Annotated in this window: 53 protein-coding genes and 4 tRNA genes (1 of these 57 only partly in view); 48 read left to right on the top strand and 9 right to left on the bottom strand. The window is 72.8% G+C overall.

From position 1 onward, the window contains the following. Nucleotides 1-3: 3 nt before the first annotated feature. The 4 genes from ACFVXG_RS19975 (at nt 4) to ACFVXG_RS19990 (ending at nt 416) form a co-directional block, all read left to right on the top strand. A tRNA-Glu gene (locus tag ACFVXG_RS19975) sits at nt 4-76 on the top strand. Between the two features lie 27 nt (nt 77-103). Beyond that, nucleotides 104-176: transfer RNA gene (locus tag ACFVXG_RS19980), tRNA-Glu, on the top strand. Nucleotides 177-202: 26 nt separating this feature from the next. Beyond that, nucleotides 203-275, top strand: a tRNA-Glu gene (locus ACFVXG_RS19985). Between the two features lie 66 nt (nt 276-341). After that, nucleotides 342-416, top strand: a tRNA-Gln gene (locus tag ACFVXG_RS19990). A 171-nt stretch (nt 417-587) separates the two neighbouring features. Here the strand turns inward: ACFVXG_RS19990 and ACFVXG_RS19995 are convergent. Next, nucleotides 588-1,301, bottom strand: a complete 714-nt coding sequence (locus tag ACFVXG_RS19995) for an IclR family transcriptional regulator (RefSeq protein WP_030306825.1) — start codon at nt 1,299-1,301, stop codon at nt 588-590. Between the two features lie 230 nt (nt 1,302-1,531). Between ACFVXG_RS19995 and leuC the strand changes: the two genes are divergently transcribed. The 4 genes from leuC to ACFVXG_RS20015 all read left to right on the top strand — a co-directional run bounded on the left by leuC (nt 1,532) and on the right by ACFVXG_RS20015 (nt 4,966). Next, nucleotides 1,532-2,953 (top strand): 3-isopropylmalate dehydratase large subunit, encoded by a 1,422-nt coding sequence (gene leuC, locus ACFVXG_RS20000; RefSeq protein ID WP_387929223.1) that lies wholly within the window; start codon nt 1,532-1,534, stop codon nt 2,951-2,953. A 3-nt stretch (nt 2,954-2,956) separates the two neighbouring features. Then, a complete protein-coding gene (gene leuD, locus ACFVXG_RS20005; protein WP_387929224.1) occupies nt 2,957-3,553 on the top strand; it encodes a 3-isopropylmalate dehydratase small subunit in 597 nt (198 codons plus the stop codon). Nucleotides 3,554-3,735: 182 nt separating this feature from the next. Further along, a complete protein-coding gene (locus tag ACFVXG_RS20010) occupies nt 3,736-4,086 on the top strand; it encodes a hypothetical protein (RefSeq protein WP_387929226.1) in 351 nt (116 codons plus the stop codon). A gap of 133 nt (nt 4,087-4,219) precedes the next feature. Then, complete coding sequence (locus tag ACFVXG_RS20015; RefSeq protein WP_387929228.1) at nt 4,220-4,966, top strand: HU family DNA-binding protein; 747 nt, start codon at nt 4,220-4,222, stop codon at nt 4,964-4,966. A gap of 242 nt (nt 4,967-5,208) precedes the next feature. On the opposite strand, the gene ACFVXG_RS20020 is transcribed toward ACFVXG_RS20015, so the two are convergent. After that, nucleotides 5,209-5,433 carry a hypothetical protein gene (locus ACFVXG_RS20020; RefSeq protein WP_188305669.1) on the bottom strand — a complete coding sequence of 75 codons (225 nt, stop codon included), beginning with the start codon at nt 5,431-5,433 and terminating at the stop codon, nt 5,209-5,211. Nucleotides 5,434-5,471: 38 nt separating this feature from the next. Further along, complete coding sequence (gene cofC / locus ACFVXG_RS20025) at nt 5,472-6,155, bottom strand: 2-phospho-L-lactate guanylyltransferase (protein ID WP_387929230.1); 684 nt, start codon at nt 6,153-6,155, stop codon at nt 5,472-5,474. A gap of 230 nt (nt 6,156-6,385) precedes the next feature. Here cofC and ACFVXG_RS20030 point away from each other — a divergent pair, with 230 nt between their 5' ends. From ACFVXG_RS20030 to ACFVXG_RS20040, 3 genes are all read left to right on the top strand, one after another. Further along, the gene (locus ACFVXG_RS20030; RefSeq protein WP_387929232.1) at nt 6,386-7,219 is read left to right on the top strand and encodes a lysophospholipid acyltransferase family protein; all 834 of its coding nucleotides are present in this window, start codon (nt 6,386-6,388) and stop codon (nt 7,217-7,219) included. Between the two features lie 14 nt (nt 7,220-7,233). Further along, nucleotides 7,234-8,217 carry an NAD(P)H-dependent glycerol-3-phosphate dehydrogenase gene (locus ACFVXG_RS20035; RefSeq protein WP_387929427.1) on the top strand — a complete coding sequence of 328 codons (984 nt, stop codon included), beginning with the start codon at nt 7,234-7,236 and terminating at the stop codon, nt 8,215-8,217. A 146-nt stretch (nt 8,218-8,363) separates the two neighbouring features. Further along, the gene (locus ACFVXG_RS20040) at nt 8,364-9,509 is read left to right on the top strand and encodes a D-alanine--D-alanine ligase family protein (protein ID WP_387929233.1); all 1,146 of its coding nucleotides are present in this window, start codon (nt 8,364-8,366) and stop codon (nt 9,507-9,509) included. A 72-nt stretch (nt 9,510-9,581) separates the two neighbouring features. Here the strand turns inward: ACFVXG_RS20040 and ACFVXG_RS20045 are convergent, their stop codons facing one another. Next, nucleotides 9,582-10,103, bottom strand: coding sequence for a DUF3515 domain-containing protein (locus ACFVXG_RS20045; protein WP_387929234.1), 522 nt, complete (start codon nt 10,101-10,103; stop codon nt 9,582-9,584). 19 nt (nt 10,104-10,122) lie between these two features. Continuing rightward, on the bottom strand, nt 10,123-10,356 hold the full coding sequence (locus ACFVXG_RS20050) for an Lrp/AsnC ligand binding domain-containing protein (RefSeq protein WP_350508243.1): 234 nt from the start codon (nt 10,354-10,356) through the stop codon (nt 10,123-10,125). Nucleotides 10,357-10,583: 227 nt separating this feature from the next. Between ACFVXG_RS20050 and ACFVXG_RS20055 the strand changes: the two genes are divergently transcribed. From ACFVXG_RS20055 to thiD, 3 genes are all read left to right on the top strand, one after another. After that, the gene (locus ACFVXG_RS20055; protein ID WP_350508244.1) at nt 10,584-11,549 is read left to right on the top strand and encodes a thiamine-phosphate kinase; all 966 of its coding nucleotides are present in this window, start codon (nt 10,584-10,586) and stop codon (nt 11,547-11,549) included. A 167-nt stretch (nt 11,550-11,716) separates the two neighbouring features. Further along, nucleotides 11,717-12,742 (top strand): ATP-dependent 6-phosphofructokinase, encoded by a 1,026-nt coding sequence (locus ACFVXG_RS20060; RefSeq protein ID WP_387929236.1) that lies wholly within the window; start codon nt 11,717-11,719, stop codon nt 12,740-12,742. A 37-nt stretch (nt 12,743-12,779) separates the two neighbouring features. Then, nucleotides 12,780-13,577 (top strand): bifunctional hydroxymethylpyrimidine kinase/phosphomethylpyrimidine kinase, encoded by a 798-nt coding sequence (gene thiD / locus ACFVXG_RS20065; RefSeq protein ID WP_387929238.1) that lies wholly within the window; start codon nt 12,780-12,782, stop codon nt 13,575-13,577. 172 nt (nt 13,578-13,749) lie between these two features. On the opposite strand, the gene rpmB is transcribed toward thiD, so the two are convergent. Next, nucleotides 13,750-13,935, bottom strand: a complete 186-nt coding sequence (gene rpmB / locus ACFVXG_RS20070; RefSeq protein WP_014138233.1) for a 50S ribosomal protein L28 — start codon at nt 13,933-13,935, stop codon at nt 13,750-13,752. Nucleotides 13,936-14,216: 281 nt separating this feature from the next. Here rpmB and ACFVXG_RS20075 point away from each other — a divergent pair, with 281 nt between their 5' ends. The 10 genes from ACFVXG_RS20075 to mutM all read left to right on the top strand — a co-directional run bounded on the left by ACFVXG_RS20075 (nt 14,217) and on the right by mutM (nt 24,302). Next, entirely contained in the window at nt 14,217-15,848 is a 1,632-nt protein-coding gene (locus ACFVXG_RS20075) for a DAK2 domain-containing protein (protein WP_387929240.1), read from the top strand. Between the two features lie 39 nt (nt 15,849-15,887). Then, nucleotides 15,888-18,119, top strand: a complete 2,232-nt coding sequence (gene recG / locus ACFVXG_RS20080) for an ATP-dependent DNA helicase RecG (RefSeq protein ID WP_387929242.1) — start codon at nt 15,888-15,890, stop codon at nt 18,117-18,119. 105 nt (nt 18,120-18,224) lie between these two features. Next, a complete protein-coding gene (locus tag ACFVXG_RS20085; RefSeq protein WP_387929244.1) occupies nt 18,225-18,758 on the top strand; it encodes a hypothetical protein in 534 nt (177 codons plus the stop codon). A 236-nt stretch (nt 18,759-18,994) separates the two neighbouring features. Beyond that, nucleotides 18,995-19,579: a 16S rRNA (guanine(966)-N(2))-methyltransferase RsmD gene (gene rsmD, locus ACFVXG_RS20090; protein WP_387929245.1), complete on the top strand. Its 585-nt coding sequence runs from the start codon at nt 18,995-18,997 to the stop codon at nt 19,577-19,579. A gap of 49 nt (nt 19,580-19,628) precedes the next feature. Further along, complete coding sequence (coaD, locus tag ACFVXG_RS20095; protein WP_387929247.1) at nt 19,629-20,120, top strand: pantetheine-phosphate adenylyltransferase; 492 nt, start codon at nt 19,629-19,631, stop codon at nt 20,118-20,120. A gap of 196 nt (nt 20,121-20,316) precedes the next feature. Next, entirely contained in the window at nt 20,317-21,570 is a 1,254-nt protein-coding gene (locus ACFVXG_RS20100) for an ATP synthase F0 subunit B (protein ID WP_387929249.1), read from the top strand. Between the two features lie 172 nt (nt 21,571-21,742). Beyond that, the gene (locus tag ACFVXG_RS20105; protein ID WP_350508253.1) at nt 21,743-22,387 is read left to right on the top strand and encodes a DUF177 domain-containing protein; all 645 of its coding nucleotides are present in this window, start codon (nt 21,743-21,745) and stop codon (nt 22,385-22,387) included. A 2-nt stretch (nt 22,388-22,389) separates the two neighbouring features. Then, the gene (gene rpmF / locus ACFVXG_RS20110) at nt 22,390-22,563 is read left to right on the top strand and encodes a 50S ribosomal protein L32 (RefSeq protein WP_030056747.1); all 174 of its coding nucleotides are present in this window, start codon (nt 22,390-22,392) and stop codon (nt 22,561-22,563) included. 20 nt (nt 22,564-22,583) lie between these two features. Further along, nucleotides 22,584-23,372 carry a ribonuclease III gene (gene rnc / locus ACFVXG_RS20115; protein WP_387929251.1) on the top strand — a complete coding sequence of 263 codons (789 nt, stop codon included), beginning with the start codon at nt 22,584-22,586 and terminating at the stop codon, nt 23,370-23,372. Between the two features lie 54 nt (nt 23,373-23,426). After that, nucleotides 23,427-24,302: a bifunctional DNA-formamidopyrimidine glycosylase/DNA-(apurinic or apyrimidinic site) lyase gene (gene mutM, locus ACFVXG_RS20120; RefSeq protein WP_387929252.1), complete on the top strand. Its 876-nt coding sequence runs from the start codon at nt 23,427-23,429 to the stop codon at nt 24,300-24,302. 168 nt (nt 24,303-24,470) lie between these two features. Here mutM and ACFVXG_RS20125 read toward each other — a convergent pair whose 3' ends face one another. After that, nucleotides 24,471-25,391, bottom strand: a complete 921-nt coding sequence (locus tag ACFVXG_RS20125; RefSeq protein ID WP_387929254.1) for a hypothetical protein — start codon at nt 25,389-25,391, stop codon at nt 24,471-24,473. 317 nt (nt 25,392-25,708) lie between these two features. On the opposite strand from ACFVXG_RS20125, the gene ACFVXG_RS20130 reads away from it, so the two are divergent. The 6 genes from ACFVXG_RS20130 to ftsY all read left to right on the top strand — a co-directional run bounded on the left by ACFVXG_RS20130 (nt 25,709) and on the right by ftsY (nt 33,836). Then, nucleotides 25,709-27,058 (top strand): hypothetical protein, encoded by a 1,350-nt coding sequence (locus tag ACFVXG_RS20130; RefSeq protein WP_387929256.1) that lies wholly within the window; start codon nt 25,709-25,711, stop codon nt 27,056-27,058. A gap of 116 nt (nt 27,059-27,174) precedes the next feature. Continuing rightward, nucleotides 27,175-27,669 (top strand): winged helix-turn-helix transcriptional regulator, encoded by a 495-nt coding sequence (locus tag ACFVXG_RS20135; protein WP_387929258.1) that lies wholly within the window; start codon nt 27,175-27,177, stop codon nt 27,667-27,669. Between the two features lie 30 nt (nt 27,670-27,699). Next, nucleotides 27,700-27,999 (top strand): acylphosphatase, encoded by a 300-nt coding sequence (locus tag ACFVXG_RS20140; protein ID WP_387929260.1) that lies wholly within the window; start codon nt 27,700-27,702, stop codon nt 27,997-27,999. A 411-nt stretch (nt 28,000-28,410) separates the two neighbouring features. Beyond that, complete coding sequence (locus tag ACFVXG_RS20145) at nt 28,411-28,614, top strand: hypothetical protein (RefSeq protein WP_030243474.1); 204 nt, start codon at nt 28,411-28,413, stop codon at nt 28,612-28,614. Nucleotides 28,615-28,769: 155 nt separating this feature from the next. Further along, nucleotides 28,770-32,387: a chromosome segregation protein SMC gene (smc, locus tag ACFVXG_RS20150; RefSeq protein ID WP_387929262.1), complete on the top strand. Its 3,618-nt coding sequence runs from the start codon at nt 28,770-28,772 to the stop codon at nt 32,385-32,387. Nucleotides 32,388-32,624: 237 nt separating this feature from the next. Further along, on the top strand, nt 32,625-33,836 hold the full coding sequence (gene ftsY, locus ACFVXG_RS20155) for a signal recognition particle-docking protein FtsY (protein ID WP_387929264.1): 1,212 nt from the start codon (nt 32,625-32,627) through the stop codon (nt 33,834-33,836). 207 nt (nt 33,837-34,043) lie between these two features. Here ftsY and ACFVXG_RS20160 read toward each other — a convergent pair whose 3' ends face one another. After that, nucleotides 34,044-34,721, bottom strand: a complete 678-nt coding sequence (locus ACFVXG_RS20160) for a bifunctional DNA primase/polymerase (RefSeq protein WP_387929266.1) — start codon at nt 34,719-34,721, stop codon at nt 34,044-34,046. 570 nt (nt 34,722-35,291) lie between these two features. Here ACFVXG_RS20160 and ACFVXG_RS20165 point away from each other — a divergent pair. From ACFVXG_RS20165 to ftsH, 7 genes are all read left to right on the top strand, one after another. Next, the gene (locus tag ACFVXG_RS20165; protein ID WP_387929429.1) at nt 35,292-36,788 is read left to right on the top strand and encodes a hypothetical protein; all 1,497 of its coding nucleotides are present in this window, start codon (nt 35,292-35,294) and stop codon (nt 36,786-36,788) included. A gap of 291 nt (nt 36,789-37,079) precedes the next feature. Beyond that, nucleotides 37,080-38,438: an ammonium transporter gene (locus tag ACFVXG_RS20170; protein WP_387929268.1), complete on the top strand. Its 1,359-nt coding sequence runs from the start codon at nt 37,080-37,082 to the stop codon at nt 38,436-38,438. Next, on the top strand, nt 38,438-38,776 hold the full coding sequence (locus tag ACFVXG_RS20175; protein WP_350508264.1) for a P-II family nitrogen regulator: 339 nt from the start codon (nt 38,438-38,440) through the stop codon (nt 38,774-38,776). Before ACFVXG_RS20170 ends, ACFVXG_RS20175 begins: the two co-directional genes overlap by 1 nt. A gap of 209 nt (nt 38,777-38,985) precedes the next feature. Continuing rightward, nucleotides 38,986-41,469, top strand: coding sequence for a [protein-PII] uridylyltransferase (locus tag ACFVXG_RS20180; protein ID WP_387929270.1), 2,484 nt, complete (start codon nt 38,986-38,988; stop codon nt 41,467-41,469). A 158-nt stretch (nt 41,470-41,627) separates the two neighbouring features. Continuing rightward, nucleotides 41,628-43,193: a signal recognition particle protein gene (gene ffh / locus ACFVXG_RS20185; protein ID WP_387929431.1), complete on the top strand. Its 1,566-nt coding sequence runs from the start codon at nt 41,628-41,630 to the stop codon at nt 43,191-43,193. A gap of 131 nt (nt 43,194-43,324) precedes the next feature. Then, on the top strand, nt 43,325-43,867 hold the full coding sequence (locus tag ACFVXG_RS20190; protein WP_387929272.1) for a GNAT family N-acetyltransferase: 543 nt from the start codon (nt 43,325-43,327) through the stop codon (nt 43,865-43,867). Between the two features lie 126 nt (nt 43,868-43,993). Further along, complete coding sequence (gene ftsH / locus ACFVXG_RS20195; RefSeq protein ID WP_387929274.1) at nt 43,994-45,916, top strand: ATP-dependent zinc metalloprotease FtsH; 1,923 nt, start codon at nt 43,994-43,996, stop codon at nt 45,914-45,916. Nucleotides 45,917-45,990: 74 nt separating this feature from the next. Here the strand turns inward: ftsH and ACFVXG_RS20200 are convergent, their stop codons facing one another. Further along, the gene (locus tag ACFVXG_RS20200) at nt 45,991-46,695 is read right to left on the bottom strand and encodes a class I SAM-dependent methyltransferase (RefSeq protein WP_387929276.1); all 705 of its coding nucleotides are present in this window, start codon (nt 46,693-46,695) and stop codon (nt 45,991-45,993) included. 382 nt (nt 46,696-47,077) lie between these two features. On the opposite strand from ACFVXG_RS20200, the gene proS reads away from it, so the two are divergent. From proS to lepB (ACFVXG_RS20255), 11 genes are all read left to right on the top strand, one after another. Beyond that, on the top strand, nt 47,078-48,490 hold the full coding sequence (gene proS, locus ACFVXG_RS20205) for a proline--tRNA ligase (RefSeq protein WP_387929278.1): 1,413 nt from the start codon (nt 47,078-47,080) through the stop codon (nt 48,488-48,490). 423 nt (nt 48,491-48,913) lie between these two features. Then, nucleotides 48,914-49,492 (top strand): hypothetical protein, encoded by a 579-nt coding sequence (locus tag ACFVXG_RS20210; RefSeq protein WP_188307074.1) that lies wholly within the window; start codon nt 48,914-48,916, stop codon nt 49,490-49,492. Between the two features lie 451 nt (nt 49,493-49,943). Continuing rightward, entirely contained in the window at nt 49,944-50,372 is a 429-nt protein-coding gene (gene rpsP, locus ACFVXG_RS20215) for a 30S ribosomal protein S16 (protein WP_350508270.1), read from the top strand. A 2-nt stretch (nt 50,373-50,374) separates the two neighbouring features. Further along, nucleotides 50,375-50,614, top strand: a complete 240-nt coding sequence (locus ACFVXG_RS20220) for an RNA-binding protein (RefSeq protein ID WP_030056773.1) — start codon at nt 50,375-50,377, stop codon at nt 50,612-50,614. Between the two features lie 134 nt (nt 50,615-50,748). Then, nucleotides 50,749-51,336 (top strand): ribosome maturation factor RimM, encoded by a 588-nt coding sequence (gene rimM / locus ACFVXG_RS20225; RefSeq protein ID WP_387929279.1) that lies wholly within the window; start codon nt 50,749-50,751, stop codon nt 51,334-51,336. Nucleotides 51,337-51,506: 170 nt separating this feature from the next. Further along, nucleotides 51,507-52,325 (top strand): tRNA (guanosine(37)-N1)-methyltransferase TrmD, encoded by an 819-nt coding sequence (gene trmD, locus ACFVXG_RS20230; protein WP_387929433.1) that lies wholly within the window; start codon nt 51,507-51,509, stop codon nt 52,323-52,325. Between the two features lie 154 nt (nt 52,326-52,479). Further along, nucleotides 52,480-52,830, top strand: a complete 351-nt coding sequence (gene rplS / locus ACFVXG_RS20235) for a 50S ribosomal protein L19 (protein WP_030056776.1) — start codon at nt 52,480-52,482, stop codon at nt 52,828-52,830. Nucleotides 52,831-52,907: 77 nt separating this feature from the next. Continuing rightward, nucleotides 52,908-53,822: a signal peptidase I gene (lepB, locus tag ACFVXG_RS20240; protein ID WP_387929280.1), complete on the top strand. Its 915-nt coding sequence runs from the start codon at nt 52,908-52,910 to the stop codon at nt 53,820-53,822. After that, complete coding sequence (gene lepB, locus ACFVXG_RS20245; protein WP_387929282.1) at nt 53,806-54,768, top strand: signal peptidase I; 963 nt, start codon at nt 53,806-53,808, stop codon at nt 54,766-54,768. Before lepB (ACFVXG_RS20240) ends, lepB (ACFVXG_RS20245) begins: the two co-directional genes overlap by 17 nt. Nucleotides 54,769-55,010: 242 nt before the next feature. Beyond that, complete coding sequence (gene lepB / locus ACFVXG_RS20250) at nt 55,011-56,009, top strand: signal peptidase I (RefSeq protein WP_387929284.1); 999 nt, start codon at nt 55,011-55,013, stop codon at nt 56,007-56,009. Between the two features lie 145 nt (nt 56,010-56,154). Continuing rightward, a protein-coding gene (lepB, locus tag ACFVXG_RS20255; RefSeq protein WP_387929285.1) for a signal peptidase I crosses the window boundary here: on the top strand, nt 56,155-56,355 show its 5' end (the start). Its footprint extends 555 nt past the window's final position; 201 of the gene's 756 nt are visible here — the first part of the coding sequence; its start codon is at nt 56,155-56,157; the stop codon falls past the right edge of the window.

A 56,355-nucleotide genomic window follows, 5' to 3' on the forward strand; every position in this document is an offset into this window, starting at 1 on the left:
CAAGCCCCCGTTGTGTAGCGGCCTAGCACGCTGCCCTCTCACGGCAGTAGCGCCGGTTCGAATCCGGTCGGGGGTACTGATCCCGCAAGGGATCGCCTGGAAAGCCCCCGTTGTGTAGCGGCCTAGCACGCTGCCCTCTCACGGCAGTAGCGCCGGTTCGAATCCGGTCGGGGGTACTGATCCCGCAAGGGATCGCCAGGATGCCCCCGTTGTGTAGCGGCCTAGCACGCTGCCCTCTCACGGCAGTAGCGCCGGTTCGAATCCGGTCGGGGGTACTTCAGAGCAGGAAGCCGGTAGCTGTGTTCCTTTCAAGGACATGCCTATCGGCCCTTGCTTTGCGTTGGGGTATGGTGTAATTGGCAGCACGAGTGATTCTGGTTCATTTAGTCTAGGTTCGAGTCCTGGTACCCCAGCCAGAAATTGGAAAGGCCCCGCCCGGCGGGGTCTTTTTGTTTTTCCGCCGCACAGGCCACACGCAGGCATTCGAAGGGCCCCGCTCGATCCGAGCGGGGCCCTTTCGATTTCGGTGGGGGGTGGGGGAGTGGGGGTGGGGGAGTCGGGCGGGACGGGTGGGGGGTTCCGCCGGATCAGCTGCGGCGCAGCGCCTCGGTGAGCCGGTTCGCGGCCTCGATGATGGCCTGGGCGTGCAGCCGGCCCGGGTGGCGGGTCAGGCGCTCGATCGGGCCGGAGACGGAGACGGCGGCCACCACCCGGTTGGAGGGGCCGCGCACGGGGGCGGAGACGGACGCGACGCCCGGCTCCCGCTCGCCGATCGACTGGGCCCAGCCGCGGCGCCGCACGCCGCTCAGCGCGGTGGCGGTGAACCGGGCGCCCTGGAGGCCGCGGTGGAGCCGCTCGGGCTCCTCCCAGGCCAGCAGGACCTGGGCGGCCGAGCCGGCCTTCATCGGCAGGGTGCTGCCGACCGGGACGGTGTCCCGCAGGCCGGAGAGCCGCTCGGCGGCGGCTACGCAGATCCGCATCTCGCCCTGGCGGCGGTAGAGCTGTGCGCTCTCGCCGGTGACGTCGCGCAGGTGGGTCAGGACCGGGCCCGCGGTGGCGAGCAGCCGGTCCTCGCCCGCCGCGGCGGAGAGTTCGGAGAGACGGGGGCCGAGGATGAACCGCCCCTGCATGTCCCTGGTGACCAGACGGTGGTGTTCGAGTGCGACGGCGAGTCTGTGGGCCGTGGGGCGCGCCAGACCGGTGGCGGCGACCAGCCCCGCCAACGTGGCGGGGCCCGACTCCAGTGCGCTGAGCACCAGAGCGGCCTTGTCGAGAACGCCGACGCCGCTAGAGTTGTCCATGCCCTAAGACTGCAGTCTCATTCCGCGAGACGCAAGTTCAATCTTGCCGGAAAAGCGCCACTCTGGATGCAGCAGCCCGGGAGACATCCAGGATGGGGCCTCGTCAGAGTGTCCGCATCGTGGACAGCGATCCGGCGTGCAGGTCTCGCGAACGCGCTCCCCACGGGCGGGTGAGCAGTGACCTCGACGACACGAGAAGGCCGGCAACGCGGCCGGCTGGAGGGAATCCGATGGGACGGACACTCGCAGAGAAGGTCTGGGACGACCACGTCGTGCGGCGCGCGGAGGGCGAGCCCGACCTCCTGTTCATCGACCTGCACCTGCTCCACGAGGTGACCAGCCCGCAGGCCTTCGACGGGCTGCGACTGGCCGGCCGTACGGTCCGCCGCACCGATCTGACGATCGCCACCGAGGACCACAACACCCCGACCCTGGACATCGACAAGCCGATCGCCGACCCGGTCTCCCGGGTGCAGCTGGAGACGCTGCGCCGCAACGCGGCCGAGTTCGGCGTACGGATCCACTCGCTCGGCGACGTCGAGCAGGGCGTGGTGCACGTGGTCGGCCCCCAGCTCGGCCTGACCCAGCCCGGCACCACCGTGGTCTGCGGCGACTCCCACACCTCCACCCACGGCGCCTTCGGCGCGCTGGCGTTCGGCATCGGCACCAGCCAGGTCGAGCACGTGCTGGCCACCCAGACCCTGCCGCTGGCGCCGTTCCGGACCATGGCGGTCACCGTCGAGGGCGAACTGCCCGAGGGCGTCACGGCCAAGGACCTGATCCTGGCCGTCATCGCGAAGATCGGCACCGGCGGCGGCCAGGGCTACGTCCTGGAGTACCGCGGTTCGGCGATCCGGAGCCTGTCCATGGAGGCCCGGATGACCGTCTGCAACATGTCGATCGAGGCGGGTGCCCGGGCCGGCATGATCGCCCCGGACGACACCACCTTCGAGTACCTGAAGGGCCGCCCGCACGCCCCGCAGGGCGAGGACTGGGACGCCGCCGTCGAGTACTGGCGGACCCTGGCCACCGACGAGGACGCGGTCTTCGACCACGAGGTGTTCATCGACGCGAGCGCGCTCACCCCGTTCGTCACCTGGGGCACCAACCCCGGCCAGGGCGCCCCGCTCGGCTCCGACGTCCCGGACCCGGCGGACTTCGCCGACCCGCAGGAGCGCGCGGCCGCCGAGAACGCCCTCGCCTACATGGGCCTTGAGGCGGGCACCCCGCTGCGCGAGGTCGCCGTCGACGCCGTCTTCGTCGGCTCCTGCACCAACGGCCGGATCGAGGACCTGCGCGCCGCCGCCGCCGTCCTGGAGGGCCGCAAGGTCGCCGACCGGGTGCGGATGCTGGTCGTCCCCGGCTCCGTCCGGGTCGCCCTGCAGGCCGTCGAGGAGGGCCTGGACAAGGTGTTCACCGCCGCCGGGGCCGAATGGCGGCACGCCGGCTGCTCGATGTGCCTGGGCATGAACCCCGACCAGCTCGCCCCGGGGGAGCGCTGCGCCTCCACCTCGAACCGCAACTTCGAGGGCCGCCAGGGCAAGGGCGGGCGCACCCACCTGGTCTCCCCGCAGGTCGCCGCCGCGACCGCCGTCCTGGGCCGACTGGCCGCACCGTCCGACCTGACCGCCGACGTCGCCGTGGAGGCCTGAGCCATGGAGAAGTTCACCACCCACACCGGCCGGGCCGTCCCGCTGCGCCGCAGCAACGTGGACACCGACCAGATCATCCCGGCCCATTGGCTCAAGAAGGTCACCCGATCCGGTTTCGAGGACGGCCTGTTCGAAGCCTGGCGCAAGGACGAGTCGTTCGTCCTCAATCGGCCCGAGCACCGGGGCGCCACCGTCCTGGTGGCCGGCCCCGAGTTCGGCACCGGCTCCTCCCGCGAGCACGCCGTCTGGGCGCTGCAGAACTACGGCTTCCACGCAGTCATCTCCTCGCGCTTCGCCGACATCTTCCGCGGCAACTCGCTGAAGAACGGACTGCTGACCGTCGTACTGCCGCAGGAGGCCGTGGAGCGCCTCTGGTCGCTCACCGAGAGTGACCCTTCGGCCGAGATCACCGTTGATCTGGAGAAGCGGGAAGTCCGGGCCGAAGGAGTCCACGAGCCCTTCGAACTGGACGACAACGTCCGGTGGCGGCTGCTCAACGGCCTGGACGACATCAGCATCACCCTGCGGAACGAGGCCGACATCGCTGCCTACGAGGCGACCCGTCCGGCGTTCAAGCCCCGTACTCTGCCGGTCTCCTGAGTTCCCCTCAGAACAAGCATTCTGACGATCCACCGGATGGCCCGCGCTCCCCCTCGGGGGGGCCGGGCCATCCGGCGTTCCGGAGCACGAGTTAGCGCCGGGGCCTCCCCGGATTGCCCATTCGGCTTTGCGGAAGAGGGCCCCGCGCAAGTACAACTGCGGGTAGATGGCACAATCAGTACATGCACCGGCACCATGAACCTCCGTACGCGGGCGGCGAACCCGCGTCCGAGGAGTCCACGGGCCGGGGATCCGAACGCCGAATTGACGATCGGCCGGACGTCACCTCCGCAACACCAGCTGGGGCGCCGGACGACCAGGAAGTCGCAGCGCTCTACGCGCTTGTGGCCGAGCGGTTGAAGCAAGCTCACGCCCGCGTGCATGCGCTGAACGTGTCTGTCGATGCAAAGACCGCTCTCACCCGTCAACTGCTCATCGTCACGGAGACCGCCAAGCGCGATCTTCCGGAGGCGGCAAGGCGGTTGAGTCGCTTTGTACATGACCTCGACGAGGGGCACCCGCCCCGCGCCTGAGGTCGCGGACGCGCAAATCCATTGCGACACTAGGGTGATTCGCGCGTTTGGTAATTGAAAGTCCGCAGATACATACCTAACGTGCGAAAAGAACGGATGGAATCATCCGGCGCCCGTTTCCGAAGGGGAAGACGTGAACAAGGCTCAGCTTGTCGAAGCGGTGGCCGAGCAGCTGGGCGGTCGCAAGGCTGCCGCAGAGGCCGTCGACGCAGTGCTCGACACCATGGTCCGTGCCGTTGTGGCCGGTGACCGGGTTTCGGTCACCGGTTTCGGCACCTTCGAGAAGGTGGAGCGCTCCGCGCGCTTCGCCCGCAACCCGCAGACCGGCGAGCGGGTCAAGGTCAAGAAGACCTCGGTCCCCCGCTTCCGTCCGGGCCAGGGTTTCAAGGACCTGGTCAGCGGCAGCAAGAAGCTGCCGAAGGAAGGCCCCTCGGTGAAGAAGGCCCCCAAGGGCTCCCTCACCCCGGGCAAGACCGGTGTCGCCGCGACCCCGGCCGCCAAGCGTGCCGCCACCAAGCGCGCCGCCACCGCTGCCGCCGCCGCCCCGGCCGCCGCCAAGAAGGCCGCCGCCAAGAAGGCGACCACCACGGCTGCCGCCAAGAAGACCACGGCCACCGCCGCGAAGAAGGCGACCGCCACGGCCAAGAAGGCCACCACCACCGCCGCCGCCAAGAAGACCACGGCGACCGCGACCAAGGCCGCTGCGACCAAGGCCGCCGCGACCAAGAAGACGGCCGCCGCCAAGAAGGCGACCACCACGGCTGCCGCCAAGAAGACCACGGCCACCGCCAAGAAGGCGACCGCCACGGCCAAGAAGACGGCGCCGGCGAAGAAGACCGCCACCCGCAAGACCACCGCGCGCAAGACCTCCGCCAAGTAAGTCCCGCGCGACTGTCCTCGGACGGCCTTCGGCTCAGAGCCGCGGCACCCCCCCTTCCGCGAATTGCGGAGACCGGGTGGCCGCGGCTCTTTCGATTTCCGGGCGCTTAGTCAGGAATCCCCGGCAGCCGTCGCCCGGGCGCGGAATAGCGCGGGAGCGCCGGAGTTCCGGGAAGGTTTGTGGAGATCCGGGGAGGACGGTGCGGGCGGACCGGCGGGACGGTCAGCGGGCGTTGACGCCGGTCAGCGTCCGTCGGCCGGGTCGGGGAAGGTCTGCAGGGTCACGAAGACCACCCGGCGGGCCTCGCCGGCGCCCTCGGTGCGGATCCGCACCCGCTGGCCGGGACGCAGCAACAGCAGGCCGCCGGCGTCGAAGGCGGCCGCGTCGAACGGCACCGGGGTCCCGTCGTCGAGCAGCACGGAGCCGGCTCGGGTGGCGGGGTCGAAGGTGAACGCGGTGGCCTGCATGCCAGCAGCATAGCGAGCGGGCCCGCCGGGCCCGCTGGTCAGGAGCGGTCCAGGCGGGCGAACAGCGCACTGGTGTACGGGCCGAGGCCGAGCGTCGCGGCCTCGCCGAGGTCGGCGCCGGTGTCGACGTCCCGGCGCACCGACTCCACGTCCGCCAGGCGCAGTTCGAGCGCCCCGCCGGCCGCGTGCCGGGCCCGAGAGCCGTCCCCGAACGCGGGGGCGAGCGGACGGCCGGGGCCGCTGGCGAGCAGGGTGGTGCCCAGGCCGGGGGAGTCCGGCAGGAAGGCCCGGCCGTCCGACGGCACCGCGCCCAGCACCCGGGCGAGTTCGGCCGGGCGCAGGGCCGGCAGGTCCGCCGAGAGGGCGGCCAGCGGCGTCCCCGGGGCGAGCGCCAGGGCGGCCGAGGCGCCGTGCGCCAGCGCCCGGTTGAGGCCGCCGCCGGGCTCGTCGGCGACCACCACGGCGCCGAGCTCGGCCAACCGGGCACCGGCGGTGGCGTCCGGGGTGACCACCAGGACGCGCGAGACGCCCGGGGTGGCCAGCGCGGCGGTGACCGTGTCGAGCGCGAAGGACAGGGCCAGCGCGGCCCGGTGCGGGCCCGCGTACGGGGCCAGTCGGCTCTTCGCGAGGGCGAGCGGCTTGAGCGGCAGCACCAGCGACCAGTCGGCGGCGGGTGCGGCGGGCGCGACGGGCCCGCTGGGGCGTACGGTGTCCTGGGTCATCGGCGTCATTGTGACGCCGGTCCCGGAGCCCTCGCCAGGCCGTCCGAGCTGTGCGGACGTGCGTTTGATCACGCCCGCCCGGCGGGTTGGCGCGGCCGCTCGACAGCCGGTGAGCAGGCGGGCGACACTGTTCCGCGCCCGCGCGCCGGGCCCCGGTCGCAGCCGTGCGCGGCACCGGGAGGCTATGACCGCGGCACCCCACGTGCCGCATCGGATGAGAAGGAGCTGGGGTGGCTCGCCGCTCGTACGCCAAGTTCGGCAACGCCGACTACGGCATCTGGTACCGCTTCGCGGCCGTGCTGGTGAAGCCGGTGACGACCGCGCTGGTGAAGCCCGACTGGCGGGGCTGGGAGCACATTCCCGAGAAGGGCGGCTTCATCGCCGCCGTGAACCACAACTCGATCATCGACCCGGTGATCTACGCGCACTGGCAGTACAACAGCGGGCGACCGCCGCGGATCCTCGGCAAGTCCTCGCTGTTCTCGATCCCCTTCATCGGGTTCATGCTGCGCAAGACCGGCCAGATCCCGGTGTTCCGGGAGTCCACCGACGCCGCGCAGGCCTTCCGGGCCGCGATCGACGCCGTCAACAACGGGCAGTGCGTGCAGTTCTACCCGGAGGGAACGCTCACCCGGGACCCGGACCTGTGGCCGATGACCGGCAAGAACGGGGTCGCCCGGGTCGCGCTGATGACCGGTGCGCCGGTCATCCCGGTCGCGCACTGGGGCGCCCACGAGATCATCCCGCCGTACGGCCGGGCCGGTTTCGGCAAGGGCAAGTTCAACCTGTTCCCGCGGCACCGGGTGACCGTGGCGGCCGGGCCCGCCGTGGACCTCAGCAAGTACGCGGGCATGGAGCTCACCGCCCAGGTGCTCAACGACGCGACCGAGGACATCATGGCGGCGATCACCGACGTGCTGGCCGGGGTCCGCGGCGAGGAGCCGCCGGCCGAGCGCTACGACATGCGCAAGGCCGCCCGCGAGCGGGCCGCCGCCGCGGTGGCCGAACGCCGCCGCGCCAAGGGCGGCCGGAAGAGCAACGACGAAGAGGGGACGGGCCGGTGACCCGCTGCGCCGTGATGGGGACGGGCTCCTGGGGCACCGCGTTCGCGATGGTGCTGGCCGACGCGGGCTGCGAGGTCGTGCTGTGGGCCCGCCGCCAGGAGCTGGTGGACGCCGTCAACACCACCCACGAGAACCCGGACTACCTGCCGGGCGTCCGGCTGCCCGACGGAGTCCGGGCCACCACCGACGCCGCCGAGGCGCTGGCCGGCGCCGACTTCGCGGTGCTGGTGGTGCCCTCGCAGACGCTGCGCGACAACCTGGCCGCCTGGGCGCCGCTGATCGAGCCGCAGACCGTGCTGGTCAGCCTGATGAAGGGCATCGAGCTCGGCACCGCGAAGCGGATGAGCGAGGTCATCGACGAGGTCACCAAGGTCGGCCCGGAGCGGGTCGCCGTGGTCAGCGGACCCAACCTGGCCAAGGAGATCGCCAACCGGCAGCCCGCCGCCAGCGTGGTCGCCTGCACCGACGAGGCGGTCGCCAAGCGGCTCCAGGCCGCCTGCCACACGCCGTACTTCCGCCCGTACACCAACACCGACGTGATCGGCTGCGAACTCGGCGGCGCGGTCAAGAACGTGATCGGCCTGGCCGTCGGCATGGCGGCCGGGATGGGGCTCGGCGACAACACCAAGGCGACCCTGATCACCCGCGGGCTGGCCGAGACCACCCGGCTCGGCGAGGTGCTGGGCGCCGACCCGCACACCTTCGCGGGGCTGGCCGGGATGGGCGACCTGGTCGCCACCTGCTCCTCGCCGCTGTCGCGCAACAACACCTTCGGGATGAACCTGGGCCGGGGCATGTCGCTGGCCGAGACCATCGCGGCCACCCGGCAGACCGCGGAGGGCGTCAAGTCCTGCGAGTCGGTGCTGGACCTGGCCCGGCGCAGCGGGGTCGACATGCCGATCGTCGAGGCGGTGGTGGACGTGGTGCACAACGGGCGGCCCACCCAGGAGGCGCTGCAGGTGCTGATGTCCCGCTCGGCCAAGGCGGAGCGGCGCTGAGGCACGGCCCGTCCGGTGCCGTGTCGGTGCCGTGCGAGGTACCGTGCCTGGTGCCGTGCCCGGTGCCGTGCGCGGTGCCGTGCGCGGACATTCCGGGCTGGCGTTGACTTCCCGGAAACACCTCGCACGGTAGTCTCAAACCCGATATGAGCATCGAACAGACCTCCCCGAACCCGTCCGCCCCGAAGCCGCGCGTGGCGCTGGTCTTCGGCGGGCGCAGCTCCGAGCACGCGATCTCGGTCTCCACCGCGGGCAGCGTTCTCCGGGCGATCGACCGTGACAAGTACGACGTGCTGCCGATCGGCATCACCCACGAGGGCCGCTGGGCGCTGACCAGCGACGAGCCGGCCCGGATGGCCATCACCGACGGCAGGCTGCCGGACGTGGCCCACGTCGCCGAGGCCGTCGACGGGCAGGTCGCGCTGCCGGTCTCACCGGGCAACCGGGAGGTGCTGCTAAGCGCGCCGGGAAGCGCCCCCAAGGCCCTCGGCGAGGTCGACGTGGTGTTCCCGCTGCTGCACGGCCCGTGGGGCGAGGACGGCACCCTCCAGGGCCTGCTGGAGCTCTCCGGCGTCCCGTACGTCGGCAACGGCGTGCTGGCCAGCGCGGCCGGCATGGACAAGGAGTTCGCCAAGCGGATCCTGGCCTCGCACGGCCTGGGCGTCGGCCACTACACGATCGTGCGGCCGCGCGACTGGGAGACCGAGCAGGGCCGCGCCGCGGTGCGCGAGCGGGTCGCCGAACTCGGCCTGCCGGTGTTCGTGAAGCCCTGCCGGGCCGGCTCCAGCATCGGCATCACCAAGGTCCGTGACCTGGCCGAGCTGGACGCCGCGATCGAGGAGGCCCGCCGGCACGACCCCAAGCTGATCATCGAGGCGGGCGTGTCCGGCCGCGAGATCGAGTGCGGCGTGCTGGAGTTCGAGGACGGCCCGCGGGCCAGCGTCCCGGCCGAGGTGCTGGTCGGCGAGGGCTTCGACTTCTACGACTTCGAGGCCAAGTACATCGACTCCTCCGAGGTGCGGATCCCGGCCGAGCTGACCGCCGAGGAGGTCGCGGAGATCCAGCGCCAGGCGGTGGCCGCGTTCGAGGCCTTCGGCTGCGAGGGCCTGGCCCGGGTCGACTTCTTCCTGCTGGAGGACGGCAGCTGGATGATCAACGAGATCAACACCATGCCGGGCTTCACCCCGATCTCCGCCTACCCGAAGATGTGGGAGGCCAGCGGGGTCTCGTACGCGGAGCTGATCGACCGGCTGCTGCAGACCGCGCTGCGCCGCTCGACCGGGCTGCGGTAGCTGGCCCGTAGGCGTGAAAGGGGCGGGCCGGAGGCTTTCCGGCCCGCCCTGTGTGACTCTCGGGGCGGGGGTTCAGCCCGGGACGTTGGCCTTCACCGCGTCGGTCAGGGCGGCCGCCGGGTCGAAGGGGTTCTGCGCGGCGCCGGCCGGGACGGTCACCTCGACGTAGGCGGCGCGCATGGTCGTCACGAAGCGGTAGCCGCCGTCGGTGAGCTTCTGCGACCACCAGGTGACGTCGTCGACGGTCGGCGACCAGTCCTTGGCGTGCTCGCCGTCCAGCTCGTCCGGCCGGTCGATGCCGCAGCGCAGCACCACCCGGGGCGAGTCGCCCCAGGCGGCCACGTACGGCGAGGCCGGCGAAGGGTCCCGGCGGGCCCGGCCGAGCAACTCCCGGGGCAGCGCGGTGCCCAGCGCCCGGCAGTAGTCCGCGGCCTTCCCGCTCGGCTGCGGCGCCTCCACCGCGGGGTCGTCGGCCGAACTCCAACTGCCGATCAGCACCACCACGGTGCAGGTCAGTGCGACGGGTGCGGCCAGCCAGCGGACCGGCGCGGGAAGCGCCGTCAGCGCCTCGGGGATGCGGAGTTCTCTGGCCACCCGCCGATGGTAGCCGGGCTCAGAGGTGGACCACCGGACAGGTGAGGGTACGGGTGATGCCCTCCACCTTCTGGATGTTGGCGACCACCATGCGGCCCAGGTCGTCCATGGTCTCGGCCTCGGCCTTGACGATCACGTCGTACGGGCCCGTGACGTCCTCGGCGGTGAGCACTCCGGGGATCTTGCCGATGGTGTCGGCCACGGCGCTGGCCTTGCCGACGCCGGTCTGGATCAGGATGTATGCGTGTACCACGGGGGCCTCCCGGCGGCTGCTCTACGGGGATCGCCGCCGTGATCGCCCGGTCTGGCGCAGGGGTGGATGCGGGCTCACCGGCAGGCTGATCACCACGCTACCGCGCAGCGGGCCGGGGAGGGGAGACTTCGGCACCCCCGGAAGGGCGTACGCTGCGCGCGGGGGAGCGACGGGGACTGGATTCCGGATGGCGGCGCCATCCGGGAAGGTAAGGCGAGAGGACGCAGATGCAGGGGACCGTGGGCGAGCTCGGCGAGTTCGGCCTCATCAGGGAGCTGACCGCGCGGGTACCGCTCACCGACGCGGTCGACCTCGGCCCCGGGGACGACGCCGCGGTGGTGAAGGCCCCGGACGGCCGGGTGGTGGCCACCACGGACGTCCTGATCGAGAACCGGCACTTCCGCCGGGACTGGTCCACCGCTTACGACGTGGGCCGCAAGGCCGCCGCCCAGAACCTCGCCGACGTGGCCGCGATGGGCGCGGTGCCGACCGCGATACTGCTCGGGCTGGTCACCCCCGCCGACCTGCCGACCACCTGGGCCACCGAGCTGATGGACGGGCTGCGCGACGAGTGCCAGGTCGCCGGGGCGACGGTGGTCGGCGGCGACGTGGTGCGCGGCGACACCGTCATGCTGGCGATCACGGCGCTCGGCGACCTCCAGGGGCGCGCGGCGGTGACGCGCTCCGGCGCCCAGGTCGGCGACGTGATCGCGGTGTGCGGCTGGCTTGGCTGGTCCGCGGCCGGACTGACGGTGCTGCAACGAGGCTTCCGCTCCCCGCGGGCCTTCGTCGAGGCGCACCGCCGGCCCGAGCCGCCGTACCACGCGGGCCCGGCCGCGGCCGAGTTGGGCGCGACCTCGATGATCGACGTGAGCGACGGGCTGGTCGCCGACCTCGGCCACGTGGCGCGGGCCAGCGAGGTGGACATCGACCTCAAGGCCGCCGACTTCGACGTCCCGGCGCAGATGGCCGACATCGGCCAGGCGGTCGGGGTGGACCCGTTGGTCTGGGTGCTGTCCGGCGGGGAGGACCACGCGATCGTGGCGACCTTCCCGCGCGGGGTCCAACTCCCGTCCCGCTGGCGGGTGGTGGGCGAGGTGACCGGTCGCCCGCGGGGTTCGCGCAGCGGCCGGGTGACGGTGGACGGAGCGCCCTGGGACCGGGTCGGCGGCTGGGACCACTTCGCCGAGTGAGGTACGGAGTACGGCCGATGGGGCGTGGACGCCGGTACGGCGCGTAACGCTCCGGACGTGCGGCGGACGGGCTTCACGGGTGCGTTTTGCGTAGGCTTGCGGCATCCGAGCCCGCCCGCCGCCGTGCGCGGGTGGTCCGAACCACGGCGAGCGGGAGCACCCCACAGATGCGCATCGGTGTCCTGACCAGCGGCGGCGACTGCCCCGGTCTCAACGCGGTGATCCGCTCGGTGGTGCACCGGGGCACGGACGTCCACGGCGACGAGATCGTGGGCATCGAGGACGGCTTCCTCGGCCTGATCGAGGGCCGCGCCCGGCCGGTCTCGCACGACGACGTCACCGGTCTGCTCACCCTCGGCGGCACCATCCTGGGCTCGGCCCGGGTGCGGCGCGAGCGGATCGCCTGGGCGGTGGAGAACGCCAAGACGCTCGCCCGGGACATCGGCATCGACGCGCTGATCGCGATCGGCGGCGAGGGGACGCTCACCGCCGCCAAGCAGTTCAGCGACGCCGGACTGCCGGTGGTCGGGGTGCCCAAGACCATCGACAACGACATCGACGCCACCGACGTCACCTTCGGCTTCGACACCGCGGTGCACGTGGCGACCGAGGCGATCGACCGGCTGAAGACCACTGCGGAGTCCCACCAGCGCGTCATGGTGGTGGAGTTGATGGGCCGTCACACCGGCTGGATCACCCTCACCGCGGGCATGGCCGGCGGCGCCCACGGCATCCTCATCCCGGAGAAGCCCTTCGACATCGAGGCGGTGGCCCGGATGGTCGAGGACCGCTTCGCCCGCGGCAAGAAGTTCGCCATCATCGCCGTCGCCGAGGGCGCCGCCCCGATGCCCGGCACCATGCGCTTCGACCACGGCGAGGTCGACCAGTACGGCCACCGGACCTTCGGCGGGATCGGCAACCGGCTCGCCCACGAGCTGGAGAACCTGCTCGGCAAGGAGGCCCGCCCGGTCATCCTCGGCCACACCCAGCGCGGCGGCACCCCGACCGCCCGGGACCGGGTGCTCGCCACCCGCTTCGGCTGGCACGCGGTGGAGGCCGTCCACCTGGGCGCGTTCGGGCACTTCACCGCGCTGCGCCGGAGCGACATCGCACTGGTGCCGATCGGCGACGCGGTGACCAGGCTGAAGACGGTGCCGGAGGACCGCTGGGCGGAATCGGAAGCGGTGCTCTGAAGGCGGTGCCCCGAACGCGCGCGGGTAGGTTGGGGCCATGGTTTCGACTGCCCCTCCCCGCGTCCTCACCGTCGCCGGCTCCGACTCCGGCGGCGGCGCCGGCATCCAGGCCGACCTCAAGGCGATGCTCGCCCTCGGCGTCCACGGCATGAGCGTGATCACCGCCGTCACCGCGCAGAACTCGCTCGGCGTCCAGGGCTACTGGGAACTGCCCGCCGAAGCCGTCCGGGCCCAGTTCCGCAGCGTGGTGGACGACATCGGGGTGCAGGCCGTGAAGACCGGCATGCTCGCCTCGATCGAACTGGTCGAGACGGTCGCCGAACTGCTCACCGGGGTGGACGCCCCGGTGGTGGTCGACCCGGTCGGGGTCTCCAAGCACGGGGACGCGCTGCTGGCCGCCGAGGCGGTCGCCACCGTCCGCGAGCGGCTGCTGCCGGTCGCCACCGTGGTCACCCCCAATCTGCACGAGGTGACGCAGCTCACCGGCCGGACCGTCGAGGACGAGTCGCAGATGCTGGCCGCGGCCGAGGCGCTGCTCGACCTCGGGCCGCGCTGGGTGCTGGTCAAGGGCGGCCACCTGGAGGGCGAGGCCGCCGACCTGTTGTACGGCGGGCCCGGCGAGGTGCACTGGTACCGCGCTCCGCGCTACGACAACCGGCACACCCACGGCACCGGCTGCACCCTGGCCAGCTCGATCGCGGCCGGCCTGGCCAAGGGCGAGTCGGTGCCCGAGGCGGTGGGCACGGCCAAGGAGTACATCACCGGCGCGATCGCCGGGGGCTTCGCGCTGGGCGCCGGGATCGGACCGGTCGACCACGCCTGGCGCTGGCGCTGAGCCCCGCCCGGCCCGGAACGCGATGATGGGCGGGTTCCCTGGGGAACCCGCCCATCATCGGTGCGTCCGGAAAGCCAGACCGGTCCCGGAACGGTGAAGTCCCGGAAACAGCGAAGCCGGCTCATCCGGGGATGAACCGACTCACTGGAGGACCGGCATGCCGGTCTGCGCGTCAGCGCGAGACCTTACCGGCCTTGATGCACGAGGTGCAGACGTTGAGCCGCTTCGGCGTACGCCCAATCACAGCGCGCACCGTCTGGATGTTGGGGTTCCAACGACGGGGGGTACGGCGGTGAGAGTGGGAGATGCTGTTGCCGAAGCCCGGCCCCTTGCCGCAGACGTCGCAGTTGGCAGCCACAGGAGTCACTCCAAGACTTCAGATCAGATACTTTCGAAAACCCACTCACCCACCAGAACACTCGCGTGCACCGGACCGGACAAGGGGGTGAGCCTGGACGGTTCCAGGCAACCGGAAGAGCATACAACGCTTGCTTCCGTCCCACGAAACTACCATGACCGGCCAGGTGATCGCTCCGGTCGGCAGCCCCGGCGGCCCTCCCCGGGCCCCGATAACCTGCCGGTATCACCCCTCGCCGCCGCCCCCGGGCCAGGTCGGCGTCCCGTTCCGGAGGAGACCTGGTGCTGCACACGCTCGACGCCCCGGCCGTGCGCACCTGGTGCCAGCTCGCCCTGCGCGCGCTCGGCCAGGCGCGTGAGGAGATCGACGCGCTCAACGTGTACCCCGTCCCGGACGGCGACACCGGCACCAACCTCTACCTGACCGTCGAGTCCGCCGCCGCCGAGGTGGAGAGCCGCTTCGCCGACCCCGCCGCCGGACCGGCGCCCGGGCTGGCCGACGCCGTCCGGGCGATGGCCCGCGGCGCGCTGATCGGCGCCCGCGGCAACTCCGGGGTGATCCTCGCCCAGTGGCTGCGCGGCACCGCCGAGACGCTCGCCGAGGGCGGCGGTGCCGAACAGCTGCGGGCCGCCCTGCTGCGCGCCGCCGACTCCGCCTACCAGGCCGTCGCGGAGCCCGTCGAGGGCACCCTGCTCACCGTCGCCCGGGTCGCCGCCCGCGAGGCGGTCCGGGCCGGGGACGGCCTCGCCCAGGTCGCCGACACCGCCCACCGGGCCGCCCGGGACGCGCTGCGGCACACCCCCGAGCAGCTCGCCGTGCTGGCCGAGAACGGGGTGGTGGACGCCGGCGGGCGCGGCCTGGTGGCCGTCCTCGGCGCGCTCGCCGACGCCGTCGCCGGGCAGCAGCCGATGGGGCCGGTCGCGCTGCGCGGGGACGTCCGGGCGGTGGAGAGCTGCGAGGTGCACCTGCGCCCGCCCGGCCCGGGCCACCCCGCCTTCGAGGTCATCTACCTGCTGGACGCGCCGGACGAGGCGCTGCCCGCCCTGCGCGAGCGGCTCGGCGGGCTCGGCGACTCACTGGTGATCGGCGGCGGCGACGGCCTGTGGAACGTGCACGTCCACGTGGACGACGCGGGCGCCGCCGTGGAGGCCGGGGTCGGGGCCGGGCGCCCGCACCAGATCCGGATCACCCACTTCGCCGAGGCCGCCGCCCGGGCCGGCACCGCCGCCGAGCGCGGCGAGCGCGAGGAGCGGGCCCGGGCGGTGCTCTCCGTGGTGTCCGGCGACGGGCTGGCCGAGCTGTGCGAGCAGGCCGGCGCCGTCGTCCTGCACGCCGACCCGGACCGCCGCCCGGCCAGCGCCGAACTCGCCGACGCCGTCCGCGGCTCGGCCGCCCGCGAGGTGGTGCTGCTGCTCAACGACCCCGAACTGCGCGCCGCCGCCGGGGCCGCCGCCGACCAGCTGCGCGAGGAGGGGGTGCGGATCGCCGTGCTGCCCACCCGCTCGCCGGTGCAGGGCCTCGCCGCCCTCGCGGTGCACGAGGGCGGCCGCCGCTTCGACGAGGACGTGGTCGCCATGACCTCCGCCGCCGGGGCCACCCGCTACGCCGAACTCGCCGTCGCCGAGGGGGAGTCCTGGACCATGGCCGGGGTCTGCCAGGCCGGCGACGTGCTCGGGCTGATCGACGGGGACGTCGCGGTGATCGGCGCCGGACTGGCCGAGGTCGGCGAGAGCGTGCTCGACCGGATGCTCGGCGCGGGCGGCGAACTCGTCACCCTGATCCTCGGCGAGGGCGCCGACCGGGCGCTCGCCGACCGGCTGGTGGCGCACGTCCGCCAGCAGCGGCCGGAGGTGGACTCGGTGGTCTTCCACGGCGGCCAGGAGTTCACGCCGCTGCTCATCGGGGTGGAGTAGGGCCACCCTTGTCGGTGCCTTGGTGTAAACAAGGGCCTGATGGGCGCTCTCGATGAACCACTGACCAAACTCGTCGGCGACCGCACCGCGAAGGTGCTCGCCGACAGCCTCAAGCTGCGCACGGTCGGGGACCTGCTGCACCACTACCCGCGCCGCTACGTCGAGCGCGGCCAGCTCACCAGCCTGGACGAGCTGGAGGTCGACGAGCACGTCACCGTGCTGGCCCGGATCGAGAAGGTCACCCTGATCCCGTTCCGCGGCCGCAAGGGCGACCGGCTGGAGGTGGTCGTCACCGACGGCCGCAGCCGGCTCTCGCTGGTCTTCTTCAACCAGGGCTGGCGGCAGAAGGAGCTCAAGGCCGGCGCCCAGGGCCTGTTCGCGGGCAAGGTCGGCGTCTTCAACCGCAGCCGCCAGCTGGTCTCGCCCGACTACCAGCTGCTCGACGAGGAAGCCGGCTCCGACGCGGCGAAGCAGTTCGCCGGCCGGCTCATCCCGGTGTACGGCGCCAGCGCCCAGATGCCCAGCTGGAAGCTGTCCATCTGTATCGAGACCGCGCTCACCAAGCACCTCGGCGACGTCGGCGAACCGCTGCCCGCCGAACTGCGCGAGCGCCACGACCTGATCCCGCTGCCCGAGGCGCTGGAGCTGATCCACCGCCCGCGCAGCCAGGCCGACCGCGAGCGCGCCCAGAGCCGGCTGCGCTGGGACGAGGCCTTCGTCCTCCAGGTCGCCCTCGCCCAGCGCCGGGCCGCCGACTCCGCGCTGCCGGCCAAGCCCCGGGTGGCCCGTACCGGCGGGCTGCTGGACGCCTTCGACGCCCGGCTGCCGTTCACCCTCACCGAGGGCCAGCAGAAGGTGTCCGCCGAGATCGCCGCCGACCTGGCCACCGAGCACCCGATGCACCGGCTGCTCCAGGGCGAGGTCGGCTCCGGCAAGACCCTGGTGGCGCTGCGCGCCATGCTCGCCGTGGTGGACGCGGGAGGCCAGGCCGTGCTGCTCGCGCCCACCGAGGTGCTGGCCCAGCAGCACCACCGCTCGATCGTCGAGATGATGGGCGACCTCGCCGAGGGCGGGATGCTCGGCGGCTCCGAGCACGCCACCCGGGTGGTGCTGCTGACCGGCTCGATGGGCACCGCCGCCCGCCGCCAGGCGATGCTGGACATGGCCTGCGGGGACGCCGGGCTCGCCATCGGCACCCACGCGCTGATCGAGGACAAGGTCCAGTTCCAGGACCTCGGCCTGGTCGTGGTGGACGAGCAGCACCGCTTCGGCGTCGAGCAGCGGGACGCGCTGCGCGCCAAGGGCGAGCAGCCGCCGCACCTGCTGGTGATGACCGCCACCCCGATCCCGCGCACCGTCGCGATGACCGTCTTCGGGGACTTGGAGACCTCCGTCCTGGACCAGCTCCCGGCCGGCCGCTCGCCGATCTCCACCCATGTCGTCCCCGCACTGGAGAAGCCCAACTTCCTCACCCGGGCCTGGGAGCGGGTCCGCGAGGAGGTCGGCAAGGGCCACCAGGCGTACGTGGTCTGCCCCCGGATCGGGGACGAGGAGTCAGCCGCCGACCCGAAGGCCGCGAAGAAGCGGCGCAAGGCGGCCGAGGAGGACTTCGAGGAGGTCGGCGACGCCGACTCCGGTGCCGGGAGCGACGAACGGCGGCCCCCGCTCTCGGTGGTGGAGACCGCCGAGAAGCTGGTGAAGGGCCCGCTGGCCGGACTGCGGGTGGAGATCCTGCACGGCCGGCTCGCCCCCGAGGCCAAGGACGACGTGATGCGCCGGTTCGCCGCCGGGGAGGTGGACGTGCTGGTCGCCACCACGGTCATCGAGGTCGGCGTCAACGTCCCCAACTCCACCGCGATGGTCATCATGGACGCCGACCGCTTCGGTGTCTCCCAGCTCCACCAGCTGCGCGGCCGGGTCGGCCGGGGCAGCGCGGCGGGCCTGTGCCTGCTGGTCAGCGAGATGCCCGGCGGCACCGCGGCCCGGGCCCGGCTGGACGCGGTGGCCGGCACCCTGGACGGCTTCGAGCTGTCCCGGATCGACCTCGAACAGCGCCGCGAGGGCGATGTGCTGGGCCAGGCGCAGTCCGGGGTGAAGTCCTCGCTCAAGGTGCTGTCGGTGCTGGAGGACGAGGAGGTCATCCTGACCGCCCGGACCGAGGCCACCCGGCTGGTCGCCGAGGACCCGGAGCTGGCCGCCCACCCGGAGCTGCGCACCGCGCTGGAGAGCCTGATCGACGAGGACCGCGCGGCCTACATGGAGAAGGGCTGAGCGGGCCCTCGGCCGAGCCGGATTGTCAGACCCCCGGGAGAGAATGTAGTTGTTCAGGGCGCACCCCCAAGGTGCGTTCCTGGCACGACACTTGGGGGTCCTGCCATGGCATTCCGTCATCTCAACGAGCTCCCGCTGGGCGACAAGGTCTTCCGGATCGAACTCGCCAGCGACGACGACCGCGAGGTCACCCTGACCCTCACCGGCTGGCGCGAGGGGGCGGCCGCCGCACCGCTCGCCTCGGGCAAGCTCCGCCTGCCGGTCGAGGACGTCGCCTCGCTGCGGATCGCGCTCAACCGCGCGCTGCGGGCGCTGGCGATCGTCGCCGATGTCGCCGAGCCCATCCCCGACCGTGACGTGCTGCGCGAGCTGTACCCCGGCCACGGCGCCCCGTGGGTGCCGCAGCACGAGGAGGAGCTGGTCCGGCGCTTCCACGACGGCGAGACCGTCGCCCGGATCGCCGCCCGCTTCGGCCGCACGCCCGACTCCGTCCGGACCAAGCTGCGCGAGCTCGGGCACGACCCGCGCCGCCCCGAGTTCTGCCCGCCCGACGGCTGCCTGTCCTGGTCCCGCTACGCCTCGCCGGCCCTGCTCGGCGCGGCGGTCCCGAGCCAGGCCGCGGGTTCCGAGGCGAGCTAGCCGCACTGCCCCCGGGGCCCCGCCGACCCGTCGGCGGGGCCCCTGCTGTTATTCGCCCGCTCGCCTCCGGGGCGCTCTGACCCGGTGCCGACGGTCGTCGCTCCGGCGCTCGTTCCTCGCTTGTCGCTCCTCGCTTTCGGCACCGGCGCGCCCCTTCGGCTCGGGGCGGGGGTCGCCCGCTCGCCGCCGGGGCGGGATAGCGTGGTCGGGCAGCGACGAAAGGACCTTCCACCACCATGACCCGCGTGATCGCCGGGGCGGCCGGCGGCCGCCGACTGGCCGTACCGCCCGGCCGGGGCACCCGGCCGACCTCCGACAAGGCCCGCGAGGCGATGTTCTCCACCCTGGAGGCGTTCCGCGGCACCCTGCACGGGGCTCGGATGCTGGACCTGTTCGGCGGATCGGGCGCGGTCGGCCTGGAGGCGCTCTCGCGCGGCGCCGAGCACGTCCTGCTGGTCGAGGCGGACTCCCAGGCGGTCCGGGTGATCCGGGAGAACGTCCGCACGATCGGCCTGCCGGGTGCGGAGGTGCGGGCCGCCAGGGCCGAGAAGGTGATCGCCGGGCCGCCCCCGCAGTCCCCGTACGACCTGGTCTTCTTCGACCCGCCGTACGTGGTGACGGACGACGAGGTGCGCGAGATGCTGATCACACTGTCGGCTGGGGGCTGGCTCGCGGAGGACGCACTCGTCACCGTGGAGCGCAGCACCCGTGGCGGCGAGTTCGGCTGGCCCGAGGGCTTCGAGGTGCTGCGCTCCCGCCGCTACGGCGAGGGCACGCTCTGGTACGGTCGCGCCGCCGCCGAGGCCAGCGATCACGAGTAGCGGGCCGCGGCCCGCAGCAGCCGTCACCCCACGAGGGAGCACACACGCCATGCGCCGAGCCGTCTGCCCGGGTTCGTTCGACCCGATCACCAACGGTCACCTCGACATCATCGAGCGGGCCTCGAAGCTGTACGACGTGGTGCATGTCGTGGTCGCGATCAACCCGAACAAGCAGGGCATGTTCACCACCGAGGAGCGGATCGGCCTGATCGAGGAGGTCACCGCCCCGCTCGGGAACGTGGTGGTCGAGTCGCACCACGGCCTGCTGGTGGACTTCTGCCGGGAGCGCGGCATCCCCGCGATCATCAAGGGCCTGCGCGCGGTCAGCGACTTCGACTACGAGCTGCAGATGGCCCAGATGAACAACGGGCTGACCGGCGTGGAGACGCTGTTCGTGCCGACCTCGCCGACGTACAGCTTCCTCTCCTCGACGCTGGTCAAGGAGGTCGCGTCCTACGGCGGCGACGTCTCCCACCTGCTGCCGCCGATGGTGCACGACCGCCTGGTCGAGCGGATCGCGGAGCGTAGGGCCCAGCAGTAGGGCAGGACGGCGGACCGGGTCCCTTTCTGCCGGTTCGTCACGGCTTGTCCGGGGTGGTGGAGGCGGGTTCGGCGCAGGCGTTGTGAGCTCGCCGGGCGAGGGCCGTACAGTCTGTAGTCCTGCCCTGCGGTGAGGTTTCACCGCGTCGGGCCTGCCTCCGCCGGACCGTCGGCGGCACACGGAAAGACGAAGCCCCGTGGACGTGCAGAACAAGGTCGACGAGATCGTGGCGGCGGTGGAGAACGCCCGCTCGATGCCGATGTCGGCCTCCTGCGTGGTGAACCGGGCCGAGCTGATCGGCCTGCTCAACGACCTCAAGGCGGCCCTGCCCGCCGAACTCGCCCAGGCCCAGTCGGTGATGGCCGACCACGAGCTGGTGGTGGCCGACGCCCAGGCCGAGGCGGACCGGATCATCCAGGGCGCGCACTCCGAGCGCGGTTCGCTGATCTCCGACACCGAGGTGGTCCGCCGGGCCCAGTCCGAGGCCGACCGGCTGCTGGCCGAGGCCCGTGCCGACGTCGACACCAAGCGCGCCGAGGCCGACGACTACGTGGACAGCAAGCTCGCCAACTTCGAGGTCGTGCTGACCAAGACGCTCGGCGCGGTCGGCCGCGGCCGGACCAAGCTGCGCGGCGACGCCGGCGGCTTCGAGACCGAGGGCGAGAGCGACGGCGAGGAGTTCCAGCCGCAGCGGCTCAGCCCGAGCCCCGAGGTCGACGAGTACGTCGATGTGAAGCTCGCCACCCTGGAGAACGTGCTCAGCGCGACCCTGGAGGCGGTCGGCAAGGGCCGCGACAAGCTGCTCGGCAAGAAGCCGATCGACGAGCTGGGCGCCTACCTGGCCGCCGCCGACGAGGCCCAGCAGGCCAAGGAGCGCGCCGAGGCGGTGGCCGCGGGCTTCGCCGAGGACGCCGACGGCACCGAACTCGCCTGGTACCGCGAGGACGTCCCGCAGCAGCAGACCTGGCCGGAGCAGACCCCGGCCGCGGCGGGCTGGCAGGCCCCCGGCGCCGACCAGTACGCGGCGGTCGCCCAGCACCAGACCGGCCAGCACCAGGGCGACCAGCACCACCAGCAGCACCAGACCGACCAGCACCACACCGGCCAGCTCCAGGCCGGGCAGTACGCCGAGGTGTACGGCGGGGGCTTCGACCCGGCCGGCCAGGGCGACCCGTACCACGCCCAGTGGGGCCAGCAGCAGGGCGGCTACCCCCAGCAGCAGCCCCACTACGAGGGTCAGCAGCACCAGGGCCAGCAGCAGGACGCCTACGGCTATCCGCAGCAGCAGGACGGCTACGCGGCCCAGCCGTACGACGGCTACGCCTACCCGCAGCAGCCCGCGCTGCCCCCGGCCGTGCCGCACCAGCAGCAGCAGAACCTGGACGAGACCAGCTTCTTCGACACCAGCATGATCGACATGACCAGGCTGCGGGAGCTCGGCGGCCGCTGAGCGGCCGCCCGCGGGGTCCGCGGAGTCTCCTGACAGGGCCGAAGTTGGGCCTGGCGGGAGACTCCGGTAGTCTGACCACTCCGGCATCCCCATGTCCGGCTGTCGGCTTGCCCTCGCAACGCTGGCGCGTGATGGGGAACACAGCGTTGATCCCTATGGAAGTCAGGACACCTTGAACCGCCTCGACCACCGCGACCCCCTCGTGTTCGACACGCACGAGCTCGGCCGTCGCCCGGGCTCGATGCGCAAGGTGAGCCGGACCCTGGAGGCCCCCGAGGGCTTCGGGATCATCGACGTGATCGGCGTCCCGGAGAAGAGCCCGATCGAGCTGGAGCTCCGCCTGGAGTCCGTGGTCGAGGGCGTGCTGGTCACCGGCACCGCCGACGCCCACGTCGAGGGCGAGTGCGTCCGGTGCCTGGAGCCCGTCGACTTCGACATCGACGTGGACTTCCAGGAGCTGTTCTACTACCCGGAGTCCGAGGAGCGTCACCGCGCCCGGACCACCGGCGCCGAGGACCTCGACGAGGACTCGGAAGAAGAGACTTACCGCCTGGAGGGCGACCTGTTCGACCTCCAGCCGGTGCTGCGTGACGCGGTGGTGCTCGCACTGCCGCTGCAGCCGGTGTGCCAGGACGACTGCCTGGGCCTGTGCTCCGAGTGCGGAGCACGCCTGAGCGACGACCCGGCGCACCACCACGACGCCGCCGACCCCCGGTGGGCGGCTCTGCAGGGACTCTCCGCCGCCCCCGGCGACGAGGGTGACGGGATCAAGAACAGCGACACCCGTGAGGGTGCCGCCGAGAACCAGGAGAAGTAGCCGTGGCTGTTCCGAAGCGGAAGATGTCGCGCAGCAACACGCGCCACCGTCGGTCCAACTGGAAGGCCGTTGTTCCGGCTCTCGTGGCGTGCGACCGCTGCCACGAGCCGAAGCTCGGCCACATCGCGTGCCCCAGCTGCGGCACGTACAACCGCCGCCAGGTCCTGTCGGTCTGATCGGCGGGGTGCACGGATCGATGTCGGACGGTAACTCCACCCGCAAGGCGTCCTCTGCCTCGAAGGGTTCTTCGGGCAGCGGCAAGGCCGGTGGGCCGGCTTCGACCGAATACGACGTCCTGGAAGGGCGCCTCGGGTACACGCTCGAGCGCGCCCTTCTGGTGCGTGCCCTGACCCACCGCTCGTACGCGTACGAGAACGGGGGTCTGCCCACCAACGAGCGCCTGGAATTCCTCGGCGACTCGGTGCTGGGCCTGGTGGTGACCGACACCCTCTACCGCGTCCACCCGGACGTCCCGGAGGGCACGCTCGCCAAGCTGCGCGCCGCGGTGGTCAACTCCCGCGCGCTCGCGGACGTCGGCCGGGGCCTGGAACTCGGCACCTTCATCCGCCTCGGCAAGGGCGAGGAGGGGACCGGCGGCCGCGACAAGTCGTCGATCCTCGCCGACACCGTCGAGGCCGTGATCGGCGCCGTCTACCTGGACCAGGGCCTGGACGCGGCCACCGAGTTTGTCCACCGCCTGTTCGACCCGCTGATCGAGGAGTCCTCTCAGCTGGGCGCGGGCCTGGACTGGAAGACCAGCCTCCAGGAGCTCACCGCCTCGGTGGGCATCGGCGTGCCCGAGTACGTCGTCATGGAGTCCGGTCCGGACCACGAGAAGACCTTCACCGCGGCGGCCCGGGTGGCCGGCGAGGACTTCGGCAGCGGCGTCGGCCGCTCGAAGAAGGAAGCCGAGCAGAAGGCCGCCGAGAGCGCCTGGCGCGCGATCAGGGAGAAGTACGCCGACCGGCTGCCCGCCGGGGCGTGACCACGGAGTAGCCTTTCCTGCTGCCGGATCGTCGTACGCAGGAGGCCTGTTCCCGTGCCCGAACTCCCCGAGGTCGAGGTCGTCCGCCGAGGTCTGGCGAACTGGGTCGCCGGGCGGACCGTCGAGGACGTCCAGGTGCTGCACCCGCGCGCGGTGCGTCGCCAGCCGGGCGGCGCGGCCGACTTCGCGGACCGGCTGACCGGCACCGTCCTCGGCGCCGCGCAGCGCCGCGGCAAGTACCTCTGGGTGCCGCTGAGCGGCCCGGGCGCGGGATTCTCGCTGATCGGCCACCTCGGGATGAGCGGCCAACTCCTCGTCCAGGACCCGTCGGTGCCGGACGAGACCCACCTGCGGGTCCGGCTGCGCTTCGCCGACGGCGGGCGCGAGCTGCGCTTCGTCGACCAGCGGACCTTCGGCGGCCTGGCCGTCGAGGAGGCCGAGGAGGACGCCGAGGGCACCCCGCTCTCCATCGCGCACATCGCCCGCGACCCGCTCGATCCCCGGTTCGACGACGCGGCCTTCGTCACCGCGCTGCGCGCCAAGCGCACCACGGTCAAGCGCGCCCTGCTCGACCAGACCCTGATCAGCGGCGTCGGCAACATCTACGCCGACGAGGCGCTGTGGCGCTCCAAGCTCCACTACGACCGCCCCACCGCGACCCTCACCCGCCCGCAGGCCGAGCTGCTGCTGGCCAACGCCCGGGACGTGATGACGGCGGCGCTGGCCGTGGGCGGCACCAGCTTCGACAGCCTGTACGTCAACGTGAACGGCGAGAGCGGCTACTTCTCCCGGGACCTCGACGCCTACGGCCGCGAGCACGAGCCCTGCCGCCGCTGCGGCACCGCGATCCGGCGGGCCGCCTGGATGAACCGCTCCAGCTACTTCTGCCCCCGCTGCCAGCGCGTGCCGCGGACCCGCAGCGGGGGCTGAGCGCCGCAGGGGGCGTCTTGTGGGTTTTGTCGGATCAGGTCGCGGCGTTGGGGTGCGTGCATCGCAAGGCGGAGGAGGGAGCCACTGCGGAGCATTGGCGACCGACGACAACGCGGCGAGGTGCGTGCCCCGGCGCCGCGGACCCGGCAAGGACCCGCAAGACACCCCCTACTTGTGGGCGAGTTCCGGCTGGTCGGCGGGCGTCCCGCCGGGGCTGCCGTGGGTGTCCTGGCCGAAGTAGGCGACGCCGACCGCGGAGACCACCGCGAGCAGGAAGCCGGCCACGCCGAGCCAGCCCAGGCCGGCCTTGGAGGAGTCGCCGAGCCAGAGCACGCCGATCGCGCCGGGCAGCACCGTCTCGCCGACCACCAGGGCGGCGGTGGCGCCGTTCACCGAGCCGATCTGCAGGGCCACGGTGTGCACGTACATGCCGCCGAGGCCGCCGATCAGGATCGCGTACAGCGCCGGGTCGGAGGCCAGCCGGACCAGGTCGAAGGGCTCCACACCGTTCAGGATGCGCACGCCGACGCCCAGTGCGCCGAAGCCGAGGCCGGACAGCAGACCGGCGACGATCGCGCCCTTGGAGCCCATCCGGCGCACCAGCAGGCTGCCGCCGGCCAGCAGCACGGTGGTGGTGATCAGCAGCCCCCAGTGGAAGGCCGTCGACGCGTGGTGGCCGCCCTCGGGTCCGGCCGAGACGGCCAGCAGCACCAGGGCCGAGCAGAGCACGCCGATCGAGGCCCACTCCAGCTGCTTGAGCCGGATGCCCAGCAGCTTGATGCTGAGCACCGCGGTGATCACCAGGTTGGCGCTGATGATGGTCTGGGAGAGGAACAGCGGCAGCAGCCGCGCGGCCAGGGCGCCGAGCCCGAAGCCGATCAGGTCCAGCACCGTTCCGGTGATGAACTCCCAGGTGACGGCGGCCTTGGCGGTGGAGGACAGGCTCGGCCCGCCGTGCTCGGTGGTCGATCCGGCGGCGCCCTTCGCCGCCTCCTCCCGGGCCGAGCGGCGGGATCCGACGGCCTGGAGGACCGAGCCGGTGCCGTAGCAGGCGGATGCCGCCACGGCCGTGACGAGGCCGATGATCACCGAGCGCTCCGATCGGGAGTTGGGTCAAGAAGAAGTAATGGGACGAGCGGTCCGGGACCAGTGTGCCCGTTCGCGCGGTACGGTCGGGACGCCCCCTCGAACCGCGCCGGACCCGCCCCCGCACCGCCCCGGGCCCGCCGGGACGTACGTCCGGCCGCCTCATGTGGTTCCCGCGTCCCACCCGTCTCAGGGTCGACTGGGGGGAATGTCATCCGCGAGAAGGGGAGCCGCCCCGGCGGACGGCGGGGAATCTTGTCATAACCAGTATGCGAAGGGTATGCCGTGCTCCGCCGCCGGTCACGGTAGCGTCGGGGGTTATGAGAACCCTTGCACGACGTTCCCGGGGCGCCGGGCCACTTGCCCTGGTGGCGGCGCTGCTCGGGCTGCTGTTGATGTTCGCCCCGGCGGCCTCGGCCGCCGGCGGTCTGAGCGACGCCGCGGCCACCCTGAAGAAGGGCCAGGTCTACGTCGCCCCGGCGATGCAGGACCGCTTCAGCCAGGCGCAGGCGGACGCGCTGACCAAGAAGATCGAGAAGGCCGACAAGCCGATCTTCGTCGCGGTCGTCCCCGAGGGCGCCAACAAGAACACCATCCTCTCGGACCTGCGCACCCTGGTGGGCATCGACGGCGTCTACGCCGTCTGGCTCGGTCCCGACGGGTTCAAGGCGGACGCGGACCGCGGTGCGATGGCCCCCGGCGCCGCGTCGCGGATCTCGGGCGCCGTCCTGCGCGCCGACAAGGGTGACATCAACGCGACCCTGAACGACTTCGTCGACCAGGCCGCCCCGCAGACCAAGGGCACCGGGGTCAACCACAGCACCTCGATCGCCTGGGTGATCATCCCGGTCCTGCTGGTGGTGCTGGCCGGTGCGGGTGTCTTCTTCCTCTTCCGCCGCGCCAAGAAGCGCAAGGAGGAGCAGGCCCGGGCCGAGCTGGAGCAGCTGCGCCGAGTGGTGGACGAGGACATCACCGCCTTCGGCGTCGAGCTGGAGCGGCTCGATTTCAACCCGCGCGCGAGCGACGCCGACGACGCCCAGCGCACCGACTACAGCCACGCCCTGGACTCGTACGAGAAGTCCAAGCGGCTGATGGACGAGGCCAAGAAGCCCGAGGACGTCAAGCAGGTCACCGAGGCGATCGAGGACGGCCGGTTCCAGCTGGCCACCCTGGCGGCCCGGCGCGAGAAGCGCCCGCTGCCCGAGCGCCGTCCCCCGTGCTTCATGGACCCGCGGCACGGCCCGTCCGTCAAGGACGTCGACTGGGCCCCGGCCGGCGGCTCCGCCCGCAGCGTCCCGGTCTGCCAGGCCGACGCGGACCGGGTCGCGGCCGGCCTCGACCCGGCGGTGCGCACCGTCGACACCGAGCACGGCCCGCAGCCGTACTGGAACGCCGGCCCGGCCTACGCGCCGTACGCGGGCGGGTACTACAGCAGCTTCGGCGGCGGCCTGCTGCCCGGCCTGCTGGTCGGCACCATGCTCGGTTCGATGATGAGCAGCCCGGCCTACGCGGCGGCGCCGATGATGGAGGGCGGCCACGGCGGCTACCAGGACCAGTACGAGGGCGGCGACTTCACCGGTGCCGACTTCAATGCCTCGGACTTCGGCGGCTTCAGCGACTCCGACTTCGGCGGCGGTGGCGGCGGCTTCGGTGGCGGCGACGACTGGTGACCCGCTGACCCGGGCATGACCCGACAGCCCCACGGCCCCGCCGGTTCCGACCGGCGGGGCCGTTCGCCGTCCGGGGCAGGGTTTGAGAACGGAACCCGCTGTGGCAGGCTGGCGCTGTGACCGCCGACACCCCCGCCCCCGTCGCCACCCCCGGCCGGCCCTGCTCGATGGCCGCGGCGCTCCAGGTGGTCGGTGAGAAGTGGGCGCTGCTGGCGGTGCGCGAGCTGTTCTACGGCAACCACCGCTTCGACCGGATCGCCCGCAACACCGGCGCCCCGCGCGACCGGCTGACCGCACGGCTGCGGGCCCTGGAGGAGGCCGGGGTGGTCGAGCGCCGCCCGTACAGCGAGCGGCCGCCGCGCTACGAGTACCACCTCACCGAGGCCGGCCGGGACCTCGCCCCGCTCGCCCACGCGCTGCGCGCCTGGGGCGACCGCTGGCTGCTGCCGGACTCCCCGGTGACCTTCGCCCACGCGCCCGAGGACCACGAGCCGCACCCCTTCGACCCGGCCTGGGTCTGCCGCACCTGCGGCCGGGAGGCCCGCCGCGGCGAGCTGCACGCCGAGGTGCACACCCCGGGCTGGACGGTCGAGGGCCCGGTGGAGCTGTGACCCGCCCGGCGGCCGGTTAGGGTCGGGGGCATGCACGGTCGCGATGCCCACAGTGATGAACCGGTCCGGGTGACCGCCTGGGTCCGGGGGAAGGTCCAGCAGGTCGGGTTCCGCTGGTGGACCAGGGCACGGGCGCTGGAGGTCGGGCTGACCGGGTACGCGAGCAACCTCGGCGACGGCCGGGTGCAGGTGGTGGCCGAGGGCCTGGCCGCCGACTGCGAGCTGCTGCTGGCCCTGCTGCGCGGCCCCGACACGCCCGGCGCGGTGAGCGGCGTGACCGAGATCTGGACCGCCGTCGGCGCAGGTTACGAGGGTTTCGAGATCCGCTGAGCCACCGCCCCGGAGGGCGCCGCGGTCGCGGCCCGGAAATGATCGGCAACCGTCGGTGTCATACGGTTGCCATTCGGGCAGACTCGTGGTTGACTCCGCATCGAACGATGATCCACGAGCACGTGGTGGACCCGGGCCCGAGACCCCCAGGCGTGACGACACCGCCGGGCAGGTGACAGGGGCGCGGTAGCGTGCGGTGATCGTGTTGACCCTTTCCGTCTTTGGTGAGACGCTTGAAGCCCGCGCACACGATCGCGTTCCCCGGCAGGCGCATGCTCTCGTGAGCCCAGCTCACGGCGGTTGTGCCGTAGTGCCCAGCCAGCACTTCCGGTGCGCGCCGCGCGTGCGTCCCCCTTCCCCCTAGACCTGTACCGTTCCGGTTCGGTCACTCAGCGTGGAGGACCATTCATCATGGCAAAGGCGCTTCTCGGGTACGTCGGCGGCCCCGACCCGCGAATGCTCTCCGAGATGCGACGGCTTCAGCAGCGCGTCCAGGATCTTGAGTCCGAGCTTCTTCGGATGCAGGCTGAGAACGACGCGCTCACCGCTGTCGCTGACGAGCACTCGCTGCTCAACAGCATCGATCTGGACCAGCGGGAGCCGGCTCTGACCTGAGCCCGTCCCGGTCCTCCCAGATCGACGCCGCTGTGCACTGAGCCGCCCCGAAAGGGACGCAGCTTTGCAAGGGACGCCCGGATGTGGCGTCCCTTCGTCGTGTCGGACTCCGGATACAGTCGGTTCCCTCGTGAGTGAATGAGGAGACCGGCCGCGTGCACCTGAAGAGTCTGACGCTGCGCGGATTCAAGTCCTTCGCCTCCAGCACGACCCTGCGCTTCGAACCGGGCATCACCTGCGTGGTCGGCCCGAACGGCTCCGGCAAGTCCAACGTGGTGGACGCGCTGTCCTGGGTGATGGGCGAGCAGGGTGCCAAGTCGCTGCGCGGCGGCAAGATGGAGGACGTCATCTTCGCCGGGACCAGCGGGCGCGCCCCGCTCGGCCGGGCCGAGGTCAGCCTCACCATCGACAACGCCGACGGCGCCCTGCCGATCGACTACTCCGAGGTGACGATCACCCGGACCATGTTCCGCAACGGCGGCAGCGAGTACGCGCTCAACGGCGAGACCTGCCGCCTGCTGGACATCCAGGAACTGCTCTCCGACTCCGGCATCGGCCGGGAGATGCACGTCATCGTCGGGCAGGGCCAGCTCGACTCCGTCCTGCACGCCGATCCGATGGGCCGACGCGCCTTCATCGAGGAGGCGGCCGGCGTCCTCAAGCACCGCAAGCGCAAGGAGAAGGCGCTGCGGAAGCTGGACGCGATGCAGGCCAACCTCAACCGGGTCCAGGACCTGGTCGCCGAACTGCGCCGCCAGCTCGGACCGCTCGGCCGGCAGGCCAGGGTGGCCCGGCGCGCGGCCGGCATCCAGGCCGACCTGCGCGACGCCCGGCTGCGGCTGCTCGCCGACGACCTGCTGGCCCTGCGCCGGGCCGTCGAGGCCGAGGTCGCCGACGAGCTGGCCCTGCGGCTGCGCCGGACCACCGTCGAACAGGAACTGGCCCGCGCCGTGCAGCGCGAACGCGTCCTGGAGGCGCAGGTCCAGCAGCTCGGCCCGAGCCTGGAGGCCGCCCGGCAGACCTGGTACCGGCTCTCCGCGCTCGCCGAGCGCACCCGCGGCACGATCGGGCTGGCCGAGGCCCGGGCCCGGCACGCCGTCGCCGGGGGCACCGCCGAGGAACGGCGCGGCCGGGACCCGGAGGAGCTGGAACGGGAGGCCGAGCGGGTCCGCGAGGAGGAGGCCGCGCTCGCCGAGGCACTGGAGGAGGCCCAGTACGCGCTGGCCGAGGCGGTCGAGCGCAAGGGCGAACTGGAACGCGCGCTGGCCGACGAGGAACGCCGCCTGCGGGACGCCGCCCGGGCCATCGCCGACCGCCGGGAGGGCCTGGCCCGACTCCAGGGGCAGACCGCAGCCGCCCGCTCCCGGGCCGCTGCGGCGCAGGCCGAGATCGGCCGGCTCACCGAGGCCAGGGACGAGGCCCTGCTGCGCGCCGAAGCCGCCCAGGGCGAACTGGACGAGCTCCAGCAGCAGGTGGACGGCTCGGCCGGGGACGACGCCCGGGCCGAGGACCGCTACCAGCGGGCCCGGGCCCGACTGGCCGAGGTGGAACGGGAGTTGGCCGGGGCCCGGGAGACGGCCGGAGCCGCCGAACGCGAGCGGGCCGGGCTGACCGCGCGGCACGAGGCGCTCTCGCTCGGGCTGCGGCGCAAGGACGGCACCGGCGCGCTGCTGGCGGCGGGGGAGCGGCTGACCGGGCTGCTCGGCCCGGCCGCCGCACTGCTGCGGATCGAACCCGGCCACGAGGTGCCGCTCGCCGCGGCGCTCGGGGCGGCCGCCGACGCGGTGGCCGTCGACTCGCCCGGCGCCGCCGCCGGGGCGCTGCGGCTGCTGCGCGCCCAGGACGCCGGGCGGGCCGCGCTGTTGGTCGCCGGGGCGGCGGAACTCCCTCAGGCCGAGGGCGAGTTGCCCGGACGGGCCCGGTGGGCCGCCGAACTGGTCGACGGACCGGCCGAGTTGCTCGCCGCCGTGCGCAACCGGCTGGCCGGGATCGCGGTGGTCGCCGACCTGGACCAGGCGCTGCGACTGGTCGCCGAACGCCCCGAACTCTCCGCCGTCACCGCCGAGGGCGACCTCCTGGGCGCCGGCTTCGCCCGGGGCGGCTCCAGCGGCGTGCCCAGCCTGCTGGAGACCCAGGCCGCGGTGGACCAGGCCGCCCGGGCGATCGGCGAACTCGACCTGCGCTGCGCCGAGGCGGCCGGGCGGCTGGCCGAACTCACCGAACTGCGCGGGGAGTCGGCCGCCGAACTGGAGCGCCTGGGCGAACAGCGGCGGCAGGCGGAGCAGGAGCGGGCCCGGGTGGCGGGCGCGCTCGGCCGGCTCGGCGGGCAGGCCCGGGCCGCCGCCGGCGAGGCCGAACGGCTCTCGGCGGCCGCCGCGCGGGCCGAACAGGGCGTGGCCGAACTGCTCGCCACCGCTGGGGAACTGGCCGAACGACTGGCCGCCGCCGAGGAGTCGGCGGACGCGGGGGAGGACGAGCCGGACCGGGCCGAGCAGCAGCGGCTCACCGAGGCCGCCTCCGCCGCCCGGCAGGCCGAACTGGAGGCCCGGCTCGCGGTGCGCACCCACGAGGAGCGGGTCCGCGCCCTGACCGGCCGGGCCGACCAGCTGGACCGGGCCGCCCGCGCCGAGCGCGAGGCGCGCGCCCGGGCCGCCGACCGCCGCCGGCGCGCCGAGCACGACGCCCGGGTGGCGAACGCCGTCGCGGCGGGCGCCCGGCAGCTGCTCGCCTGCCTGGAGGTGTCGCTGGCCCGGGCGGACGCCGGGCGCGCGGCCGTCGAACAGGCGCTCGCCGAGCGGGAGCACGAGCTCCGGGAGCACCGCGAGCACGGGCGCGGGCTCAAGGAGGAGCTGGACAAGCTGGTCGACGCCGGGCACCGGGACGAGGTGCTGCGGGCCGAGAAGCGGCTGCGGATCGAGCAGCTGGAGGCCCGCGCGCTGGAGGAGTTCGGCATCGACGGCGGCGAGCTGCTGGCCTCGTACGGGCCGGACCGGCCGGTGCCGCCGGCCACGCCCGAGGAGGGTCAGGAGCCGGGGGAGCCGTACCCGTACGTCCGGGCCGAGCAGGAGAAGCGGCTCCGGGCCGCCGAGAAGGCGTACCAGCAGCTGGGCAAGGTCAACCCGCTGGCGCTGGAGGAGTTCGCCGCCCTGGAGGAGCGCCACAAGTTCCTCGGCGAGCAGCTGGACGACCTCAAGCGCAGCCGGCGGGACCTGATGGACATCGTCCGGGACGTGGACCAGCGGGTCGAGCAGCTGTTCACCTCCGCCTACCACGACACCGCCGCCCAGTTCGAGGGCGTCTTCGCCCGGCTCTTCCCGGGCGGGGAGGGGCGGCTGGTGCTGACCGACCCGGACAACATGCTCACCACCGGCGTCGAGGTGGAGGCCCGTCCGCCCGGCAAGAAGGTCAAGCGGCTGTCGCTGCTCTCCGGCGGCGAGCGCTCGCTGACCGCGGTGGCGCTGCTGGTGGCGATCTTCAAGGCCCGGCCCAGCCCGTTCTACGTGATGGACGAGGTGGAGGCGGCGCTGGACGAGACCAATCTGCGCCGGCTGGTCGGGATCATGGAGGAGCTGCGGGAGAGCTCCCAGCTGATCGTGATCACCCACCAGAAGCTGACCATGGAGTCCGCCGACGCCCTGTACGGGGTGACCATGCAGGGCGACGGGATCTCCCGGGTGATCAGCCAGCGGCTGCGCGAGGAGCACCGGGAACGCGTGTCGCGTGCGGTGCCGCCTCGGCGACAGGAGGCGATTGCCTCAGGGGCGACGGACTGATTCGTCGACCTGTGCCTGGGCAGCTGCCCTAGGCGGGACCGATCCCGGATACTGGAGCGGTTGTGACTCCTCCCCCTCGCGCGAGGGGGCTTCTCACTCAGCCGTTGGACGACCTCGTGACGGCCAAGCCCTGACCGGTGCCGAGCGGCACGCTGGTCAGCGTAGGGGAGGCGGGGGCGCTTATGCGTCAGTGACCGAAGGATCACTCTATCGGGGGAACTAGTAAAGGAGCTTGATTTGGAATACGTGATCCTCGCGGTCGTCATCGCCGTGGTCGCCATCGGCGCGATCGCGGGCCTCGTCGTTTCCGGCAGACGACGCCAGCAGCTGCCCCCGAAGTCGCAGGCGCCGGTCATCACGGCGCCGAAGACCACCCCGCAGGAGCCCCAGGTCGGCGAGGAGGCCGCGCCGCCGACCGAGGAGCCCCGCCGCACCGTCGAGGAGGTGCCGCTTCCCGAGGCCGCCGAGGAGGTGGTGGTCGAGGCCCCGGCCGAGGCCGAGGCGGCGCCTGCCGTCGAGGTCCCCGAGCCCACCGCCGGCCGGCTGGTCCGGCTGCGCTCCCGGCTCTCCCGCTCGCAGAACTCGCTCGGCAAGGGCCTGCTCTCGCTGCTCTCCCGCGAGCACCTGGACGAGGACACCTGGGAGGAGATCGAGGAGACCCTGCTCACCGCGGACGTCGGCGTCGCCCCGACCCAGGAGCTGGTCGAGCGGCTGCGCACCCGGGTGAAGGTGCTCGGCACCCGCAGCCCCGACGAGCTGCGCGGCCTGCTGCGCGAGGAGCTGGTCGAGCTGGTCGGCAAGGACGCCGACCGCACCGTCCGCTCCACCAAGCACGAGGAGGGCCCGGCCGTGGTCCTGGTCGTCGGCGTCAACGGCGTCGGCAAGACCACCACCACCGGCAAGCTGGCCCGGGTCCTGGTCGCCGACGGCCGCACCGTCGTGCTCGGCGCGGCCGACACCTTCCGCGCGGCCGCCGCGGACCAGCTCCAGACCTGGGGCGAGCGGGTCGGTGCGCGCACCGTGCGCGGCCCGGAGGGCGGCGACCCGGCCTCGATCGCGTTCGACGCGGTCAAGGAGGGCATCGCCGAGGGCGTCGACACCGTGCTGATCGACACCGCCGGCCGACTGCACACCAAGACCGGCCTGATGGACGAGCTGGGCAAGGTGAAGCGGGTCGTCGAGAAGCACGGCCCGGTGGACGAGGTGCTGCTGGTGCTGGACGCCACCACCGGTCAGAACGGTCTGATCCAGGCCCGGGTGTTCGCCGAGGTGGTGGACATCACCGGCATCGTGCTGACCAAGCTGGACGGCACCGCCAAGGGCGGCATCGTGGTCGCGGTCCAGCGCGAGCTGGGCGTGCCGGTCAAGCTGATCGGTCTGGGCGAGGGTGCGGACGACCTGGCGCCGTTCGAGCCCGGTGCGTTCGTGGACGCGCTGATCGGGGACTGACCGGGACCTCCCCGTCGGTCGGGGCCCGCTCCTCCGGGGGCGGGCCCTTTCGCGTGCCCGGAGGGCTTCCAGCCCCGAGTGGGTGCTTCCCGCCCCGAGCCGAAGGGGCGCGCCGGTGCCGAAAGGGAGGAGCGACAAGCGAGGTACGAGCGCCGGAGCGACGACCGTCGGCGCCGGATCAGAGCGCCCCGGAGGCGAGCGGGCGATTTACGAGGCGATCCAGGCGGGCTCGGCGGTGCGTTCGCGGCTGCGGTGGCAGGCGTAGGCGAGGGTGCCGAGCAGCAGCCGGGCCTCGGGCGGGCAGCCGGCGTTGTCGCGGGTGGGGCGGCGCAGCCAGCGGACCGGGCCGAGCTCGCCGAGGACGGTGGGCGGGGCGGCGACGTAGCTGCCCTCGCCGTGGCAGGCCAGGTCGAGCGCGGCGTCGTCCCAGCCCATCCGGTAGAGCAGGTCGGGCAGTCGGCGGGCGGTGCCGGCGGCGACCAGGAACTGCAGCCGGCCGGTCGGCGGGGCGAGCACCGGGCCGACCTGGGTGCCCATCCGCTCCAGCCGGACCAGGGCCTGGAGGCCGGCCGGCTCGGGCACGTCCAGCACGTCGAAGGCGCGGCCGGTGGGGAACAGCACCGAGCCCTCGTCGCCGGTGGCGCCGGCTCGGTCGGCGGTGCCCGGTACGGGGTGCAGGCCGGGGGCGGCGCAGCACCGGGAGCCGCAGGGACAGCGGGTCGGGGCGGCGGCGCCGGTGGCCGGTTCGCCGGTGGCGACGGTCCAGCCCCAGCGGCCGGTGTACTCCGCGGCGGCCTGGGACGCGGTGACCTTGGTGCGGCGGCGCGCGCCCAGCGGTGCCAGCCGCAGGTGCCCCAGTCGAAGTTCGCCGAACAGGTTGTCCATGCCTCCCCCAACAGGTTCTCGTTGCCGATGGTTACGGGATGGTGACTGTGTGTTGATTGTCCGTTGCGTCGTGCGTGGTGCGGTGGCGGCGCGCAGCGCATGGCGTGCGCCTGTTCCGGCGGTGCGCCTCGGGCGCCGCCTTGTGGGGGCGGCGTCGATGCCGGATCGTCGTGTGCGAGGGACGGTTGCCGTCCCGAGTGGGCGGCGAACTCGCCTGGGGCTGCGATGGATTGCGGGTTCTGCCGGGTCTGCCGGGCTTGGCCGGGGGACTTGGCGGCCCGCATATGCCGGACCGTCGCGACTACCCAGTCAAGCGCCTGCCTCCGGGCTTCGGTTCACTCCTGGGGGTGGCGAAAGGTGGCGTTTCGCCAGGGGCGCTCCCACGGGTACCTCACGGGGCACTACGTTCAGCACACGGACGTCGTCGGCGCACCTGCTCCGAGCCGTCGGGGAACGGGAGTTGGGGATCTGACGGACCGTCCGCAACGATGGCACACCAGTACGACGAGCGGTACTGGCACCGCAGGCACGGCACGTCTGGCAAGAGCCCGCAACCGTCGGGCGGTCACGATCGGGGGCCCCGCAGGGGCCGGGCGGGATGGGGACGTTCCCATGGCAGAGAAGCAACCCAACGAGAAGCTGACCACGTGGTTCGCCCGCAGCGGCTGGTCCAAGGGCGAGTTGGCCCGGCAGGTCAACCGCCGGGCCCGGCAGATCGGCGCCCACCACGTGTCCACCGACACCTCCCGGGTGCGCCGCTGGCTCGACGGGGAGCAGCCGCGCGAGCCGATCCCCAAGATCATGTCGGAGCTGTTCTCGGAGCGCTTCGGCTCGGTGGTTTCGGTCGAGGACCTCGGCCTGCGCGCCGCCATCCCGGTCTCCACCGTCGGCGGCGGCGTCGACCTGCCGTGGAGCGCCCCGCAGACCGTCCAGCTGATCAGTGACTACTCCCGCAGCGACCTGATGCTCAACCGCCGGGGCTTCCTCGGCACCTCCCTCGCGCTGACCGCCGGCGCCGCGCTGATCGAGCCGATGCAGCGCTGGCTCGCCCCCGGCCCGACCGGCGTCCCCACCCCGATCCTCACCGCGGCCAACGGCGGCGAGGCGTTCACCGGTCGGCTCTCCGAGCCCGAGCTGGAACTGCTGGAGCAGACCACGGTCATGTTCCGCCAGTGGGACGCCCAGAACGGCGGCGGGCTGCGCCGCAAGGCCGTGGTCGGCCAGCTCCACGAGGTCACCGACCTGCTCCAGGAGACGTACACCGAGGACACCACCAAGCGGCTGTTCCGGCTCACCGCCGAACTCGCCCACCTGGCCGGCTGGATGTCCTACGACGTCGGGATGCACCCGAGCGCGCAGAAGTACTACGTGCTGGCGCTGCACGCGGCCAAGGAGGCCGGCGACCGCCCGTTCGGCGCGCTGATCCTCACCGACATGAGCCGCCAGATGATCCACCTCAACCGGGGCGAGGACGCCCTGGAGCTGATCCACCTGGCGCAGTACGGCAGCCGCGACACCGCCACCCCGCGCCAGCAGTCCCTGCTGTACGCGATGGAGGCGCGCGCCTACGCCACCATCGGCGAGGTGAACCGCTGCGCCCGGGCGATCCGGCTGTCCGAGGACACCTTCACCGACATCCGCGACGGCGACGGCGACCCGGACTGGCTGAAGTTCTTCTCGCCGGCCGAGCTGAACGCCGAGAACGCCCACTCCTACCGCGACCTCGCCTACCACTCGGACAACGCCCAGCTGTACGCCTCGCTGTCGGCGCCGGTGATGGAGCGCGCGGTCGACCTGTTCCGGCAGGACGACGACCACGTGCGCTCGTACGCCTTCAACCTGATCGGCATGGCCAGCGTGCACCTGCTGCAGCGGGAGGCCGAGGAGGCCGCCCGGTACGCCGAGCAGGCGGTGGACATCGCGACCAAGGTGCGGTCGGAGCGGCTGAACTCCCGGGTCCGCAAGACCACGGAGGCCGCGGCGGCCCGGTTCCAGGGCGTGGACGCGGTGAGCCGGCTCCAGGAGCGCGTGGTTCAGGACATCCCGGAGTTCGTCTCGGTGGTCTGAGCGGACCCCGGCGGCACACTCCACCGACCGTGACGGCCGCCGCCGTCACGGTCGGTGGCACTTCTGTCGCGGACCGGTCAGCGCGGCGGGCACGGTAACCCATCCGGCCCAGGGTCGGGGGCGCGGTTCACGTGCCCGTAACCCGCGCGTCGCACGCGTCACGGCCGCGAAACAACCGGTCGCATTGGCCGAAACCAGGCTTCGGCACTCTCCTCTTCATCGCCGCCGCCCCGGGTGGCACGGGACAGGTACCCGGGGGTGGAGCGCGGCTTTCACGCAGAGGAGACGCCGATGCCGGACGGCTTCAGCGCGGGCGACACCGCCTTCGTGCTCATCAGTGCGGCCCTGGTCATGGTGATGACCCCGGGCCTGGCCTTCTTCTACGGGGGCATGGTCAGGGCCAAGAGCACATTGAACATGCTGGCGATGAGTTTTCTCTCGCTCGGCATCGTCAGTGTGCTCTGGGTCCTCTACGGCTACTCGCTCAGCTTCGGGCCGGACGCCTTCGCCGGACTCATCGGCAACCTGGACTTCCTCGGGATGCGCGGCATCGGGCTGAACGAACTCAGCGGATCGATCCCGGTCACGGCGTTCGCGGTGTTCCAGCTGATGTTCGCCATCATCACCCCGGCGCTGATCAGCGGCGCCGTCGCGGACCGGGCCAAGTTCTCCGCCTGGGGCCTGTTCATCGCGCTCTGGGTGTCGGTCGTCTACTTCCCGGTCGCGCACTGGGTCTTCATGACCGACAACGGCAACGGCGGCTGGCTGGGCGACCGGAACGGCGTGATCGACTTCGCCGGCGGCACGGCCGTGCACATCAACGCCGGTGTCGCGGGCCTCGCGCTCTGCCTGGTGCTGGGCAAGCGGGTCGGCTTCAAGAAGGACCCGATGCGCCCGCACAGCCTGCCGCTGGTGATGCTCGGCTCCGGGCTGCTCTGGTTCGGCTGGTTCGGCTTCAACGCGGGCTCGGCGCTGGCCGCCAACGGCGTGGCCGCGATGGCCTTCGTCAACACCCAGGTCGCCACCGGCGCGGCGCTGATCGGCTGGCTGGTCTTCGAGAAGATCAAGCACGGCGCGTTCACCACGCTGGGCGCCGCCTCCGGCGCGGTGGCCGGACTGGTCGCGATCACCCCGGCCTGTGGCTCGGTGAGCCCGCTCGGCGCGGTGGCGATCGGCCTGATCGCGGGCGTCGCCTGCGCCGCCGCCGTCTCGCTCAAGTACCGCTGGGGCTTCGACGACTCGCTCGACGTGGTCGGCGTGCACGCGGTGGGCGGGGCGATCGGCTCGCTGCTGATCGGCCTGTTCGCCACCGGCGGGGTCGGCCAGACCGCCAAGGGCCTGTTCTACGGCGGCGGACTGGGCCAGCTCGGCAAGCAGGCGATGGGCGTGGCAGTGGTCGCGGCGTACTCCTTCGTGCTCTCCTGGCTGCTGGCCAAGGCGGTCGACAAGCTGGTCGGCTTCCGGGTCCCCGAGGAGGTCGAGGTGGCCGGCATCGACCAGGCCGAACACGCCGAGTCCGCCTACGACTTCAGCGCCGTCGGCGCCGGTCTGGCCCGGGCGCTCACGTCGGTGGGCACCGGCGCCGCGCCCGGCGGGAAGCCCGACAAGTCCGTTGAGACGTCCGTTGAGAAGACCGAGGTCGACGCCTGATGAAGCTCATCACCGCTGTGATCAAGCCCTACCGCCTGGACGAGGTGAAGGCCGCCCTGCAGGCCTTCGGGGTCCACGGCCTGACCGTCACCGAGGCCAGCGGCTACGGCCGCCAGCGCGGCCACACCGAGGTCTACCGGGGCGCCGAGTACACCGTCGACCTGGTACCGAAGGTCAGGATCGAGGTCCTGGTCGAGGACGAGGACGCCGACGACCTGATCGACGTCCTGGTGAAGGCCGCCCGCACCGGGAAGATCGGCGACGGGAAGGTGTGGAGCGTCCCGGTCGACACGGCCGTCCGGGTCCGCACCGGCGAACGCGGCCCGGACGCCCTGTGAGGCACTGACCGAACCGGCGGATCCGCCCCCAGCACGGGGGCGGATCCGCCCTTCGGCGTACCGGCGCCCGGGGGCGGCCGCAGGCCGTACGGGGCGCCCCGCTCAACCGCAGGACTCCGAGACCGCAGGACCGACCGCAGGACTCCAACCGCACGACGGTTCGGCCGCAGGACGGCTCAACCCGCACGCACGGACGGGACCCCACGCGCATGACCACCGAGACCAGCCCCTCCGATCCCTTCGACGGCCCCGCGGGCCCCGCGGACCCCACGGACCCGGTCGTCCCGTCGGACCACACCGCCGCCCGCGCCGAGCTGCTCGACCGGCCGGGGCTGACCGGCCGCCCGCGCCGGGCCGCGCTCGCCCGGCTCACCGACGACTGGCTGGCCGCCCTGCTCGCCGCCGCCGGGGCCCCGTCGGCCGGCGTCGCCCTGGTCGCCGTCGGCGGCTACGGCCGGGGCGAGCTGTCCCCGCGCAGCGACCTGGACGTCCTGCTGCTGCACGACGGCCCGATCGCCCGCGAGCTGCCCGAGCGGATCTGGTACCCGGTCTGGGACGCGGGCGCCAAGCTCGACCACTCGGTGCGCACCGTCGCCGAGGCCCGCGCGGTGGCCGCCGCCGACCTCAAGGCCCAGCTCGGCCTGCTGGACGCCCGCCACCTCGCCGGGGACCCGGCGCTCACCGCCGCACTGCGCTCCGCCGTGCTCACCGACTGGCGCGCCGGCGCCCCCGCGCGGCTGCCCGAGCTGCGCGACCTGGGCCGGGAGCGGGCCGAGCGGCACGGGGAGCTGTCCTTCCTGCTGGAGCCCGACCTCAAGGAGGCCCGCGGCGGCCTGCGCGACCTGGTCGCGCTCGACGCCGTCGCCGCCACCTGGCTCGGCGACGCGCCCCGGGACGGTCTGGACGCCGCCGCCGAGCGCCTCGCCGACGTCCGCGACGCGCTGCACCTGGCCACCGGCCGGGCCACCGAGCGGCTCAGCCTCCAGGACCAGGACCAGGTCGCCGAGCGGCTCGGCGTGCTGGACGCCGACACCCTGCTGCGCCAGGTGTACGAGGCCGCCCGGACCATCGCCTACGCGAGCGACGTCACCTGGCGGGCGGTGGACCGGGTGCTCGCCGCCCGGTCCGGCCGGGGCCGCCGGGTGGGCCGGCTGGGCTTCCCGTTCACCGGCGCCGGGCGCGGCCCGGGCGCGGTGGCCCGGGGCGCCGTCGCCCGCCGTCCGCTCGCCGAGGGCGTGGTCGAACAGGACGGCGAGGCGGTGCTGGCCCAGGCCGCCCGCCCGGCCGCCGACCCGGTGCTGCCGCTGCGCGCCGCGGCCGCCGCCGCCCAGAACGGGCTGACCGTCTCGTACGCGACGGTGCGCCGGCTGGCCGCCGAGTGCCGTCCGCTGCCGGTGCCCTGGCCGGACGAGGCGCGCGAACAGCTGGTGACCCTGCTGGGGGCGGGGGAGGCGGCCGTCCCGGTGTGGGAGGCGCTGGAGGCGGAGGGGCTGGTGACCAGGCTGCTGCCGGACTGGGAGCGGGTGCGCTGCCGTCCGCAGCGCAACGCGGTGCACCGCTGGACGGTGGACCGGCACCTGGTCGAGACGGCCGTCCGGGCCGCCGCGATGACCCGCCGGGTGGCCCGGCCGGACCTGCTGCTGGTCGCCGCGCTGCTGCACGACATCGGCAAGGGCTGGCCCGGCGACCACAGCGAGGCCGGCGAGGTGATCGTCCGCGACCTGGCCGCCCGGATGGGCTTCCCGGCCGAGGACACCGCGACCCTGGCGGTGCTGGTCCGCCAGCACCTGACGCTGGTCGACACCGCGACCCGGCGCGACCCCGACGACCCGGCCACCGTGGAGGCCATCACCAAGGCGGTCGGCACCCTGACGGAGCTGGAACTGCTGCACGCCCTCACCGAGGCCGACGCGCTGGCCACCGGCCCGGCGGCGTGGAGCAGCTGGCGGGCCTCGCTGGTGGACGGCCTGGTGGCCCGGGCCGCCGCCCAACTGGCCGGGGGCGGGATCCCGGCGGTGGAGGCCGAGCCCAGCGCCGAGCAGGAGCGGCTCGCGGTCGAGGCCGCCCGCACCGGCGCCCCCGCGCTGTCGGTGCTCGCCCAGGCCATGGGGGCGACCCCGGAGACCGAGCCGATGGGCGTCGAGCTGACCCTGGCCGTCCCGGACCGGCCCGGGCTGCTCGGGACGGTCGCCGGGGTGCTCGCGCTGCACCGGCTGACCGTCCGCTCGGCGGGCGTGAGCGAGCTGGACCCGATCGGGGCCGGCCCGGTGCTGCTGCTGTCCTGGCGGGTGGCCGCCGAGTTCGGCGAGCTGCCGGAGGCGGCCAGGCTGCGCGCCGACCTGCGCCGGGCGCTGGACGGCTCGCTGGACGTCACCCGCCGCCTCGCCGAGCGGGACGCCGCCGCCCCGCGGCGCAGGGGCATACCGACTCCGCCGCCCCTGGTCGCGGTGGCGCCCGCGGTGGCCTCGGCGACCGCGACCGTGCTGGAGGTCCGGGCGCACGACGCCCCCGGGCTGCTGCACCGGATCGGCCGGGCACTGGACGGGGCGGACGTGCGGGTGCGCACCGCGCACGTCTCCACGCTGGGCGCGGAGGCCGTCGACTCCTTCTACCTGACGGACCCGGCGGGCCGTCCGCTGACCGCCGAGCGGGCCCGGGAGGTGGCGGCGGCGGTCCGGGAGGCGCTGGGCTGAGAGCGGGTACTGAGAGCCGGCACCGGCCCGCCGCCGGGCCGGTGCCGGGCTGCTCCGGGGGTCTCCTGCACGGGGGTGGAGACCGTACCCGGGGCGGCCGGATACCCTGGGGGACGACGACCGTACTGATACCGATGCCGCAGAGGACCCGCGACGACGTGTTCGACACCCTTTCCGATCGCCTCGCAGCGACGTTCAAGAACCTCCGGGGCAAGGGCCGCCTGAGCGAGGCGGACATCGACGCCACCGCCCGCGAGATCCGCATCGCGCTGCTCGAGGCGGACGTCGCGCTGCCGGTCGTCCGGGCCTTCATCAAGCAGGTCAAGGAGCGGGCGACCGGCGTCGAGGTCTCCGGCGCGCTGAACCCGGCGCAGCAGATCATCAAGATCGTCAACGAGGAGCTCATCGCGATCCTCGGTGGCGAGACCCGCCGGGTGCGGTTCGCCAAGAACGGCCCGACGGTCATCATGCTCGCCGGTCTGCAGGGTGCCGGTAAGACCACCCTCGCGGGCAAGCTCGGCCACTGGCTGAAGCAGCAGAAGCACACCCCGCTGCTGGTCGCCTGCGACCTCCAGCGCCCCAACGCGGTCACCCAGCTCCAGGTGATGGCCGAGCGGGCCGACGTGGCCTTCTACGGCCCGCAGCCGGGCAACGGCGTCGGCGACCCGGTGCAGGTCGCCCGGGACTCGATCGAGTACGCCAAGCAGAAGCAGTACGACGTCGTCATCGTCGACACCGCCGGCCGCCTCGGCATCGACGCCGAGCTGATGCAGCAGGCCGCCGACATCCGCGCCGCGGTGAACCCGGACGAGGTCCTGTTCGTCGTCGACGCGATGATCGGCCAGGACGCGGTCACCACCGCGCAGGCCTTCCTCGAAGGCGTCGACTTCACCGGTGTCGTGCTCTCCAAGCTCGACGGCGACGCCCGCGGTGGTGCCGCCCTGTCGGTCGCGCACGTCACCGGCCGCCAGATCATGTTCGCCTCCAACGGTGAGAAGGTCGACGACTTCGACGCCTTCCACCCGGACCGGATGGCCTCGCGCATCCTGGGCATGGGCGACGTCCTCTCGCTGATCGAGAAGGCCGAGCAGACCTTCTCGCAGGCCGAGGCCGAGAAGATCGCCGCCAAGCTGCGCGGCGGCCCGAAGGCCTTCACGCTGGACGACTTCCTGTCCCAGCTGGAGCAGGTCCAGAAGATGGGCTCGATCTCCAAGCTGCTCGGCATGCTGCCCGGCATGGGCCAGATCCGCGAGCAGATCAACAACATCGACGACAAGGACGTCAACCGGGTCGGCGCGATCATCAAGTCGATGACCCCGACCGAGCGGGCCGAGCCGGAGCTGATCAACGGCTCCCGCCGGGCCCGCATCGCCAAGGGCTCGGGCGTCCAGGTCGGCGAGGTGAAGAACCTGGTCGAGCGGTTCTTCGACGCCCGCAAGATGATGTCCGCGATGGCCTCCGGCAAGGGCATGCCCGGCATGCCGGGGATCCCCGGCATGGGCGGCGGCGCGAAGAAGTCCGGCAAGAAGGCCCCGCAGGCCAAGGGCAAGCGCAAGAGCGGCAACCCGCTGAAGCGGGCGCAGGAGGAGGCCGCGGCCGCCGAGCGCCGCGCGCTCGGTCCGGGCGCCGGCCAGGGCCCGGCCGACGGCGGTGCGTTCGGTCTCGGGGCGGGCAAGGGCCCGGCCGACTTCGAACTGCCCAAGGAGTTCAAGGACCTGCTGTAGTCCTCGGCGTCCTGTCGTGCGGCCCGTCGTCCGGAGCTTTCCGGGCGGCGGGCCGTTCGCGCGTCCGGGGGGCGGCGCCGGCGCTCCGACTTGTCGTGTCCGAGGCCGTTGCCGTGCCGGATGATGTCGGCATGTCAGATGATGTCGGCGTGCGAGTGATGATCAGGGCCCCGAGGGCCGAGGACGAGGTCGTGTACGCGGAGGCGGTCCGACGGTCCGCCGAGCACATCGGGCGGTGGAACCCGGTCGAGCCGGACGGGCTGCCGGAACTGCTGGGACGCCAGGGGGCGGGCCTGCGCACCTTCCTGATCTTCGACCGGGACACCGGCGGGCTGGTCGGCAAGGTGAACGTCGCCAACATCGTGATGGGCCGGTTCTGCAACGCCTCGCTGGGCTACGACTCGTACCTGCCGTACGCCGGCACCGGGCGGATGACCGAGGGGCTGCGGCTGGTCCTGGACCGCTGCTTCGCCCCGCAGTCGGCCGACGGGCTGGGCCTGCACCGGCTGGAGATCAACGTGCAGCCGGACAACGAGCGCTCGATCGCGCTGGCCAAGCGACTGGGCTTCCGGCACGAGGGCTTCACCCCGCGGATGCTGTTCCTACAGGGGGACTGGCGCGACCACGAGCGGTTCGCGCTGACCGCGGAGGAGTGGCCGGGCGGCGCGGCGTAGCCCGCCGACGGGGTGTCATATCCGCTGGTCGCAGGCGTCTGTGGCCGGTCCTCGCGGGGCCGTGCGGGCGGTCGGGCGCGGCGTTGCGGTTGGCCCGCCCGAGCGGCTGTCCGTATCGTCCGGTGGGTGACCGAACCCGTACCGCCGCGCCAGACCCCCGACCAGCCCTGGCGGTCCGAGGGCGCCCCGCCCCCGCCGCCGCCCCGCCGCCGGATGCCCGGCGGTTGGGCGGGCCTCGTCCTCACCGCGCTCGTGGTGTTCCTGATCTCCGACCTGCTGCTGTCGTTCTTCGGCAACCAGGGCGCCACCACGATCTCGTACACCGAGTTCAACAACCAGCTGAACAAGGGCAACATCACCAAGATCTACGCCAAGGGCGACGCGATCGAGGGCACCCTCAAGAGCGCCCAGCCCAAGCCCGACGGCGGCAAGGGCGACTACACCGAGTTCGACACCCAGCGCCCCTCCTTCGCGGGTGACAACCTGTGGACCACCCTGCAGCAGCAGGGCGTGGAGGTCACCGCCACCTCGCCGGTCCAGCAGCGCAGCTTCCTCACCAACCTGCTGCTCTCGCTCGCCCCGATGCTGCTGCTGGTCTTCATCTGGATCCTGCTCGCCCGCCGGATGGCCGGCGGCCTCGGCGGCGGACCGCTCGGCCGCAAGGCCCCGCCCAAGCCGGTCGCCGCCGACCAGGGCAAGCGCACCACCTTCGCGGACGTGGCCGGCATCGACGAGGTCGAGGCCGAACTCACCGAAGTGGTCGACTACTTGAAGAACCCCGAGCGCTACCGCAAGCTCGGCGCCAAGATGCCGCGCGGGGTGCTGCTCAGCGGCCCGCCCGGTACCGGCAAGACCCTGCTGGCCCGGGCCGTGGCCGGCGAGGCGGACGTGCCGTTCTTCTCCGCCTCCGCCTCCGAGTTCATCGAGATGATCGTCGGCGTCGGCGCCAGCCGGGTCCGCGAACTGTTCGCCGAGGCCCGCAAGGTCGCCCCGGCGATCATCTTCATCGACGAGATCGACACCATCGGCCGCCAGCGCGGCGCCGGCGGCGGCATGGGCGGGCACGACGAGCGCGAGCAGACGCTCAACCAGATCCTCACCGAGATGGACGGCTTCACGGGCTCCGAGGGCGTCATCGTGATCGCCGCGACCAACCGGGCCGACGTGCTCGACCCGGCGCTGCTGCGCCCCGGCCGCTTCGACCGCCGGATCACCGTCAGCCCGCCCGACCGGGAGGGGCGTGCCGCGATCCTGCGCATCCACACCCGGACCGTCCCGCTGGCCGGTGACACCGACCTCACCCAGCTGGCCAAGGTCACCCCCGGGATGACCGGCGCCGAACTCGCCAACCTGGTCAACGAGGCGGCCCTGCTGGCCGTCAAGCGGGAGCAGGACGCGGTCAACGGGCGGGACCTCTCGGACGCCCTGGAGAAGGTCCAGCTCGGCGCCGTGCGGCCGCTGGTCATGCCGCAGGAGGAGCGCGAGCGGACGGCGTACCACGAGAGCGGCCACGCGCTGCTGGGCATGCTCCAGCCGGGCGCGGACCCGGTCCGCAAGATCACCATCGTGCCGCGCGGCCGCGCCCTCGGCGTCACCCTCTCCACCCCGGAGAACGACCGCTACTCGTACACCGAGCCCTACCTGCGCGGCCGGATCATCGGCGCGCTGGGCGGGATGGCCGCCGAGCAGGTGGTCTACGGGGTGATCACCACCGGCGCGGAGAGCGACCTGGAGCAGGTCACCAACATCGCCCGCGGGATGGCCGGGCGCTGGGGGATGAGCGAGCGGGTCGGACGGCTCACCGCCGTGCCCGCGGACGCGCAGGGCGCGTACGGGCTGTCGGCGGCGCCGACCACGCTGGACGCGGTGGACGAGGAGGCCCGGCGGATCGTCGCCGAGTGCTACGAGGACGCGGTGCGGATCCTGAACGAGGAGCGGCACCGGCTGGACGCGCTGGCGGCGGCGCTGCTGGAGGCGGAGACGCTGGACGAGGAGGCGGCCTACCGGGCCGCGGGAGTGCCGAGGAAGACCTCCGACGAAGAGGTGTGAACCGGTGAGCCGGGGGCGCCCGCCGTGGTGGCGGGCGCCCCCGGTTTTCGCGTTCTCTGGGCCTTCAGGGGCTCTCAGCGCGGCCGCTCGGCGACCAGGTAGCGGAAGACGTTCTCCATCCGGACCGAGCCGTCCGGGCGCAGGTACGGCTGCAGCGCCTCCTCCAGCTCCTTGGCGACCAGCGGGGCACCCGAGAACTCCTCGGCCGCCTCGAACAGCCCGGTGGAGAGCAGGCCGCGCACCGCGCTGTCGAGGTCCGGGTAGGCGAACGGGCAGGCCACCCGGCCGCTCCCGGCCGGGCGCAGGCCGACCGGGGCGAGCAGGTCCTCCAGCGCGCCCGGCGCGCTCAGTTCGAACGGGTCGCGCGAGGTGGTCCGCCCCGCCATCCGGCGGGCCGTGTCCAGCACCGGGGCGCTCTCGCAGCGCTCCGGCGGGCCCCAGGCGGCGAGCACCACGTGCCCGCCCGGGAGGGTGAGCCGGGCCGCCTCGGCGACCACCGGGCCGGGCTCGGCGGAGCCGGGCAGCTGGTCGAAAACCGTCACCAGCGAATGGGCCGAGCGGGGGACGGCGGCGGTCGGCCGGGCCCCCGCGCACACCCGCAGCCGACGGTCCCGGGCCAGCTCGCGCAGCTCGTCCCCCGGCTCCTGCCCGGCGACCTGGGCGCCCCGTCCGGCGGCGAGCAGCAGGGCCAGTCCGGACCGGCAGCCCAGCCCCAGCACGCTGCTCGCCGGGCCGACCTCCAGGCGGTCGTACACCGCCTCGTAGAGCGGCACCAGCATGCGCTCCTGGATCTCCGCCCAGTCGCGCGCCCGCGCGGGCCCGGCGGGCCCCTGCGGGGGGTGGTGCGGTCGTGCGCCCGTCGGTCGTGCGCCCGCCGGTCGTGCGGTCCCTGGTCGTGCGGTCGTGCCGGTCGTCCGAGCTGCGGCCATCGCGGCCTCCCATCCGGTCCTTCGGTGTGCTGCTACGGCTCCCCCAAAGTCCCGCCCCACTCCAGCGAACAGCGGGTCGGGCCCGGCGTCCAGAGGGGTGCAGGGTGGTGCGCGCGTGTCGCGGTCGTGCGCCCCCCTGCGGGCGGCGTTCCACGGCTGCGGGTGTCCTCCCCCTCCCGCAGGTGTGACGGCGATTCGAAGTGAGGGGGCCGATCCCCGTACCATTCCGCCCATGGCTAAGGCACCCGTTCTCACCCCTCAGGCGGAAGACTTCCCGCGCTGGTACCAGGACCTCATCAACAAGGCCGAGCTGGCCGACAACGGTCCGGTGCGCGGCACCATGGTCATCCGACCGTACGGCTACGGCCTGTGGGAGCGGATGCAGCAGGAGATGGACGCGCGGATCAAGAAGGCGGGCGCCCAGAACGCCTACTTCCCGATGTTCATCCCGCAGTCCTACCTGACCAAGGAAGCCGAGCACGTCGAGGGCTTCGCGCCCGAGCTCGCGGTGGTCACCCACGGCGGCGGCAAGCAGCTGGAGGAGCCGGTCGTCGTCCGGCCCACCTCCGAGACCATCATCAACGAGTACTTCTCGAAGTGGGTGCAGAGCCACCGCGACCTGCCCCTGCTGATCAACCAGTGGGCCAACGTGGTCCGTTGGGAGCTCCGCCCGCGCGTCTTCCTGCGCACCACCGAGTTCCTCTGGCAGGAGGGCCACACCGCCCACGCCACCTACGAGGACGCCCGCGAGTACGCGTCGATGATCCACACCCAGGTCTACGGCGACTTCATGACCAACGTGCTCGGCATCGACGTCGTGCTCGGCCGCAAGACCGCCAAGGAGCGCTTCGCCGGCGCCATCAACACCCTCACCCTCGAGGCCATGATGGGTGACGGCAAGGCGCTGCAGATGGGCACCAGCCACGAGCTGGGCCAGAACTTCGCCAAGGCGTTCAACACCACCTACCAGCTGCAGGGCGCCGAGCGCGAGCACGTCTGGCAGACCTCCTGGGGCGTCTCGACCCGCATGGTCGGCGGCCTGATCATGTCCCACGGCGACGACAACGGCCTGCGGGTGCCCCCGCGCCTGGCCGCCGTCCAGGCCGTGGTCCTGGCGATCAAGGGTGACGACGCCGTCATCGCCAAGGTCCGCGAGATCGGCGCCCAGCTGGAGGCCGTCGGCATCCGGGTCGTGGTCGACGACCGCACCGACACCCCGTTCGGCCGCCGCGCCGTCGACTGGGAGCTCAAGGGCGTTCCGCTGCGCATCGAGGTCGGCCCGCGCGACCTGGAGAACGGCACCGCGATGCTGGCCCGCCGCATCCCGGGCGGCAAGGAGCCGGTCTCCATCGACGCGCTGGCCGCCCTGCTGCCGGGCATCCTGGAGGAGGACCAGGCGCTGCTGCTGCGCCAGTCCCGCGAGCGCCGCGAGGCCCGCACCGTCGATGTCAAGACCCTCGACGAGGCCGTCGAGGCCGCCGCGACCGGCTGGGGCCGGATCTCCTGGGCCGACCTCGGCCCGGAGGGCGAGGCCAAGCTGTCCGAGCAGGGCGTCACGGTGCGCTGCATCGTCGCGGCCGACGGCTCGGTGCCGCAGACCGACGACCAGGACGGCAATATCGCGATCGTGGCGCGTGCGTACTGATGCGCGTGTGGTGCGCGTACTGATGTCGACGGTCGCGGTTAATGACCGTTAGCGGCGACATTTGCCCGGAATGCGGGTGGGTAAGAATCCGGTAACTCTGCCGGAGGAGCCCGGGCAGGGTACATCCCTACTGGCCGGTCAACTCCCGGTATTAACGGAATAGCGGTACGGTGTACGGCCCGTGGCCCTGTCAACTTCGGCGGGTCCACGGGCCGTACGTCCTGGGGGCGACAGCCCGCTCCCCGGACGGAATTCACGAGGCCCGCCGACGTTGCGACGGGCCGAAACCCGCAGGGGGTTGGTCTTGCCTCAGATCCGGAACGCGCAATTCGCGCGCTGTCGTGCATTCCTGGGAGTTCCCTGGGAATTCCCGGAGAACGGGAACATGCGGAACATCGGCGCACTCTGCATCGTTGGTCTAGCGTGAGCACGACACAGCCCCTCGTCCTCGCGGCCGAACTGGCCGCCGCCTGGAGTGACATCCAGGCCTACCACCAGGACCTTCCCGATCTGGCCTCGCCCGAGGCACTGATCGGCGAGTCCTCCTCGGCCTGTGGCACGCGGCTCGGTTTCGAGCGGCTCCTCCACGAGGCTGCCCACGGTCTGGCCGCGGCCCGGGACATCCGGGACACCTCGCGGGCCGGCCGCTACCACAACCGGCGCTTCCTGATGCTCGCCTCCGAGCTGGGCCTGGCGCACCCGGTCGAGCCGCACGCCAGCAGCGGCTTCTCCCAGGTGACCATGCTCAAGGAGACGCAGGAGCGCTACGCCGAGACCATCGAGCGGCTGGACCGCGCCCTCGGGGCGCACCAGGAAGCGGTGGCCGGCGACGGCACCAACCGCGCCTTCCGCGGCCCGGCCGCCCGACACGGCTCCTCCGGGGGCGGCGTCCGGGTCAAGGCGGTCTGCGGCTGCGGGCGCAACGTCCGGGTGGTGCCGTCGGTGCTCGCCCAGGCGTCCATCGTCTGCGGCGCGTGCCAGCAACCGTTCAAGATCGCGTAATTCGGGGCCGGGACCGGTCGGCGACTGTGCGGGCAGTCGGCGCGGCCGGGGTGAACGGCACCGGTTGCTTGGTGACATCGGTGACATCGGTGAGTCTGTGGGCTGACCGGGAGCGGGGGCTCCCGGTCGAGTCCTGAGCGGTTCCCTGCGCGGTTCCCGCGCGGGGCCGCTCCTGATCTCGTTCGTGGTTCTGCGCGTCGTCCTGCGTCGTCCTGTGCGTCGTCCTGTGTCGAGCTGTGCGTCGTCCTCCTGGGGTTGTTCCCCGGCTCCGCCTGTGGCGGCCGGGTGAAGACCCCTGCCGCCGGTATGGCAGAATGGACAGCTGAGTACTCGGCAGCCGAGCAGGACCCCTCTCTCCTACGGCTGGCGTGTCCCTTGAACGGACCGCCCCGCAACCCCACGCGGACGGCGAGACCGCTCACCCACGTCAACACCAGGAGAATCCACTCCCGTGGCAGTCAAGATCAAGCTCAAGCGTCTCGGCAAGATTCGCGCCCCGCACTACCGCATCGTCGTCGCCGACTCGCGCACCAAGCGTGACGGCCGCGCGATCGAGGAGATCGGCATCTACCAGCCGACCTACAACCCCTCGAAGATCGAGGTCGACAGCGACCGCGCTCAGTACTGGCTGTCCGTCGGCGCCCAGCCGACCGAGCCGGTGCTCGCCATCCTCAAGCTGACCGGTGACTGGCAGAAGTTCAAGGGCCTGCCGGCCCCGGCGCCGCTGCTGGTCGCCGAGCCCAAGGTCGAGGACTTCTCGCACCTGTTCGCGAAGGCCGTCGCCGGCTTCGAGGACGCCACCACCGGTGTCGCCATCACCCCGAAGGCCAAGAAGTCGGACAAGGCCGAGGCCGAGGCCGACGCCGCCGTCGAGGCCTGATCGTGATCGAGGACGCCCTCGACCATTTGGTGAAGGGCATCGTCGAGCACCCCGACGAGGTGCAGGTGCGTTCGCGCAACCTGCGTCGGGGCAACACCATCGAGGTGCGAGTGCACCCCGATGACCTCGGCAAGGTGATCGGCCGGGGCGGCCGCACGGCGCGCGCACTGCGCACCGTGGTCGGCGCCCTCGGCGGTCGCAACGTCCGGGTCGACCTGGTCGACGTGGACAACATTCGCTGACGCAGCTGCTCGTTCAGCCGTCGGGCTTGAGGCCGACCGGGACGCATGTCGTCCCGGTCGGCCTTTTTCTGTCTCTGCCTTCCTCTGCCTTCCCGCTCAGCAACTCCCTCAGCAACTCCAGGAGAACGATCACCGTGCAGCTCGTCGTCGGCAGGATCGGCCGTGCCCACGGCATCCGGGGGGACGTCAGTGTCGAGGTCCGCACCGACGAGCCGGAACTCCGGCTCGGCCCCGGTGCCGTCCTGCTCACCGACCCGGCCTCGGCCGGACCCCTGACCGTCGAGTCCGGCCGGGTGCACAGCGGCCGACTGCTGCTGCGCTTCGCCGGCGTCAAGGACCGCAACGCGGCGGAGGCGCTGCGGGGCACCGTGCTCATCTCCGAGGTCGACCCGGAGGAGCGTCCGGACGACCCGGAGGAGTACTACGACCACCAGCTGATCGGTCTCGACGTGGTGCTGCTCGACGGCACCCGGGTCGGTGAGCTGACCGAGGTCCTCCACCTGCCGTACCAGGACCTGCTCACGGTGGAGAAGGCCGACGGCACCGAGGTACTGGTGCCCTTCGTCACCCAGATCGTGCCGACCATCGACCTGGAGAACCAGCGGGCCGTGATCACCCCGCCGCCCGGGCTGATCGACCCCGAGGACGCCGACGTCGTCGAGGACGCCGAGGACGTCGAGGACGCCCGCGGGGCGTCGGAGGAGCCGGAGGAGTCGGAGTGAGCGCCGAGCAGGACCTCGCTGCGACGGCCGCTCCGGAAGTCGCCCAGGCGGCCGCCCCGGACGTCGCCCCGGAGACGGCTTCGGAGAACGCCCCGGAGAGCGCTCCGGATGTTGCCCCGGATGTTGCCCCGGAGACCGCTCCGGCGGTCGCTCCCGGCGTGCAGTCGGGGATGCGGATCGACGTCGTCTCGATCTTCCCGGAGTACCTGGAACCGCTGAACATCTCGCTGGTCGGCAAGGCCCGGGCCCGCGGTCAGCTGGACGTGCACGTCCACGACCTGCGCGGATGGACCCACGACGTGCACCGCACGGTGGACGACAGCCCGTACGGCGGCGGCCCCGGCATGGTGATGAAGCCCGAGCCGTGGGGCGAGGCCCTGGACGCGGTGGTGGCCGGCGGCCCCGAGGGCGAGGTGCCCACCCTGGTCGTGCCCACCCCGAGCGGGCGTCCGTTCACCCAGGAGCTCGCCCAGGAACTGGCCGGGCGCCCGTGGCTGGCGTTCACCCCCGCGCGGTACGAGGGCATCGACCGCCGGGTGATCGAGGAGGCGGCCACCCGCATGCCGGTGGTCGAGGTCTCGATCGGCGACTACGTGCTGGCCGGCGGCGAGGTCGCGGTGCTGGTGATGGTCGAGGCGATCGCCCGGCTGCTGCCCGGCGTGCTCGGCAACGCCGAGTCGCACCGGGACGACTCCTTCGCGCCCGGCGCGATGGCCGACCTGCTGGAGGGCCCGGTCTACACCAAGCCCGCCGAGTGGCGCGGCCGGACCGTGCCGGAGGTGCTGCTCAGCGGCAACCACGGCAAGATCGCCCGCTGGCGGCGGGAGCAGGCCTTCGCCCGCACCCTGGCCAACCGGCCCGACCTGGTCGGACGCTGGCAGTACGGCGGCTTCGACAAGAAGGACCGGGCGGCGCTCAGCGTCCTGGGCCTGACCTGGGACGAGGAGCTCGGCCGATTTCGGTCCGCGGCCCTCGATGTGGAAGAATAGGCCGCTGCTGTCTGTCGCTGGTCCCCTTCCGTAGGGGGCACGTGGACCGGCGCCCCCGCCACGGGGGGTCCGCCGTCAGCCGATGCGGCCCGCAGCTCACCCCATTGTGACGAACTTCCGTGGGCGGCCCGTGGCGCCTGCGATGGAGAGCAACATGAGCAACAAGCTCGCTGCTGTCGACGCGGCCTCGCTGCGCACCGACATCCCGGCCTTCCGCGCCGGTGACACCCTGAAGGTTCACGTCCGGGTCATCGAGGGCAACCGCTCCCGTGTCCAGGTCTTCCAGGGCGTCGTCATCCGTCGCCACGGCGCCGGCATCGGTGAGACCTTCACCGTTCGCAAGGTCAGCTTCAACGTCGGCGTGGAGCGCACCTTCCCGGTGCACACCCCGGTCGTCGAGAAGATCGAGGTCGTGACCCGCGGTGCGGTTCGCCGCGCCAAGCTGTACTACCTGCGTGACCTCCGCGGCAAGGCCGCGAAGATCAAGGAGAAGCGCGACCGCTGATCCACCGCCCCCCGGCCGCGCCGGGGGACCGGATCGCTCCGAGGGGCTGGGCCACCGCAAGGTAAGCTCAGCGCCCGATGAGCACGCACGAACCACCCGCGGACCGCGACGGCAGTCCCGCACCCACCGGTGCGGACTCGCTGTCGCGGTCCGCGGTCGTTTCCGGGCCGGAAGGTCTGGAGAGGCCGGAGGCGCTGGAGCGGCTGGAGCCTGGTGAGGGCGAGGGCCGGGGCCCGATCGCACCGGTGGCCGAGGAAGCTGCCGAGGAAGCTTTCGAGGGAGCGGACGAGGGAGCGGACGAGGACGAGGAGCCCGGGCGTTCGCGCTCGCGGGACCTGCTGCTGCTGGTCGGGATCTGCCTGGCGGCCCTGCTCCTGGTGAACGCGTTCGTGGCCCGCCCGTTCACCGTGCCCTCCGGCTCGATGGAGGACACCCTGCGGCCCGGCGACCGGTTGATCGCCAACCAGCTGGCCTACGCCTTCGGCGGCCACCCGCACCGCGGCGACGTGGTGGTCTTCGACGGGACGGGCTCCTTCCTCCCCGAGTCGGCCGAGCCACCGGGGTTCTGGGACAGCCTGCGCTCGGTCGGCCGGGACCTCGGGCTGGCCCCGGCCGGCGACACCGTCTACGTCAAGCGCGTGATCGGCGTCGCCGGGGACCGGGTGCGGAGCACCGGACCGGGTGCGCCGCTCACCGTCAACGGCGTACCGGTGGACGAGAGCGCCTACCTGGCCCCGGGCGACCAGCCCTCCGCGGTGGCCTTCGACGTCCTGGTGCCGAACGGCAAGCTGTTCGTGCTGGGCGACCACCGGAGCGCCTCCCGGGACTCCCGCGACCACCTCGGGGAGCCCGGCGGAGGCTTCGTGCCCGAGGACAAGGTGATCGGCCGGGCGGACTGGGTGGTCTACCCGTTCTCGCGCCTGACCGGCTTGGACCGGCCCGCGGCCTTCGCCGCCGTTCCGGGGGCGGGTGGTCATGGGGACCAGGGGTAGGGCGCGGGTCACCGACCGCCCGGCCCCGGAGCCGGGCGGGGGCGGGGGCGTCGCGGAGCAGGTCGGGGCCGATCCGGCCGATCCGGGCGTGCCGGTCCGCGGCCGCGGCCGCGCCGAGCGCCGCCGCAGCGCCCGCCGCGCGGCCCGACGGCGCAAGCGCTCGCTGCTGCGCGAGTTCCCGATGATCATCCTGGTGGCCCTGCTGGTGGCGCTGGTGCTGAAGACCTTCCTGGTCCAGGTGTTCGTGATCCCCTCCGGCTCGATGGAGCAGACCATCCAGGTCGGGGACCGGGTGCTGGTGGACAAGTTGACCCCCTGGTTCGGCAGTGAGCCGCAGCGCGGCGACGTGGTGGTGTTCAAGGACCCGGGCGGCTGGCTGGAGAACGGTCACCAGCGGTCCGACGACGGTCCGGTACTGGGCCCGGCCAAGCAGGTGCTGACCTTCGTCGGACTGCTGCCGTCCGACAACGAGCAGGACCTGATCAAGCGCGTGATCGGCGTCGGCGGGGACACCGTCGAGTGCTGTGATCCGCAAGGGCGGCTCAGCGTCAACGGCCGTCCCGTGGAGGAGCCCTATCTCGCCCCGGGCAACCCGCCGTCCCGCCAGCCGTTCAAGGTGACGGTGCCGAAGGGGCGGATCTGGGTGATGGGCGACCACCGCGACGTCTCCGCCGACTCCCGCTTCCACATGGGCAATCCCGGGCAGGGCACCGTCCCGCTGAGCGACGTGGTCGGCCGTGCGTTCCTGATCGGGTGGCCGCTGGGCCGCTTCCATCAACTCGATGAACCGAGTTCACTCTCCTCTCTCGGCGCGACCTCGCAGCTCCGCAGAACTGCGCCGGAATCGATGGGCTTTGGGCCGGTTCCCTTGGAACCGCCGCTCGTTATGGGTGTGTTGGGCATCCTTCCGTTCGTCGTCCGCTGGTCGAGGCGGCCTCCGAAGTGAGCCGCTCCGGCCGTCGGACGGCCGGACGGCGCGTGTGGAACCGCGAGCCGGATGCCCTGGAGTGATAGAGAAGTGCAGGTGCGGCCGGGAGCGGTTCCGGCCGTGTGCCGGGACCGGGTCGGTGTCAGGGGAGTCCGCTGTGGGCAGCCCTGATGCGTTCATGGTCGTGGTGAGCGTGGTGCCCGCTGTGCGGCACTCTGAGCGCGGGCGCGCGGGCGTCCGCACAGCAGGGAGGAGACGTTGTGGGGGATTTGGTGATCGGCGCCCGCTCAGGCGCCGGGGAGCCCGAGGGCCCGGGCGGTCGGGTGAGCCGGTCCGCCGAGTCCTCGGCGCCCTCCGCCGCGGTCGAGGACGCGGCTGCCCAGACCGCTGATGAGCACGGCACCGGGGCCGACGGCCCCGCGGAGCCCCCGCCGCCGGGGAGCGGGCCGGCCGAGGAGTCGGAGGATCCGGCCAAGCCGCGCAAGCAGCGCTCCTTCCTGAAGGAGCTGCCGATCCTGGTCGGCATCGCGCTGATCCTCGCGCTGGTGATCAAGACCTTCTTCGTCCAGGCGTTCTCCATTCCGTCCGAGTCGATGCAGAACACGCTGCAGGTCGGCGACCGCGTGCTGGTGGACAAGCTGACCCCCTGGTTCGGTGCCGAGCCGGAGCGCGGCGACGTCGTGGTGTTCCACGACCCGGGTGGCTGGCTGAACGACGAGCCGACCCAGCAGAGCAGCAACTCCTTCGTCCGCGGGGTCCAGGACGTGCTCAGCTTCGTCGGGCTGATGCCCTCCGCCAACGAGAAGGACCTGATCAAGCGGGTCATCGCGGTCGGCGGCGACACCGTCGAGTGCAAGGACGACGGACCGGTCAAGGTGAACGGTGTCGCGCTCAACGAGCCGTACATCTACGCGGGCAACACCCCCTGCGGGACTCAGCCCTTCGGCCCGATCAAGGTGCCGAACGGGCGGATCTGGGTGATGGGTGACCACCGCGCGGACTCGCTGGACTCCCGCTTCCACATGGACCAGCCGGGCGGCGGGTCCGTGCCGGTGGACAACGTGATCGGGCGCGCCTTCGTGGTGGCCTGGCCGGTCAGCCACTGGTCCACGCTCCCGGTGCCGGACACCTTCGACCAGAAGGGCCTGGCGGCGGCCTTGCCGGTCGCGCCCCCCGTGGCCGGTGCGGTGGGGGCCGTCGTCCTGCTTCCGCTGGTGCGCCGGGTGCGGGCCCGGACGGAGCGCCGGAAGGAGTCCTGAGCTCCACCTGGTCCTCCCCGACCCTTGCGCGGGCCGTGGTACCGACGAGTAATCTGCTCGGACGTGCCACGGCCCGTCGGCGTTCGCTCCCGAGCCACCGGCGTGCCAGTGGGGTTCTCCGGTCGGCCAAAGGTGGACGGTGTCGATGAGCAGTGTCGTGGAACAGTCGGCCGACCATTCGGCCGCGCCCGCCCGGCCCGGCCGTCGGCCCGCCGCGGTGCTGCAGGGGATCGCGATCGCGCTCGGGCTGGTGTTGATGATCGGCGGATTCGCCCTGATCGCGGTCGACTACCGGCCGTACAAGATCCCCACCGCCTCGATGCACCCGACGCTCCAGGTCGGTGAC

This window comes from Kitasatospora sp. NPDC058162 (assembly GCF_042884005.1).
Classification (GTDB): domain Bacteria; phylum Actinomycetota; class Actinomycetes; order Streptomycetales; family Streptomycetaceae; genus Kitasatospora.

Excerpts from the sequence above, each read along its gene's own strand:
- ACFVXG_RS19995 (WP_030306825.1), bottom strand. The coding sequence starts at position 1,301 with ATGGACAACTCTAGCGGCGTCGGCGTTCTCGACAAGGCCGCTCTGGTG.
- leuC (WP_387929223.1), top strand. The coding sequence starts at position 1,532 with ATGGGACGGACACTCGCAGAGAAGGTCTGGGACGACCACGTCGTGCGG.
- leuD (WP_387929224.1), top strand. The coding sequence starts at position 2,957 with ATGGAGAAGTTCACCACCCACACCGGCCGGGCCGTCCCGCTGCGCCGC.
- ACFVXG_RS20010 (WP_387929226.1), top strand. The coding sequence starts at position 3,736 with ATGCACCGGCACCATGAACCTCCGTACGCGGGCGGCGAACCCGCGTCC.
- ACFVXG_RS20020 (WP_188305669.1), bottom strand. The coding sequence starts at position 5,433 with ATGCAGGCCACCGCGTTCACCTTCGACCCCGCCACCCGAGCCGGCTCC.
- cofC (WP_387929230.1), bottom strand. The coding sequence starts at position 6,155 with ATGACCCAGGACACCGTACGCCCCAGCGGGCCCGTCGCGCCCGCCGCA.
- ACFVXG_RS20035 (WP_387929427.1), top strand. The coding sequence starts at position 7,234 with ATGGGGACGGGCTCCTGGGGCACCGCGTTCGCGATGGTGCTGGCCGAC.
- ACFVXG_RS20040 (WP_387929233.1), top strand. The coding sequence starts at position 8,364 with ATGAGCATCGAACAGACCTCCCCGAACCCGTCCGCCCCGAAGCCGCGC.
- ACFVXG_RS20055 (WP_350508244.1), top strand. The coding sequence starts at position 10,584 with ATGCAGGGGACCGTGGGCGAGCTCGGCGAGTTCGGCCTCATCAGGGAG.
- ACFVXG_RS20060 (WP_387929236.1), top strand. The coding sequence starts at position 11,717 with ATGCGCATCGGTGTCCTGACCAGCGGCGGCGACTGCCCCGGTCTCAAC.
- thiD (WP_387929238.1), top strand. The coding sequence starts at position 12,780 with ATGGTTTCGACTGCCCCTCCCCGCGTCCTCACCGTCGCCGGCTCCGAC.
- recG (WP_387929242.1), top strand. The coding sequence starts at position 15,888 with ATGGGCGCTCTCGATGAACCACTGACCAAACTCGTCGGCGACCGCACC.
- ACFVXG_RS20085 (WP_387929244.1), top strand. The coding sequence starts at position 18,225 with ATGGCATTCCGTCATCTCAACGAGCTCCCGCTGGGCGACAAGGTCTTC.
- rsmD (WP_387929245.1), top strand. The coding sequence starts at position 18,995 with ATGACCCGCGTGATCGCCGGGGCGGCCGGCGGCCGCCGACTGGCCGTA.
- coaD (WP_387929247.1), top strand. The coding sequence starts at position 19,629 with ATGCGCCGAGCCGTCTGCCCGGGTTCGTTCGACCCGATCACCAACGGT.
- rnc (WP_387929251.1), top strand. The coding sequence starts at position 22,584 with ATGTCGGACGGTAACTCCACCCGCAAGGCGTCCTCTGCCTCGAAGGGT.
- ACFVXG_RS20130 (WP_387929256.1), top strand. The coding sequence starts at position 25,709 with ATGAGAACCCTTGCACGACGTTCCCGGGGCGCCGGGCCACTTGCCCTG.
- ACFVXG_RS20140 (WP_387929260.1), top strand. The coding sequence starts at position 27,700 with ATGCACGGTCGCGATGCCCACAGTGATGAACCGGTCCGGGTGACCGCC.
- ACFVXG_RS20145 (WP_030243474.1), top strand. The coding sequence starts at position 28,411 with ATGGCAAAGGCGCTTCTCGGGTACGTCGGCGGCCCCGACCCGCGAATG.
- ACFVXG_RS20160 (WP_387929266.1), bottom strand. The coding sequence starts at position 34,721 with ATGGACAACCTGTTCGGCGAACTTCGACTGGGGCACCTGCGGCTGGCA.
- ACFVXG_RS20170 (WP_387929268.1), top strand. The coding sequence starts at position 37,080 with ATGCCGGACGGCTTCAGCGCGGGCGACACCGCCTTCGTGCTCATCAGT.
- ACFVXG_RS20175 (WP_350508264.1), top strand. The coding sequence starts at position 38,438 with ATGAAGCTCATCACCGCTGTGATCAAGCCCTACCGCCTGGACGAGGTG.
- ACFVXG_RS20180 (WP_387929270.1), top strand. The coding sequence starts at position 38,986 with ATGACCACCGAGACCAGCCCCTCCGATCCCTTCGACGGCCCCGCGGGC.
- ACFVXG_RS20190 (WP_387929272.1), top strand. The coding sequence starts at position 43,325 with ATGTCAGATGATGTCGGCGTGCGAGTGATGATCAGGGCCCCGAGGGCC.
- ACFVXG_RS20200 (WP_387929276.1), bottom strand. The coding sequence starts at position 46,695 with ATGCTGGTGCCGCTCTACGAGGCGGTGTACGACCGCCTGGAGGTCGGC.
- proS (WP_387929278.1), top strand. The coding sequence starts at position 47,078 with ATGGCTAAGGCACCCGTTCTCACCCCTCAGGCGGAAGACTTCCCGCGC.
- trmD (WP_387929433.1), top strand. The coding sequence starts at position 51,507 with ATGCGGATCGACGTCGTCTCGATCTTCCCGGAGTACCTGGAACCGCTG.
- rplS (WP_030056776.1), top strand. The coding sequence starts at position 52,480 with ATGAGCAACAAGCTCGCTGCTGTCGACGCGGCCTCGCTGCGCACCGAC.
- lepB (WP_387929280.1), top strand. The coding sequence starts at position 52,908 with ATGAGCACGCACGAACCACCCGCGGACCGCGACGGCAGTCCCGCACCC.
- lepB (WP_387929282.1), top strand. The coding sequence starts at position 53,806 with ATGGGGACCAGGGGTAGGGCGCGGGTCACCGACCGCCCGGCCCCGGAG.